The organism is Arthrobacter sp. ZGTC412 (genome assembly GCF_002929215.1).
GTDB lineage: Bacteria > Actinomycetota > Actinomycetes > Actinomycetales > Micrococcaceae > Arthrobacter.
Genome location: NZ_PJII01000016.1, coordinates 1 through 57671, shown reverse-complemented (window position 1 = coordinate 57671; position 57671 = coordinate 1). Strand labels below are relative to the sequence as shown.

General features: G+C 65.3%; 47 protein-coding genes and 2 tRNA genes (1 of these 49 running past the window's edge). 41 read left to right on the top strand and 8 right to left on the bottom strand.

Going from position 1 to position 57671, the window contains the following annotated elements; genetic code table 11:
• Positions 1-541, top strand: the 3' portion of a protein-coding gene (locus CXQ88_RS16375) for a mycothiol-dependent nitroreductase Rv2466c family protein (RefSeq protein ID WP_104045204.1). It extends 92 nt beyond the left edge of the window; the window shows 541 of its 633 coding nt (coding positions 93-633); its start codon lies beyond the left edge, outside the window; it ends in the stop codon at positions 539-541.
• A 341-nt stretch (positions 542-882) separates the two neighbouring features.
• Here CXQ88_RS16375 and valS read toward each other — a convergent pair whose 3' ends face one another.
• Entirely contained in the window at positions 883-3504 is a 2622-nt protein-coding gene (gene valS / locus CXQ88_RS16370) for a valine--tRNA ligase (protein ID WP_104045203.1), read from the bottom strand.
• A gap of 127 nt (positions 3505-3631) precedes the next feature.
• On the opposite strand from valS, the gene CXQ88_RS16365 reads away from it, so the two are divergent.
• From CXQ88_RS16365 to ndk, 5 genes are all read left to right on the top strand, one after another.
• The gene (locus tag CXQ88_RS16365) at positions 3632-4390 is read left to right on the top strand and encodes an SDR family oxidoreductase (RefSeq protein ID WP_104045202.1); all 759 of its coding nucleotides are present in this window, start codon (positions 3632-3634) and stop codon (positions 4388-4390) included.
• Positions 4391-4779: 389 nt separating this feature from the next.
• On the top strand, positions 4780-8100 hold the full coding sequence (ileS, locus tag CXQ88_RS16360; RefSeq protein ID WP_104045201.1) for an isoleucine--tRNA ligase: 3321 nt from the start codon (positions 4780-4782) through the stop codon (positions 8098-8100).
• A gap of 3 nt (positions 8101-8103) precedes the next feature.
• Positions 8104-9462, top strand: coding sequence for a bifunctional folylpolyglutamate synthase/dihydrofolate synthase (locus CXQ88_RS16355; RefSeq protein WP_104045200.1), 1359 nt, complete (start codon positions 8104-8106; stop codon positions 9460-9462).
• A 3-nt stretch (positions 9463-9465) separates the two neighbouring features.
• Positions 9466-9933, top strand: coding sequence for a DUF4233 domain-containing protein (locus tag CXQ88_RS16350; RefSeq protein WP_104045199.1), 468 nt, complete (start codon positions 9466-9468; stop codon positions 9931-9933).
• 54 nt (positions 9934-9987) lie between these two features.
• On the top strand, positions 9988-10407 hold the full coding sequence (gene ndk / locus CXQ88_RS16345) for a nucleoside-diphosphate kinase (RefSeq protein WP_104045198.1): 420 nt from the start codon (positions 9988-9990) through the stop codon (positions 10405-10407).
• A gap of 81 nt (positions 10408-10488) precedes the next feature.
• Here ndk and CXQ88_RS16340 read toward each other — a convergent pair whose 3' ends face one another.
• Positions 10489-11172, bottom strand: a complete 684-nt coding sequence (locus CXQ88_RS16340) for a vitamin K epoxide reductase family protein (RefSeq protein WP_104045197.1) — start codon at positions 11170-11172, stop codon at positions 10489-10491.
• Between the two features lie 451 nt (positions 11173-11623).
• On the opposite strand from CXQ88_RS16340, the gene CXQ88_RS16335 reads away from it, so the two are divergent.
• The 13 genes from CXQ88_RS16335 to CXQ88_RS16275 all read left to right on the top strand — a co-directional run bounded on the left by CXQ88_RS16335 (position 11624) and on the right by CXQ88_RS16275 (position 25229).
• Positions 11624-15082, top strand: a complete 3459-nt coding sequence (locus tag CXQ88_RS16335) for an Rne/Rng family ribonuclease (protein WP_104045196.1) — start codon at positions 11624-11626, stop codon at positions 15080-15082.
• 284 nt (positions 15083-15366) lie between these two features.
• Positions 15367-16890, top strand: coding sequence for a bifunctional hydroxymethylpyrimidine kinase/phosphomethylpyrimidine kinase (gene thiD / locus CXQ88_RS16330; RefSeq protein WP_104045195.1), 1524 nt, complete (start codon positions 15367-15369; stop codon positions 16888-16890).
• A 263-nt stretch (positions 16891-17153) separates the two neighbouring features.
• A complete protein-coding gene (rplU, locus tag CXQ88_RS16325; RefSeq protein ID WP_091422877.1) occupies positions 17154-17462 on the top strand; it encodes a 50S ribosomal protein L21 in 309 nt (102 codons plus the stop codon).
• 59 nt (positions 17463-17521) lie between these two features.
• The gene (gene rpmA, locus CXQ88_RS16320) at positions 17522-17785 is read left to right on the top strand and encodes a 50S ribosomal protein L27 (protein ID WP_009372867.1); all 264 of its coding nucleotides are present in this window, start codon (positions 17522-17524) and stop codon (positions 17783-17785) included.
• Between the two features lie 116 nt (positions 17786-17901).
• Positions 17902-19491 (top strand): GTPase ObgE, encoded by a 1590-nt coding sequence (gene obgE, locus CXQ88_RS16315; protein ID WP_104045194.1) that lies wholly within the window; start codon positions 17902-17904, stop codon positions 19489-19491.
• Positions 19481-20632 carry a glutamate 5-kinase gene (gene proB, locus CXQ88_RS16310; protein ID WP_104045193.1) on the top strand — a complete coding sequence of 384 codons (1152 nt, stop codon included), beginning with the start codon at positions 19481-19483 and terminating at the stop codon, positions 20630-20632. Before obgE ends, proB begins: the two co-directional genes overlap by 11 nt.
• 26 nt (positions 20633-20658) lie before the next feature.
• A complete protein-coding gene (locus tag CXQ88_RS16305) occupies positions 20659-22038 on the top strand; it encodes a glutamate-5-semialdehyde dehydrogenase (protein WP_104045192.1) in 1380 nt (459 codons plus the stop codon).
• A gap of 78 nt (positions 22039-22116) precedes the next feature.
• Entirely contained in the window at positions 22117-22347 is a 231-nt protein-coding gene (locus CXQ88_RS16300) for a hypothetical protein (protein ID WP_104045191.1), read from the top strand.
• Between the two features lie 55 nt (positions 22348-22402).
• Complete coding sequence (gene nadD / locus CXQ88_RS16295; protein ID WP_373637776.1) at positions 22403-23017, top strand: nicotinate-nucleotide adenylyltransferase; 615 nt, start codon at positions 22403-22405, stop codon at positions 23015-23017.
• A 7-nt stretch (positions 23018-23024) separates the two neighbouring features.
• Entirely contained in the window at positions 23025-24338 is a 1314-nt protein-coding gene (locus tag CXQ88_RS16290) for a hypothetical protein (protein WP_104045189.1), read from the top strand.
• Between the two features lie 46 nt (positions 24339-24384).
• Positions 24385-24786, top strand: a complete 402-nt coding sequence (rsfS, locus tag CXQ88_RS16285; protein ID WP_104045188.1) for a ribosome silencing factor — start codon at positions 24385-24387, stop codon at positions 24784-24786.
• A 115-nt stretch (positions 24787-24901) separates the two neighbouring features.
• Positions 24902-24974: transfer RNA gene (locus CXQ88_RS16280), tRNA-Ala, on the top strand.
• Positions 24975-25156: 182 nt separating this feature from the next.
• Positions 25157-25229: transfer RNA gene (locus CXQ88_RS16275), tRNA-Ala, on the top strand.
• A 90-nt stretch (positions 25230-25319) separates the two neighbouring features.
• Here CXQ88_RS16275 and CXQ88_RS16270 read toward each other — a convergent pair.
• Positions 25320-26636 carry a class I SAM-dependent methyltransferase gene (locus CXQ88_RS16270; protein WP_104045187.1) on the bottom strand — a complete coding sequence of 439 codons (1317 nt, stop codon included), beginning with the start codon at positions 26634-26636 and terminating at the stop codon, positions 25320-25322.
• A 67-nt stretch (positions 26637-26703) separates the two neighbouring features.
• Between CXQ88_RS16270 and CXQ88_RS16265 the strand changes: the two genes are divergently transcribed.
• The 6 genes from CXQ88_RS16265 (at position 26704) to CXQ88_RS16240 (ending at position 33673) form a co-directional block, all read left to right on the top strand.
• A complete protein-coding gene (locus CXQ88_RS16265) occupies positions 26704-27786 on the top strand; it encodes an FAD-dependent oxidoreductase (RefSeq protein WP_104045186.1) in 1083 nt (360 codons plus the stop codon).
• Between the two features lie 113 nt (positions 27787-27899).
• Complete coding sequence (locus CXQ88_RS16260; RefSeq protein ID WP_104045249.1) at positions 27900-29054, top strand: class I SAM-dependent methyltransferase; 1155 nt, start codon at positions 27900-27902, stop codon at positions 29052-29054.
• Between the two features lie 193 nt (positions 29055-29247).
• The gene (locus tag CXQ88_RS16255) at positions 29248-30450 is read left to right on the top strand and encodes an ROK family transcriptional regulator (protein WP_104045248.1); all 1203 of its coding nucleotides are present in this window, start codon (positions 29248-29250) and stop codon (positions 30448-30450) included.
• Positions 30451-30557: 107 nt separating this feature from the next.
• Positions 30558-31910 carry an extracellular solute-binding protein gene (locus tag CXQ88_RS16250; RefSeq protein WP_104045185.1) on the top strand — a complete coding sequence of 451 codons (1353 nt, stop codon included), beginning with the start codon at positions 30558-30560 and terminating at the stop codon, positions 31908-31910.
• 3 nt (positions 31911-31913) lie between these two features.
• The gene (locus tag CXQ88_RS16245; protein WP_181037569.1) at positions 31914-32795 is read left to right on the top strand and encodes a carbohydrate ABC transporter permease; all 882 of its coding nucleotides are present in this window, start codon (positions 31914-31916) and stop codon (positions 32793-32795) included.
• On the top strand, positions 32792-33673 hold the full coding sequence (locus CXQ88_RS16240; protein ID WP_104045184.1) for a carbohydrate ABC transporter permease: 882 nt from the start codon (positions 32792-32794) through the stop codon (positions 33671-33673). The genes CXQ88_RS16245 and CXQ88_RS16240 overlap by 4 nt, the downstream gene beginning before the upstream one ends.
• 51 nt (positions 33674-33724) lie before the next feature.
• Here CXQ88_RS16240 and CXQ88_RS16235 read toward each other — a convergent pair whose 3' ends face one another.
• The gene (locus CXQ88_RS16235; RefSeq protein ID WP_104045183.1) at positions 33725-33928 is read right to left on the bottom strand and encodes a hypothetical protein; all 204 of its coding nucleotides are present in this window, start codon (positions 33926-33928) and stop codon (positions 33725-33727) included.
• 139 nt (positions 33929-34067) lie between these two features.
• Here CXQ88_RS16235 and CXQ88_RS16230 point away from each other — a divergent pair, with 139 nt between their 5' ends.
• The 8 genes from CXQ88_RS16230 to metE all read left to right on the top strand — a co-directional run bounded on the left by CXQ88_RS16230 (position 34068) and on the right by metE (position 42921).
• The gene (locus CXQ88_RS16230) at positions 34068-35075 is read left to right on the top strand and encodes an AAA family ATPase (RefSeq protein WP_104045182.1); all 1008 of its coding nucleotides are present in this window, start codon (positions 34068-34070) and stop codon (positions 35073-35075) included.
• A gap of 7 nt (positions 35076-35082) precedes the next feature.
• Positions 35083-35955: a DUF58 domain-containing protein gene (locus tag CXQ88_RS16225; protein ID WP_104045181.1), complete on the top strand. Its 873-nt coding sequence runs from the start codon at positions 35083-35085 to the stop codon at positions 35953-35955.
• Positions 35945-36415 carry a hypothetical protein gene (locus CXQ88_RS16220; RefSeq protein ID WP_104045180.1) on the top strand — a complete coding sequence of 157 codons (471 nt, stop codon included), beginning with the start codon at positions 35945-35947 and terminating at the stop codon, positions 36413-36415. Before CXQ88_RS16225 ends, CXQ88_RS16220 begins: the two co-directional genes overlap by 11 nt.
• Positions 36406-37407, top strand: coding sequence for a vWA domain-containing protein (locus CXQ88_RS16215; protein ID WP_104045179.1), 1002 nt, complete (start codon positions 36406-36408; stop codon positions 37405-37407). Before CXQ88_RS16220 ends, CXQ88_RS16215 begins: the two co-directional genes overlap by 10 nt.
• Positions 37404-38447, top strand: a complete 1044-nt coding sequence (locus tag CXQ88_RS16210) for a vWA domain-containing protein (protein WP_104045178.1) — start codon at positions 37404-37406, stop codon at positions 38445-38447. The genes CXQ88_RS16215 and CXQ88_RS16210 overlap by 4 nt, the downstream gene beginning before the upstream one ends.
• Entirely contained in the window at positions 38444-39190 is a 747-nt protein-coding gene (locus CXQ88_RS16205; RefSeq protein ID WP_258061945.1) for a hypothetical protein, read from the top strand. Before CXQ88_RS16210 ends, CXQ88_RS16205 begins: the two co-directional genes overlap by 4 nt.
• Positions 39191-39541: 351 nt before the next feature.
• Positions 39542-40507 (top strand): methylenetetrahydrofolate reductase, encoded by a 966-nt coding sequence (locus CXQ88_RS16200; protein WP_104045177.1) that lies wholly within the window; start codon positions 39542-39544, stop codon positions 40505-40507.
• 83 nt (positions 40508-40590) lie between these two features.
• Positions 40591-42921, top strand: coding sequence for a 5-methyltetrahydropteroyltriglutamate--homocysteine S-methyltransferase (gene metE, locus CXQ88_RS16195; protein ID WP_104045176.1), 2331 nt, complete (start codon positions 40591-40593; stop codon positions 42919-42921).
• A 52-nt stretch (positions 42922-42973) separates the two neighbouring features.
• Here the strand turns inward: metE and CXQ88_RS16190 are convergent, their stop codons facing one another.
• Both CXQ88_RS16190 and CXQ88_RS16185 read right to left on the bottom strand, forming a co-directional pair.
• Complete coding sequence (locus tag CXQ88_RS16190; protein WP_104045175.1) at positions 42974-43477, bottom strand: DUF2004 domain-containing protein; 504 nt, start codon at positions 43475-43477, stop codon at positions 42974-42976.
• 45 nt (positions 43478-43522) lie between these two features.
• A complete protein-coding gene (locus tag CXQ88_RS16185) occupies positions 43523-44440 on the bottom strand; it encodes a LysR family transcriptional regulator (protein ID WP_104045174.1) in 918 nt (305 codons plus the stop codon).
• A gap of 146 nt (positions 44441-44586) precedes the next feature.
• On the opposite strand from CXQ88_RS16185, the gene CXQ88_RS16180 reads away from it, so the two are divergent.
• From CXQ88_RS16180 to nrdF, 8 genes are all read left to right on the top strand, one after another.
• Entirely contained in the window at positions 44587-45987 is a 1401-nt protein-coding gene (locus CXQ88_RS16180; protein ID WP_104045173.1) for an NAD(P)/FAD-dependent oxidoreductase, read from the top strand.
• Positions 45984-46709 (top strand): DUF1365 domain-containing protein, encoded by a 726-nt coding sequence (locus CXQ88_RS16175; RefSeq protein ID WP_104045172.1) that lies wholly within the window; start codon positions 45984-45986, stop codon positions 46707-46709. The genes CXQ88_RS16180 and CXQ88_RS16175 overlap by 4 nt, the downstream gene beginning before the upstream one ends.
• Positions 46706-48118 carry a class I SAM-dependent methyltransferase gene (locus tag CXQ88_RS16170; protein ID WP_104045171.1) on the top strand — a complete coding sequence of 471 codons (1413 nt, stop codon included), beginning with the start codon at positions 46706-46708 and terminating at the stop codon, positions 48116-48118. The genes CXQ88_RS16175 and CXQ88_RS16170 overlap by 4 nt, the downstream gene beginning before the upstream one ends.
• A gap of 106 nt (positions 48119-48224) precedes the next feature.
• On the top strand, positions 48225-50012 hold the full coding sequence (locus CXQ88_RS16165) for a long-chain-fatty-acid--CoA ligase (RefSeq protein ID WP_104045170.1): 1788 nt from the start codon (positions 48225-48227) through the stop codon (positions 50010-50012).
• A gap of 334 nt (positions 50013-50346) precedes the next feature.
• Positions 50347-50592 (top strand): glutaredoxin-like protein NrdH, encoded by a 246-nt coding sequence (gene nrdH, locus CXQ88_RS16160; protein WP_013601222.1) that lies wholly within the window; start codon positions 50347-50349, stop codon positions 50590-50592.
• A gap of 127 nt (positions 50593-50719) precedes the next feature.
• Positions 50720-51172 carry a class Ib ribonucleoside-diphosphate reductase assembly flavoprotein NrdI gene (nrdI, locus tag CXQ88_RS16155; protein ID WP_104045169.1) on the top strand — a complete coding sequence of 151 codons (453 nt, stop codon included), beginning with the start codon at positions 50720-50722 and terminating at the stop codon, positions 51170-51172.
• Between the two features lie 20 nt (positions 51173-51192).
• Positions 51193-53313 (top strand): class 1b ribonucleoside-diphosphate reductase subunit alpha, encoded by a 2121-nt coding sequence (gene nrdE, locus CXQ88_RS16150; protein WP_104045168.1) that lies wholly within the window; start codon positions 51193-51195, stop codon positions 53311-53313.
• A gap of 92 nt (positions 53314-53405) precedes the next feature.
• On the top strand, positions 53406-54380 hold the full coding sequence (nrdF, locus tag CXQ88_RS16145) for a class 1b ribonucleoside-diphosphate reductase subunit beta (RefSeq protein WP_104045167.1): 975 nt from the start codon (positions 53406-53408) through the stop codon (positions 54378-54380).
• Positions 54381-54555: 175 nt separating this feature from the next.
• Here nrdF and CXQ88_RS16140 read toward each other — a convergent pair whose 3' ends face one another.
• Both CXQ88_RS16140 and CXQ88_RS16135 read right to left on the bottom strand, forming a co-directional pair.
• Complete coding sequence (locus CXQ88_RS16140) at positions 54556-55602, bottom strand: MsnO8 family LLM class oxidoreductase (RefSeq protein WP_104045166.1); 1047 nt, start codon at positions 55600-55602, stop codon at positions 54556-54558.
• Positions 55603-56037: 435 nt separating this feature from the next.
• A complete protein-coding gene (locus CXQ88_RS16135; protein WP_104045245.1) occupies positions 56038-57576 on the bottom strand; it encodes an HNH endonuclease signature motif containing protein in 1539 nt (512 codons plus the stop codon).
• Positions 57577-57671: the final 95 nt, after the last annotated feature.

Sequence of the window (57671 nt, the reverse complement as noted above, 5' to 3'; positions counted from 1 at the left end):
CTGGATCGGCGAGGTGGAAGGCGTTCGCGACATCGAAACCGTTTGGCACGTCATGAGCCTTGCCGTCCTCAATGAGGGCCGCGACCTTGAGCCCGCCTACCGCGAATCCATGGACAACGCCTGGGGCCCGGTCCGCGTGATTATCGCCGCGCAGCAGGAACACGGCCAGGAAGCGGTCAAGGCGCTGTATGACGCCATGGGCTCGCTGATCCATGAGCGCGGCGAGAAGGACCGTGCCGTCGTCATTACCAAGGCACTCGCGGAATGCGGTCTTCCTGCCGAGCTGGCAGCAGCCGCCACTACTGATGCCTTGGACGGCAGGCTGCGCGCAAGCCACGAGGAAGGCATCTCGCTGGTGGGCCAGGACGTCGGAACCCCGGTGGTGGCTTTCAACGGAACCGCGTTCTTTGGCCCCGTCCTCACCCGCATCCCGCGCGGCGAAGACGCGGGCAAGCTGTGGGACGCCACCACGGCGATTGCTTCCTACCCACACTTCTTCGAGCTCAAGCGCAGCCGCACGGAGCGGCCCGAATTCCATTAGAAACCGATCCTGCCGGCCCTGCGGCGGGATGCAAAGAGCCCCGGTAGAACTACTCGTTTGTAGTTCTACCGGGGCTCTTGCGCTTCCGGAAGAGCAGGACAAGAATGGTTTTTACCCCTTCGAAAGAAGTGGGACGCAGAAACCAAAGATTCAGTGATATGCATTCAACGCAGCCATCGGCAAAGTTAGAAGCAGGCTACCAGTGACGAGGTAGGAAGACCTGAAGATCCGAGGATTCTGCCAGACCATCAAAGACGTCACCGGATGGCCGAAAAGTCGAAGCCCCACCAACGGCAAAACGCTGATGGGGCTTCCCCTTTGCCCTGAAACAGGCAGCCCGGTCAGGCCTGCACGGGCTCCTCGGTGGCAGCCAGGGCCACGTCACTGACGGTCAGATCGCCGTCGCCCACCAGCAAGCTGATTTCCCGGGCGTTTGAGGCTGCCTTGAGGTCGGCAAGTCCCGCCTTCAGCTGCGTGGTGAGTGCTTCCGAAGCCGTGATGGTGGCCGAGAGAACCTCCGTGCGCTGCTTGACCTTTGCCTCGGACTTCGCCTTGCGGACACCGCTCAACGCAACACCAACGGTGGCAAGCAAAGTGGTGTCACCGCCGGGGACGTCCAACGGTGCGGGCCACTCGGCGCGGTGGACGGAGCCGTTGCGCCACCACCCCCAGACCTCTTCGGTGGCAAAGGGAAGGAACGGCGCGAACAGCCGGAGCAGGGTGTCCAGGGTGGTGGCCAGGGCTGCGAGCACGGAAGCCTGTTCGGCTTCGCCTGCGGCACCGTAGGCCCGGTCCTTGATGAGTTCCACGTAGTCGTCCGTGAACTGCCAGAAGAAGCTTTCGGTGATCTGCAGTGCACGGGCGTAATCGTAGTTCTCGAAGGCCTTGGTGGACTGGGCCACAACCTCTGCGAGCTGGGCAAGTACGGCCCGGTCCAGCGGGTTGCTGAGCACCGAGAGGTCACCGGAGAGCACCGATGCCTCTGTTGCGCCGAGGTTCAGCACAAACTTCGAGGCGTTCAGCAGCTTGATGGCCAGGCGCCGGCCGATCTTCATCTGGGCGATCTCGTAGGCGGTGTCGGCCCCGAGCTTCGCCGAAGCGGCCCAGTAGCGGACAGCATCCGAGCCGTATTCCTCCAGCACATCGGTGGGGACCACCACGTTGCCCTTGGACTTGGACATCTTTTTACGGTCGGGGTCGAGGATCCAGCCGGAGATGGCAGCGTGCTTCCAGGGCGCGCTGTTCTCCAGGGCGTCCGCGCGGACCACCGAGGAGAAAAGCCAGGTCCGGATAATGTCGTGGCCCTGGGGCCGGACGTCGAACGGGAACACCTTGGCGAAGAGTTCCTCGTCCCGCTTCCAGCCGCCCACGATCTTGGGCGTCAGTGAGGACGTTGCCCAGGTGTCCAGGATGTCGGCGTCGCCGGCGAAGCCGCCGGGAACATCGCGCTGGGCCTCATTGAAGCCCGGAGCGGCGTCCGCAGCGGGGTCCACGGGCAACTGGTCGTCGGACGGCACGATGGGGGAGTCGTAGTCCGGGTTGCCGTCGGCGTCCAGCGGGTACCAGACGGGGATGGGCACACCGAAGAAGCGTTGGCGGGAAACCAGCCAGTCACCGTTCAGGCCCGAAATCCAGTTCTCGTAGCGGGAGCGCATGAAGGCGGGGTGGAAGTCGATCTCCTGGCCGCGGGCGATGAGCCGCTCCCGGCGGTCCTCGTCCCGGCCGCCATTGCGGATGTACCACTGGCGTGACGTCACAACTTCAAGGGGCTTGTCGCCCTTTTCGTAGAAGTTCACGGGGTGCATGATCTTCTTGGGCTCGCCCTCGAGCAGGTCCGCGGCGGTGAGGAGCTTCACCACCTCTTCCTTGGCGCTGAAGACGGTCTTGCCCGCGATCGCGGCGAAGGCCTCCCGGCCAATGTCGGTGGTGATCCACTCGGGGGCCTCGCTGATGATCCGGCCGTCCCGGCCCACGATGGCTCGGGTGGGAAGCTGCAGTTCGCGCCACCAGGTGACGTCGGTCAGGTCGCCGAAGGTACACACCATGGCGATGCCGGAGCCCTTGTCGGCTTTGGCGAGCGGGTGCGGCTTGACCTCCACCTCAACGCCGAAGACGGGGGACGTGACCTTCTTGCCGAACAGCGGCTGGTACCGTTCGTCGTCGGGATTCGCCACCAGTGCGGCGCAGGCCGCCAGCAGTTCGGGACGGGTGGTCTCGACGTAGATCCGCTCCCCGTCCTCCGTGAAGAATGGGTAGCGGTAGTACGCCCCGGGCACCTCGCGGTCCTCCAGCTCGGCCTGGGCTACCGCAGTACGGAACGTTACGTCCCAGAGGGTGGGTGCCTCGGCCATGTAGGCGTCGCCCGCGGAGAGGTTGGCCAGGAAGGCCCGCTGCGAGACCGCTCGGGAGTTGTCGTCGATGGTGCGGTAGGTCAGCTCCCAGTCCACGGACAGGCCAAGCGTCTGGAAGAGGTTCTCGAAGACCTTCTCGTCCTCGACGGCAAGCTCCTCGCACATCTCGATGAAGTTCCGGCGGGAGACTACGTCGAAGTCCCGCTGGTTCTTCGCCGGCTGCGCCGGCGGCTGGTAGTCGGCGTTGTACGGGATGGCGGGGTCGCAGCGGACGCCGTAGTAGTTCTGCACGCGGCGTTCGGTGGGCAGGCCGTTGTCGTCCCAGCCCATGGGGTAGAAGACGTTCTTGCCGGTCATGCGCTGGTAGCGCGCCAGCACGTCGGTCTGCGTGTAGGAGAACATATGCCCCACGTGCAGTGATCCGGAGGCGGTGGGAGGGGGAGTGTCGATCGAGTAGACCTGCTCCCGGGTGGTGTCCCGGTTGAACTTGTAGGTCCCCTCGGCGAGCCAGCGCTGCGTCAAGGCAGCTTCGAGGCCTTCGAGGGCCGGCTTGTCCGGAACGTTGATGGGGGCGGTGTTGGGCGTGTCTGTACCCTGCGTGTCTTCAGCCATCTGCCAATTGTTTCATGGACGGGCCCGTCCGCCGGTCGGCAGCGGCTCCGGCTGCCACGTGGGCCCCAGTGTCATCGGACGACATCCGTCCGGGCCTTCCTCCGGCGGCTGCCGCTAGGGTGGTGCCATGACTTCGGATTTGCAGAAAAAGGCAGCTTTGGTGACCGGTGCGAGCAGCGGAATCGGGGAGGCGACGGTCCGCGCGCTGGCAGCCCAGGGGTGGACAGTATTCGCCGTGGCCCGCCGCGCAGAGCGTCTTGCCGCCCTCGAAGCCGAGACCGGCGCCGTCGCGATTCCTGCTGACATTTCCGAGGACGATGACGTGTCCCGGCTGCTCGCCCGGGTGACCGAAGCCGGGGGAATAGACACCCTGGTCAACATCGCCGGCGGAGCCAGGGGAGCGGACGCCATTGGCGCCGCAAGCACGGAGGACTGGGAGTGGATGTACCGGGTCAACGTGCTGGGCACTATGAAACTCACCCGCGCATTCCTGCCGATGCTCCGCGCCCACGGCGAAGGGACCGTGCTGAACCTGACCTCCACGGCCGGGCTGACCGCCTACGAGGGCGGGGGCGGCTACAACGCTGCCAAGTTCGCCCAGCATGCCATGACCGGGGCTCTGCGGCTTGAGGAAGTGGAAAACAATCTCCGGGTCATTGAAGTGGCTCCCGGTCTGGTTTACACCGAGGAGTTCGCGCTTAACCGGTTGGGTGACCGGCAGGCAGCCGACAAGGTGTACCAGGGGGTCGAAAAGCCGCTCACGGCAGAAGACGTGGCGGAAGTGGTCCGGTACGCCGTGACTGCCCCGCACCACGTCAACCTGGACCAGATCGTGATCCGGCCGGTGGCGCAGGCCGCGAACCACAAGCTGATCCGCAAGGGGTAGCAACCAAGGCAGCACCAGGCGCGCCGCCACCGCCTTCCATTCCGCCCACCCGCGCCGTGCCTCTGCCCACGCTTATTGGTGGGAAGGCTGTGGAAATAGTAGACTCGAAAACGGCTATGACCCGGCTATCACCGGCGAGCTTCCGGAAGAACGCGCAAACCGCCTGCCGGGCGGGGAAGCGTCAGTAGAACCGGACGGGTAAGCCCGTCACAGCAGTAATGAGAGGCCGGAGCCGGCCCGTTCCCCCGGGAACTGGCAGCGCCGGTAAGTGAGGTGGTACCGCGGTGAGCGTGTAGTCCGGCGGACAACACGGCAACCGTCCTCGCATCCTGAACGGAACTGACAGGCGCAAGCCGGCAGTTCACCAAGCTCAACCCAGGATGTCGAGAATGACGTATTACCCCAAGGCCTCAGCCTCCACCAGTGGCACGCCCGGCGTTTCCGCTTCCGTGAAGTTCCCGGAAGTCGAAGAGCGCATCCTCAAATACTGGGACCAGGACGGCACCTTCCAGGCCAGCATCGACCAGCGCAGCGCGGACACCCCCGGCGGCCAACCCGGCAGCAACGAGTTCGTCTTCTACGACGGCCCGCCCTTCGCCAACGGCCTGCCGCACTACGGCCACCTGCTGACCGGCTATGCCAAGGACCTGGTGGGCCGCTACCAGACCCAGCGCGGCAAGCGCGTGGAGCGCCGCTTCGGCTGGGACACCCACGGCCTGCCGGCGGAGCTTGAAGCCATGAAGCAGCTCGGCATGACGGACAAGACTCAGATCGAAGCCATGGGTATCGACAAGTTCAATGACGCCTGCCGTGCCTCAGTGATGAAGTACGCCGACGAGTGGCGAAACTACGTGACACGCCAGGCACGGTGGGTCGACTTCGACAACGACTACAAGACCCTCAACGTCGAGTACATGGAGTCCGTCCTCTGGGCGTTCAAGCAGCTCCACGAAAAGGGCCTGACCTACAACGGCTACCGCGTGCTGCCGTACTGCTGGAAAGACGAGACGCCGCTGTCCAACCATGAGCTGCGCATGGACGACGACGTCTACAAGAACCGCCAGGACCAGACCGTTACGGTCACGTTCCCCATCACCGCCGGTGAGTCCGAACTATCGCGGCAGCTCGCCGGTGTGCAGGCCCTGGCCTGGACCACCACGCCCTGGACGCTTCCCACCAACGCCGCGCTCGCGGTCGGGCCCTCCATCACCTACGCCGTGCTGCCGGCAGGACCCAACGGCATCAAGGCCGCTTCCGCTGACGCACCCGTGAACGGCAGCTTCCTGCTCGCCGCGGACCTGCTGGCCAGCTACGCCAAGGACCTGGGGTACGACGACTTCGACGCAGCACAGGCTGCCGTCGTGTCCACCCACACCGGCGCGGAGCTGGAAGGCCTGGCGTACAAGCCGCTGTGGCATGACTTCAGCGATAACGAGAAATACGGCATGGAGAACGCCTGGCGCTTCCTCGTGGCCGATTACGTCACCACCACCGACGGCACCGGCATCGTCCACCAGGCGCCCGCCTACGGCGAGGATGACCAAAAAGTCTGCGAAGAGGCCGGGATCCCGGTGATCCTCTCCGTTGATGAGGGCGCCAAGTTCCTCCCGCTCTTCAAGCACGGTGACCTGCACGACATCGTGGGCCTGCAGGTCTTCGAAGCCAATAAGCCCATCACCCAGGTGCTCCGTGCCCAGGGCCGCCTGGTCCGCCAGGCCAGTTACGAGCACAGCTACCCTCACTGCTGGCGCTGCCGCAACCCGCTGATCTATCGGGCCGTGTCCTCCTGGTACGTCGAGGTCACCAAGTTCAAGGACCGGATGTCCGAGCTGAACCAGGAGATCAACTGGATCCCCGGAAACGTCAAGGACGGCCAGTTCGGAAAGTGGCTGGCCAACGCCCGCGACTGGTCCATCAGCCGCAACCGCTACTGGGGCAGCCCCATCCCCGTGTGGCAGTCCAGCGACCCCGAATACCCCCGCACTGACGTCTACGGCTCACTCGCCGAGATCGAGGCGGACTTCGGCCGCCTGCCCCTGAACAAGGACGGCCAGGTTGACCTGCACCGCCCGTTCATCGACGAGCTGACCAGGCCCAACCCGGACGATCCCCGCACCCCCGAAGAGGGCCAGTCGGTGATGCGCCGCGTGGAGGACGTGCTGGACGTCTGGTTCGACTCAGGCTCCATGCCCTACGGCCAGGTGCACTACCCCTTCCAGAACGAAGCCTGGTTCGATACGCACAACCCGGCCGACTTCATCGTGGAGTACATCGGCCAGACCCGCGGCTGGTTCTACATGCTGCACATCCTTTCCACGGCGCTGTTCGACCGGCCTGCCTTCCGCAACGTCATCAGCCACGGCATCGTCCTGGGCTCCGACGGGCAGAAGATGTCCAAGAGCCTGCGCAACTACCCGGACGTCTCCGAGGTGCTGGACCGGGACGGCTCCGACGCCATGCGCTGGTTCCTGATGTCCAGCCCCATCCTCCGCGGCGGCAACCTTGTGGTCACCGAGCAGGGAATCCGCGACGGCGTCCGCCAGGTCATCCTGCCGCTGTGGAACGTGTACAGCTTCTTCACGCTGTACACGAACGCCGCTTCCGGCGGCGCGGGCTATGACGCCAAACTCCGCTACGACGGTTACGACGACACGCTTGACCAGTACCTGCTGGCCAACACCGGGGAACTGGTCCGCAACATGACGGTTCAGCTGGACACCTACGACATCTCCGGTGCCTGCGACGAACTGCGCAGCTACCTGGACATGCTCACCAACTGGTACGTCCGCCGGAGCCGCCAGCGGTTCTTCGATGAGGACCAGGACGCCTTCGACGCGCTGTTCACCGCGCTGGAGACCGTCTCCCGCGTGGCAGCTTCCCTCCTGCCGTTGGTGTCCGAGGAGATCTGGCGGGGCCTGACCGGCGGCCGCTCCGTGCACCTGGCCGACTGGCCGGATGCCGGCCTGTTCCCGGCCAACCCGGACCTGGTTGAGGCCATGGACAAGGTTCAGCAGATCTGCTCCACCGGTTCCTCGCTCCGCAAGGCAGCGAACCTCCGTGTCCGCCTGCCGCTGCAGGAACTGACGGTTGTGGCACCCGGCGCCGACGCGCTGGGCGGCTTTGCCGCCGTTGTGGCCGACGAGCTCAACCTCCGTTCGGTCAGGCTGCTGGACGCGGCCACTGCTTCTCCGGAGGAGTTCGGGATCCAGCAGAAACTGGTGGTCAACGCCCGCGCCGCCGGCCCCCGCCTGGGCAAGAACGTGCAACTGGCCATCAAGGGGTCCAAGTCTGGTGATTGGTCAGTGCAGACAATCAATGGTGTCGACGGCGTCGTTATTGCAGGAGGGCTCCAACTGGAACCCCACGAGTACACGCTGGAGACAGTGGTGGCAGAGTCCGAGGGCGGCAGCGCGTCTGTCGCAGTGCTGCCGGGCGGGGGCTTCGTGGTCCTCAACACCGAGGTCACACCCGAGCTGGAGGCCGAAGGCCTCGCCCGCGACATGGTCCGCGCCATCCAGCAGGCCCGCAAGGACGCCGGACTGAATGTCAGCGACCGGATCCGGACCGCTGTGACTGCGCCGCCGAACGTCGTCGACGCCCTGCTTGCAAACGCTGACCTGGTCAAGGGCGAAACCCTCACCGTGGACCTCACGGCGGAACCCGCGGACATCGCAGAGCCGGCTGTCGCCGTCGAAAAAGTAGAGGCGTAATTCATGACTGACGAATTTTCCGTAGAAAGCGTCTACGCCGAGCTGCTGGGCCGGGCGCCGGAAAACAAGATGGAGCCACGGCTTGCCCCGCTGTTCCGGGCGATGGACGTGCTGGGGGAGCCGAACAAGGCGTTCCCGATCATCCACGTCACCGGTACCAACGGCAAGACCTCCACCGCCCGGATGATCGAATCGGTCCTGCGGGCCCACGGCCTCAGCACCGGCCGGTACACCAGCCCGCACCTGACGAAAGTCACCGAACGGATCAGCATCGACGGGCATCCAGTCCCGGACGAGACCTTCGTCCGGATCTGGGACGAGATCCGGCCGTACCTGCAGATTGTCGACTCGGAGCTGGAAGCCGACGGGCAGCCGCGCCTGACGTACTTCGAATGCCTCACCATCCTGGGCTTTGCGATCTTCGCCGACCAGCCCGTCAACGTGGCAGTCATCGAAGTGGGCCTGGGCGGCATCACGGATGCCACCAACGTGGGGGACGGCCAGGTTTCGGTGGTTACCCCCATTTCCCTGGACCACACCGACCTGCTGGGTGACACCACAGAGGACATCGCACACGAGAAGGCCGGCATCATCAAGCCCGGCGGCTACCTCATCAGCGCCGCCCAGCCGCTTGACGCAGCCCAAGTCCTGCTGGAGAAGGCCAATGACGTCGGCGTGCCCTTCAAGTTCGAGGGCGTGGAGTTCGGCGTCGAAGCCCGGACCGTGGCAGTCGGCGGCCAGATGGTCACCATGCAGGGCATCGCGGGCCGTTACCCGGATCTGCTGGTGCCGCTTCACGGAGCCCACCAGGCGCAGAACGCCGCCGTGGCTGTGGCAGCGCTGGAAGCGTTCTTCGGCGGCGAAAAGGAACTCGGCTTCGATGTCCTGCAGGAAGGCTTCGCGGAAGTGACTTCCCCGGGCCGGCTGGAAGTGGTGCGCACGGCACCCACCATCGTGGTGGACGCCGCCCACAACCCCGACGGCGTCAAGGTGTCCGCGGCAGCCCTTCAGGAAGCCTTCACCTTCACCAGGCTTGTCCCGGTGGTGGGAATCCTCAAGGAAAAGGATGCCGAGGAGATCCTCCGCCAACTCAAGGAGTCCTTGGGCGGAATGGCTGAGGAGTACTGCTTCACCCAGTCGAACTCCCCGCGCGCCGTACCGGCAGCTGAACTCGCCGAGCTCGCCATCGAGCTCGGCTTCGGCGAGGACAACGTGCACGTGGCGGAGAAGCTCGACGACGCCCTGGAGTGGGCTGTGGAGCGCGCCGAAGCAAACGACGATCTTTCCGGCGGCGTGCTGGTGACCGGCTCGATCACGCTGGTGGCCGAAGCGCGGATCCTGCTCGGGAAGACGGAGGCGTAGCGAGTGGCGAAGCTGACCAAAGCACAGCGCGAGTGGCGGCCGGGCATGCCCAAGAAGCGTCGCTCCACCAAGGTGATGTTCGCTTCCACCGTGTTGCTCCTGGAAGCCTTCGTGATGTTCTTCGCCACCCTGGCGGTGTTCGGGTTGCGCCGCGGTGAGTTCCCGCCGGCACTGATCCTCGGCGTCGGCATCGGCCTGAGCGTGGTGATGATTGTTGCCTGCGCCTTCCTCACCAAACCCTGGGGAATCGGGCTCGGGTGGATCCTGCAGCTGGTCCTGATCTTCACCGGGATCTTCGAGCCCGCCATGTTCCTGGTCGGCGCCCTGTTTGCACTGGCCTGGTGGTACGGGATCCGCACCGGAATCCGCCTGGACCGGGAAGCCGGCGAGCGGGCACGCGAACAGGCCGCATGGGAAGCGGCCCATCCGGACCAGGCCGCCGGCCCCGGCCAGCAGCCCCCATCCCTGTAAACAAAGTCCCCGTAGACTTGACCCGAAACCCCATACCAACGCATTGGAGCAGTTGTGACTACTGAGCGCACCCTCGTCCTGATCAAGCCCGACGGCGTCGCCCGCAACCTCACCGGCGCCATCCTGGCCCGGATCGAAGCCAAGGGCTACACCCTGGCCGAGCTGAAGAAGGTGGACGCGTCCCGTGAGCTGCTCGAGCAGCATTACGAGGAGCACGTGGGCAAGCCCTTCTACGAGCCGCTGGTCGAGTTCATGCTCTCCGGTCCCGTGGTGGCAGCCATCTTCGAAGGCCACCGCGTCATCGAAGGCTTCCGCTCCCTGGCCGGCACCACCGACCCCACCACGGCAGCGCCGGGCACCATCCGCGGCGACTTCGGCCGCGACTGGGGCCTGAAGGTCCAGCAGAACCTGGTGCACGGCTCCGACTCCACGGACTCCGCCGAGCGCGAGATCAAGATCTGGTTCCAAGACTAGACAGCACGAGATTACAGATAAGGCCGATGTTCGTCGAGAACATCGGCCTTATCTATTACCCTGCGGGGTTTGTGTGGGCGGTTAGAAGCCCGAGGTTCCGGCGAAGACCTGAATGAAGGCAAAGAAGATGGTGGCTATGACGGCCACGTAGAGCAGTGCTGTGATGATCCAGCCGGAGTCGCCCACGATGCGGGCCGCGTTTTCCGGCACCGGAATCACCCGGGCCGTAATATTCCTGATGGTCACCCAGACGAAGAGGGGAATCATGGCCGCCCAGACGATCATGCAGAACGGGCAGAGGACGTGAATGTCGTAGAGCGCCTGCGACCACAGCCACACCACAAAGATGAAACCGAGCGTGACGCCTGCCTGCAGCCCTGCCCAGAACCAGCGGGCAAAGGTTGCCCCTGCCAGTAGGGCCATGCCCACCGTGATGATGACGCCGAACGCCACGATGCCGATAAACATATTGGGGAAGCCAAACAGGGAGCTCTGCCACGTCTGCATCACCTGGCCACAGGAGATCCAGGGGTTCACATCGCACACCGTGGTGTGGTTGGGGTCCTGGAGCACCGCGAGCTTTTCCAGGACCAGGGTTCCCGAGGCGATCCAGCCGATGGCCCCCGTGATCACCAGCAGCCAGCCGAAGGGCCGGTTCCGGGTCATCGCAGGGACAGCTCCTGCTGTCCTGCCGGCCGGGTCGCTGCCCTGGTTCAGGCTCCGTTCCTGGGCCGGGGTGCCGCTGAGGGGGGAGATGCTGGGCATTGGTGTGGCGTCCTTTTCATCCGGTGCTCCTTGCCTGATTGTAACGCCGGAGGCTGGAAGGACCGTCCAGATGAGTGGGAAGAGCCTTTGGATTTGGTGCTGCCTCCCACGTGATTTAGTCCGGGTATGAGAGAATAAACATGGCTGGAAGCCGATCCACATTCGGACTCCGGTCCGGTGGCTTGTTCCCAAGACCGCCAATGACGAGCAGGGCAGGCATCGGTCTCACCGACGCAGTCTCCCGCGACTCCATTGAGCGGCACCTGGTTGTGGCACGTAGAACAACGGGTTTCAGAACATCCCGCCGGCCCCCACGGGCTGCCGCACCCCACTGCCGGTGCGAACCTGGGGGTATCCACTTGACTTCTGTCAGCGCCTGCGGGTTTTGACAATATGTGCCCCAATGGGTGCCGGATGTGGCGGTACGTCAGGGGCAGGAGTGTTGCCACATATGGATAATGAACAAGTTTTTGCCGTTAACGACGAAGCAGCGGCCGCGGAGGCCGAGGCTGCCCCCAAGAAGGCCACGAGGACCCGCCGGAAGGCCGCTCCCAAGGCAGATGCCATGATCCCGGAAGCCGACCGCACCGGAGCCGGCACTGCAGAAGGCGCCCCCGCCGACGTCGATGCTTCCGCAGCCAAAGCTGCCGAAACCGGTGTTGCTGAAACGGGTGCAGTGGAACCCAGTGCCCCGGAGGCCAAGGCTCCCGTCCGGCGGACCCGTGCCCGGAAGAAGGCGGAAACCGCTGTGCCCCTCCCGGCTTTCGCGGAAGATGCAGAGCCGGAAGCGGTGTCCGCTCTGGATGCCGCTGCCGGCGCTGACGCTGATGTCAGTGCAGGTGCCGACGCTCCCGATCTCCCGGCCGCAGAACCCGCACTCGAGGCAGCTGAGACGAAGCCGGTCCGCCGCCGTCGGGTTGCCACCCGGAAGACCTCGGCACCGGCCGCCGCGGCAGAGCCGGCAGCGGAACCGACAGATGTCCAGGCAGCTCCTGTTGCAGTCGAAGCCGTTGAGGCAGCTGACGTGCCCGCAGCAGCCACCCAGGCGGCATCAGCAGAGGCTGTTGCAGAAGCGCCCACAGAAGAAGCCCCTTCAGCACCGGCTGCTCAGGCGGCTCCCAAGGCGGAGGCCCCGCAGGGGGCAGCTTCCGGGGAGCTGGCACCGGCGGCTCCTTCCAGCCCCTTCGGCTCGCTGTTTATGGAACCCGCTTCGCCCACCTCCGTGCTGTTTCAGGCGCCGGACCTGAGCACCGTGGTGCGTCCGGTTCCCGCCGTTGTGGAAGAGGCGCCGGAGGACGACGCCGATGAGGACGATTCAGAGGATGCCAACGGCCGCCGCAGGCGCCGGGGCCGCGGCCGTCGCGGACGCAGCCGTGTCGGTGAGCGTGAGGTCGGCGCCGACGTCGAGGGCAGCGAAGATGCTGACGCAGATGCTTCCGACGACGCCGACGAAGAGTCAGCCGGGCAGGTCGAGGAAGGCGTTACGTCCCGCCGTCGTCGCCGCCGCCGCCGTGGCGACCAGGATCTCGAACTGACGGGCGGGGGAGACGACGATCCGCCCAACACGGTCACCCGCGTCCGCGCGCCGCGCGCCGCGAGCGAACCGGCCGTCAGCAACCGCGTCACCAGCGTCAAGGGATCCACCCGCCTGGAGGCGAAGAAGCAGCGCCGGCGCGAGTCCCGTGACACCGGCCGCCGCCGCACCGTCATCACCGAGGCGGAGTTCCTCGCCCGCCGCGAGTCTGTCGACCGGCAGATGATTGTGCGCCAGCGCGACGACAGAATTCAGATCGCCGTCCTCGAAGACGGTGTCCTGGCCGAGCACTTTGTGTCAAAGACCCAGCAGGACTCCCTGATTGGCAACGTCTACCTGGGCAAGGTCCAGAACGTGCTGCCGTCCATGGAAGCTGCCTTCGTGGACATCGGACGCGGCCGCAACGCCGTCCTGTACGCCGGCGAGGTGAACTGGGATGCCGTGAACGTCGAGGGCAAACAGCGCCGTATTGAAAACGCCCTCAAGTCCGGCGACACCGTCCTTGTCCAGGTGACCAAGGACCCCGTAGGGCACAAGGGCGCCCGCCTGACCAGCCAGATCTCGCTGCCCGGCCGCTACCTTGTGTTCGTGCCCGGCGGCTCGATGACCGGCATTTCCCGCAAGCTGCCCGACGTCGAACGCAACCGCCTCAAGCGCATCCTCAAGGACCGCCTCCCGGAGCAGGCCGGTGTCATTGTCCGCACCGCCGCCGAGGGCGCTTCCGAGGAAGAGTTGACGCACGATATCAACCGGCTGCGCGCCCAGTGGGAGGGCATCGAGAGCCAGTCGAAGTCCACCAAGATCCTTGCCCCGGAACTGCTCTACGGCGAACCGGACCTCACCATCAAGGTTGTCCGCGACGTCTTCAACGAGGACTTCTCCAAGCTGATCGTCTCCGGCGAGGAAGCCTGGGACACCATCGAGGCGTACGTTACCTACGTGGCGCCGGACCTGGTGGGCCGCCTGGAAAAGTGGACCAAGGACCAGGACATCTTTGCTGCCTGGCGCATCGACGAGCAGATCCATAAGGCACTGGAGCGGAAGGTCTTCCTGCCATCCGGCGGTTCATTGGTGATCGACCGCACCGAAGCCATGACCGTGGTGGACGTCAACACCGGCAAGTTCACCGGCAGCGGCGGCAACCTCGAAGAGACGGTAACCAAAAACAACCTTGAGGCTGCGGAAGAAGTGGTCCGCCAGCTCCGCCTCCGCGATATCGGCGGCATCATCGTCATCGACTTCATCGACATGGTCCTCGAATCCAACCGCGACCTCGTTCTCCGCCGCATGGTGGAATGCCTGGGACGCGACCGCACCAAGCACCAGGTTGCCGAAGTGACGTCCCTCGGCCTGGTGCAGATGACGCGTAAGCGGATGGGCACCGGGCTCCTGGAAGTGTTCGGCGAGCAGTGCGAAACGTGCGCCGGCCGCGGCATCGTCACCCACGACGACCCCGTGGAGCACCGGCGGGCCAACATCGTGGCCGCCGAGCACCACGTCCAGCGGTCGGACAACCGGCCCGAAGCCCGCAGCGAAAGCCACCGCGCCGACGCCCAGCGCATCGACGCCAACCAGCCCGGCGCACGTCCGGACCGGAAGCGCCGGCGGGGCCGCGGCGGCCAGCAGCCTGAAATTGCCCCGGCAGCTGCCGTGCACGTCCACACAGTCCAGCCCGACCCCTCGGACGCCGAACGGCACGCCAAGGCGGAGGCCACCCGGCTGGCCCTCGCTAACATCGCCGCCGCCGCGCATGCAGCGCACCTGCACGACGACGAAGTGGCGGCGGCCAGGCAGGCGGCCGCGGACCAGCCGGCGCCCGCCTCTGCAGTGGAGGCTGCAACGCGCGACGACGAAGCGCGTCCGGCAGCCGTGCTCACCTTCGGCGGTGAGAAGGTGGTGTTGCCGTTCGTTGAGCACGCTGAAGACCAGCAGCAGAAGCCGGCCCTGACCCTGGACCGGCTGGCTGAAGCATTCGCCCAGCTCGGCCAGCCGGCGCCCGCTGAAGACCAGCCCGAGCAGGCGGAACCGGAGCAGAAGCCGGCGGAGCCCGTGGAAGCGGTACAGCCCGCACAGGTGTCCGCTCCTGCAGCCGCACCTGCGGCACCCGCGACGGACTACACCGACCACACGCTGGAGCAGTCCCGGCAGCGCCGGCCGCGGCGCAACCGCAGTGCCAGCCGTGCCCAGGGAGCTGCCAACGAAACCACGGTGCAGCACCACGAAAGCGTGGGGGCAGCCAGCACAGGGCATACCCACGAGGCAAAGGCCCCGGCACCGGCCGGTACCGGTGGAGACGCCGGCATCGAGAAAGCGGCAACAAAGCCGGCCGAGGCGCCCATCATCCTGGGCGTCGGGGTTCCGGCCTCGGAACTCTAAGAACCACCAGTACAGGATGCCCGGCCAGCCACAGGAGTGGCAGGCCGGGCATTCCGCGTTAAAGCCAGGGGACGCAAGGGCAACGCGACCTGGAACTTATATGAGAGGAAAACCAACGGCAGGGCGCCCGGTCGCAATGCGTCACCTTCGGCCTGCGCCCGGCAAAAAAGCTAGGCTGGGGAACCGACACGGGGTGCCGCGCAGAGAGCCGGCTGAGATTCACACCCGTTGAACCTGTCCGGTTAGCACCGACGAAGGGATGTCTCTTGTCTGTGACTCTTGTAATGCCTCCTGCCCCCTCGGCAACCTTCACAGCGGCACCAACAACGCCGGGCCGGGCGGTACCCCGGGTCCTTTCCATCGCCGGCTCCGACCCTTCCGGCGGCGCCGGCATCCAAGCCGACCTGAAGAGCATCGCAGCGCTCGGAGGCTACGGGATGGCTGCCATCACTGCCCTCACCGCCCAGAACACACACGGCGTCCGGTCCGTTCATGTGCCCCCCGCAGCGTTCCTGGCCGAACAGCTGGATGCCATCAGTGACGATATTGGCATAGATGCAGTGAAGATCGGAATGCTGGGCAGCGCCGAGGTGATCGAGGCGGTGGGGACGTGGCTCCGGAAGGTGCGACCCGCCGTCGTGGTCCTGGACCCGGTGATGGTTGCCACCAGCGGTGACCGGCTCCTGCAGGAGTCCGCGGAAGCGGCACTGCGCGGGCTCCTGCCGCTGGCAGACCTCATCACCCCCAACCTGGCGGAGCTCGCCATGTTGGTTGGCGGGCAGTTGCAGGACACCTGGGCCGGCGCGCTGGAGCAGGGCCGCACCCTCGCCGCTGCCACCGGCACAACAGTTCTGGTCAAGGGCGGCCACCTGGAGGGCAACGAGTGCCCCGATGCGCTGGTCAACACCACGGGCCTGCTGTCCAACGATGTGGTGGTGGTGCCGGGGGAGCGGCTTGCAACGCGGAACAGCCACGGCACGGGCTGTTCGCTTTCTTCCGCAATGGCGGCGGCCCAGGCGCGGTTGGGGGACTGGGAGGTGTCCCTCCGTGAAGTGAAGCCCTGGCTGGCCGGCGCCCTGGAGGCATCGGAAACACTGGAGGTGGGAACAGGCAATGGGCCGGTGCACCACTTCCACCACCTGCCGCCGCCGCCTTCCGAAGGGAGCTTCGCGGCACAACTCTGGGGTGAGGCGGAAAAGGACCTAAATGACATCTATGCCCTGGACTTTATCCGCAACCTGGCTTCGGGCACCCTGGAGGAGCACGAGTTTTCGTACTACCTCGCGCAGGACGCAATCTACCTCAACGGCTATTCGCGCGTGCTGGCCAGAGCGAGTGCGCTGGCCCCCACCGAGGCAGAGCAGCTCTTCTGGGCTGCCTCTGCGGGGCAGTGCCTGGAGGTTGAGTCCGAGCTCCACCGCTCCTGGCTGGGCACGCGGACGCTCCAGCCCGGCCTCGGCCCCGTGACCAAGTCCTACGTGGACCACCTGACAGCAGCGTCGGCGTCGGGCAGCTATGCGGTTCTGGCGGCGGCCGTCCTGCCCTGCTTTTGGCTCTACGCGGAGGTGGGGGCAACGCTCCACGCCCAGTTCGTTGCGGCCGGTGAGCCCCCGGCACACCCCTATGCGGACTGGCTGCGGACCTACGCCGATGAGGACTTCGCAGCTGCCACCCGAAGGGCCATAGCAATTGTGGATGAAGCTGGGCGCAAGGCCTCCGCCGCGGACCGGGCCGCCATGGTCACGGCTTTCAAGCAGTCCTGCCGCCTGGAGGTGGGCTTCTTCGACGCGCCGCGCCTTCATTCCTGAACCGTGTCCGGCCTGCCGGCCGGTACTATGGTGGGGCAAGGTCCGTCCGCCGGACTTGAGCTGTGGTGACTATCACAGCCAACCGGCCGGGACCAGCCTCATTTGCGGCCGGAGACAAAATTAGCGTATTCTAGATCTTCGGTGCTTACGCCAACACTTGGGTTACGACCCCACGGCGTTGAGGCACAGCGAGAAGCCAGGCTTTTATTAGCCGGTTCCGCACGCAAATTTAGTAATAAACGTCGAGAGAAGTGAGTTCCCAAGTGGTGTACGCGATTGTCCGCGCAGGCGGCCGCCAAGAGAAGGTTTCCGTTGGAGACTTCGTTACCCTGAACCGCGTCGCCGGTGGAGCTGGCAGCACCATTCAGCTGCCCGCACTGCTCCTGGTTGATGGTGACAAGATCACCACTGCCGCTGCTGACCTGGCCAAGGTAACTGTTACGGCTGAGATCCTGAATGACCTCCGTGGTCCGAAGATTGTGATCCAGAAGTTCAAGAACAAGACCGGTTACAAGAAGCGCCAGGGTCACCGCCAGGAACTGACCAAGGTCAAGATCACTGGTATCCAGTAACCTTCGTTACTGTTCAGGTTTTTCAGCAGATCCCCAGAATTTAGAGGCAGGCATTTCAAATGGCACATAAAAAGGGCGCGAGCTCCACTCGCAACGGTCGTGATTCCAACGCTCAGTACCTCGGCGTCAAGCGCTTCGGCGGCCAGGTAGTTTCCGCAGGCGAGATCATCGTCCGCCAGCGTGGCACCCACTTCCACCCGGGCGCCGGCGTTGGCCGTGGCGGCGACGACACCCTGTTCGCACTGACCCCGGGAGCCGTTGAATTCGGCACCCGCCGCGGTCGTCGCGTCGTCAACATCGTTGCTGCTGCAGCTGCAGAGTAACAAACAGTTCTGAAGCGGTGGAGCGGGCCAGATGGTCCGCTCCACTGTTCTTTTAACCGCATTACAATCGTCTTGGCGCCCGGCGGCGTCCAGGAAACAGCACTGAGGAGATCCACGTGGCCAGCTTTGTAGACCGGGTAGTACTGCACGTATCCGGCGGTAGCGGCGGCCACGGGTGCGTTTCCGTCCACCGCGAGAAGTTCAAGCCGCTGGGCGGTCCCGACGGCGGCAACGGCGGCAACGGCGGCGACGTGATCCTTCGCGTGGACCACCAGACCACCACCCTCCTTGATTACCACCACGCACCCCACCGCCACGCAACCAACGGCGGCCCGGGCATGGGCGACTGGCGCGGAGGGAAGAACGGCGAGACGCTCATTCTCCCCGTCCCGGACGGCACCGTAGTCAAGTCCAAGGACGGCACCGTCCTTGCGGACCTCGTTGGCGAAGGCGCCGAGTACGTAGCCGCAGCAGGCGGTATCGGCGGCCTCGGCAACGCTGCGCTCTCGTCTCAGAAACGCCGCGCTCCCGGGTTCGCCCTGCTCGGAATCGAAGGTGAATCCAGCGACGTTGTCCTGGAGCTTAAGTCGATCGCCGACATCGCCCTGGTCGGATACCCGTCCGCCGGCAAGTCCAGCCTCATTGCCGCCATGTCCGCGGCCAGGCCCAAGATCGCCGACTACCCCTTCACCACTCTTGTTCCCAACCTTGGCGTGGTCCAGGCCGGGGACGTCCGCTTCACCATCGCCGACGTCCCGGGCCTCATCGAAGGCGCCAGCGAGGGCAGGGGCCTGGGCCACCACTTCCTGCGCCACGTGGAGCGCTGCGCCGCGCTGGTCCACGTCCTGGACTGCGGCACCCTCGAATCGGACCGTGACCCCCTCGCTGACCTCGCCATTATCGAGGCCGAACTGGAAAAATACGCCGTAGACATGAGCTACGCCGGGCAGGACGGCGAAGTTGTTCCGCTCAACCACCGCCCCCGCCTGGTGGCGTTGAACAAGGTGGACCTGCCCGACGGCAAGGACATGGCCGAATTCGTGCGCCCGGAACTAGAATCCCGCGGTTACCAGGTGTTCGAAGTGTCCGCCACCAGCCACGAGGGCTTGCGTCAGCTCGGCTTCGCCATGGCGGGTATCGTCAAGGCTGCCCGCGATGCAGTGGCCGCCGCGCCGCCCAAGGTCCAGCCGGCTGTGCTGCGGCCCCGGGCCGTCAACGAATCCGGCTTCAAGATCCGCCGCGAGGAAAAGGGCCTTGAGCCGCTGTTCCGCGTCCTTGGCGAGAAGCCGGAGCGTTGGATCAAGCAAACGGACTTCACCAACGAGGAAGCCATCGGTTACCTGGCTGACCGCCTCGCCAAGCTGGGCGTAGAGACGGAACTGTTCAAGCAGGGCGCCAAGCCTGGCGACACCGTGGTAATCGGTGGTGACGACGGCGTCGTCTTCGACTGGGAGCCCACCATGATGGCCGGTGCGGAACTCCTTGCGTCGCCGCGCGGCACTGACATCCGCTTCGCCGATATCGGTGACCGTCCCACCCGTGGCGAGAAGCGCGAAGAGCAGCAGGAACGCAAGGACGCCAGGGCGGCCGCCCGCGCCGAGCTGGAAGCAGAACGCAAGGCCGGCATCTGGACCGAGTCAGTCAGCAGCCGCAGGGTCGGCAAGCCCCTCAAGGAGAGTGGACTGGACGCAGGCGATGAGTTCTAGGCCTGCAGCCGCGGAACCGGTCACCCGCTCCGTGGACAGGAGCGTCCTCGCCAACGCCGGCCGCGTTGTGGTCAAGGTGGGTTCGTCGTCGCTGACAAGCATCAAGGGCGGCATCTCGGAAGAATCACTGACGGCCCTCGCGGATGCGCTGGCCGCCAAGCGGAATACGGGAACCGAGATCATCCTCGTTTCCTCCGGCGCCATCGCTGCCGGCCTCGCGCCGCTGGGCCTCGCCAAACGTCCGCGGGACCTTGCCACCCAGCAGGCGGCTGCGAGCGTTGGGCAGGGCCTGCTGATGGCCCGGTATACCCAGGCGTTTGGTGCACACGGCGTAACCGTCAGCCAGGTCCTGCTCACGGCAGATGACCTGATGCGGCGGAGCCAGCACACCAATGCGTTCCGTGCCCTGGACCGGCTGCTCAACCTTGGTGTGGTTCCGGTAGTGAATGAAAACGACACCGTAGCCACCCACGAAATCCGGTTCGGCGATAACGACCGCCTCGCAGCACTGGTGGCCCACCTGGTGCGGGCGGACGCGCTGGTGCTGCTGTCCGACGTCGACTCCCTGTACGACGGACCGCCGTCGCTCGGTGCGAAGAGGATTCCCCTCGTTGAAGGCCCCCATGACCTGGAAGGCGTGTCCATCGGCAAGACCGGCAAAGCCGGCGTCGGAACCGGCGGGATGCTGACCAAGGTCGAGGCGGCAACCATGGCCGCCGGCTCAGGCATCCACGCCCTGGTCACCTCAACCCCCAACGCCGCCGCGGCACTGAACGGCGAGGACGTCGGCACCTGGTTCACCGTCAACGGAGCCCGCAAGCCGGTCCGCCTGCTGTGGCTGGCGCACGTGGCCTCCGTGCAGGGCCGCCTGGTCCTGGACGAGGGCGCCGTGAAGGCTGTGCGGCATCACCGTACCTCGCTGCTGCCGGCCGGGATCTCGGCCGTGCATGGTGACTTTGAAGCGGGGGACGCCGTCGAGATCGCCAGTGCCGACGGCACCGTGGTGGCCCGCGGACTGGTGAACTACTCGTCTGCCGAACTGCCCCAGATGCTGGGCAGGTCCACCCGGGACCTCGGCGAGGCGCTGGGCAGCGGCTATGACCGTGAAGTTGTTCATGTAGATGACCTCGTGCTGGTTTGAGCTCCCGGCTCGCCTAAACTTGGAACATGACTGAGGCCCTGATCCACAAGACCGCTGAAAACTCCGGAGACACCGCCGCGCCTGCCAGCGTTCCGCCCGTCGCGTCACCTGCGTCAGCTGTTTCGGCTGAAGTTCCGCTTTCGTCCGGCGACGTCGAAGCAGCAGTCCACGCCATCGCTGACCGTTCCCGCCACGCCGCGCGCCGGATGGCCATTGCAAACCGGGGCTGGAAGGACCGGGCCCTTCGCGCGGTGGGTGCCGCTCTGCAGGAGGGCACCGCGGCCATCCTGTCCGCGAACGCCAAGGACGTGGCAGCAGGAAAAGCAAACGGCACCTCCGCAGCCATGCTGGACCGGCTCACACTCACCGAAGCCCGGATCGCGGGACTGGTGGCCGCCCTCGAGAACCTGGCCGGTCTGCCGGATCCGGTGGGCAACGTGGTCCGCGGGCAAACCCTCCCCAACGGGCTCCGCCTTCGGCAGGTCAACGTACCCATGGGCGTGGTGGCGGCCATCTACGAGGCTCGGCCCAATGTCACGGTGGACATTGCCGGGCTGGCCCTAAAGAGCGGCAACGCCGTGATCCTGCGCGGCGGCAGTGCGGCCGAGGCCACGAACGAAGTCCTGGTGCGCATCCTGCGCGAGGCGCTCGAATCCGTTGGCCTGCCTGCCGACGCCGTCCAGACAGTTGACCAGTACGGCCGCGCCGGGGCGAACGTCCTGATGCGCGCCCGCGGCAGGGTGGACGTGCTGATTCCCCGCGGCGGCCGTGAGCTCATCCAGACTGTGGTCACCAACTCCGCCGTTCCGGTCATCGAGACGGGGGAGGGGAACGTTCACATCTTCATTGACGAAACCGCCAGTGAGGACATGGCCGTGGAGATCCTCCTCAATGCCAAGACACAGCGGCCCAGCGTGTGCAATACCGTGGAAACCCTGCTGGTCCACTCCGGATCAACGGTATTGCCCGCCGTTGCCGCAGCCCTGAGCAAGGCCGGAGTCCGGCTGCACGCCGACGAACGTGTCCGTGCGTCCCTTCCCGCTTCGATCCAGTCGGAACCGGCCACTGACGAGGACTGGGGCACCGAGTACATGGACCTTGACCTCGCTGTTGCCATGGTGGACAGCCTGGACGAGGCCGTGAAGCACATCCGCACCTGGTCAACGGGGCACACCGAAGCGATCCTCACCAATGACCTCTCCAACGCCGAGCGGTTCATCGCCGAAGTGGATTCCGCCGCGGTCATCGTCAACGCCTCCACCAGGTTCACCGACGGCGGGGAACTTGGGCTTGGTGCCGAGGTAGGCATTTCCACCCAAAAGCTGCACGCGCGCGGTCCGATGGGCCTGACCGAACTCACCACCACCAAGTGGATCGTGCAGGGCGAGGGCCAGGTCCGCGCGTAGCTACGCGGTAACATAGACCAGAAGCCAGAAACGGCGGCGCTTTCCGCTGCCACAATCGTTTGAACCCAAGGGGAGAAAATGCTGTTCCAGCAGATTGCCACGACCATCGCCGAAGGCGAAGAGCACGAACTCGCCCCGCTGTGGGCTGACCCGTGGGTCTTCGGAGCGGTTATCTTCGCCATCCTGCTGGTGATGATGTTCATCACGCTGTCCTACTCCAACCTTGGCAAGCGCCACTCTGCCACCGAGGAGCACGCGGATCCGCACCGCCAGCACCCCAACAAGCACGATCACGGGCAGGGCCACTAACATTTCCCGCGTTCTTCACCACAACGGTGCCAACGGCAGGCTGCGCCTGGGCGTGATGGGCGGGACCTTTGATCCCATCCACCACGGCCACTTGGTGGCAGCCAGCGAAGTGGCTGCCGAGTTCGACCTGGACGAGGTGGTTTTTGTTCCCACCGGCCAGCCGTGGCAGAAGTTCCACAAGCAGGTCAGCGAGCCCGAGCACCGCTACCTCATGACCGTCATCGCCACGGCTTCCAACCCGCGGTTCACGGTCAGCAGGGTGGACGTTGACCGTCCCGGACCTACCTACACCATCGATACCCTGCGTGACCTTCGGGCCCAGCGCCCGGACGCGGATCTCTTTTTTATCACCGGCGCGGATGCGCTGGCGCAGATCCTGTCCTGGAAGGACATTGACGAGTTGTGGTCACTTGCCCACTTCGTGGGAGTGACCAGGCCGGGGCATGTGCTTGACGGCATGGGCCGGAAAGACGTCAGCCTCCTTGAGGTGCCCGCAATGGCCATCTCTTCCACGGACTGCCGTTCCCGCGTGGCCGCGAACAATCCTGTGTGGTACCTCGTGCCGGACGGGGTGGTCCAGTACATCGCCAAGTACGGGCTTTACCTGGACGCCCCGGCAGGCGCCAATGCTCAAACCTCCGAAGCAAGCGAACCAGCCAGCACTGAATGAGTTCTCTATGAGTCAGGAACAGCCCCCCATCCGAAGCCGCCGGGAACTCCGGAAGGCAAGGGATGCGCAACAGACATCCGTGTCAACAGCTACGGATGAGCTTTCGCCTGCCCCGAAGAAGCCGGCGGCAAACCGCCCTGCACCGGGCACTGCAGCGCTGACTCCTGAACAGACGCACACCCAGCGTTCCTCGCAGATCCGGGCGCGGGACCGTGCGGCGCTGCGCACCATCAAGGAACTGGAAGAGAAAGAGGGCCAGCTTTCGGCAGGAGGTCCGCCCACTCGTCGCCAGTTGCGCCTGCAGCAGCTTAAGGAGCAGGCGCTGACCGCTGCCCACCCCATTGTTGCCCCGGCCGCACCCGTTGATCCGGGTGCCAGCGGTCCCGCCTCTCCGGCCTCCCAGGAGAGCGCGGCAGGGGAACAGGATCCCCAGGGGGCAAAGGGAGTACCTTCCCCGAGTACTGTGCCGCCCCGCGACAACGCGCCTACCCCTGGTGCTGCGCCTTCCCCGGCGTCGGCTGTCCCGGATGGAATGACCGTCGAACAGGCTTTGGCGGCGAGGTCGTTGATCGCCGAACAGGCAAAAAACCAGATCGCGAAGATGCAGCACATCGCTTCCCTGGATCCGGAAGCCGTGGATCCGGACATTTTGGCGGAGCAGATTGCCCTGGCGGAACGTGCGGCCGTGATGAACCGGCGGGCCTTGGCGAAGCAGAAGCTGGCCGAGCAGACCGGCGTCCCTGCACCAGCCGCCGATCCTTCGTCCGCCGCAGAACCTGCAGCCCAGCAGCAAGGACCGAAGGCCCCACCCGTTCCGGCGCAGCGGCCGGCACCCTCCACCGCCAGCAACCTGGCCATGGTCACGCCTCTGGAGTTCGTCCAGGTGCCGGGCGTCGACCGGCCGGTTATGAAGCCGCCGGCAACGAGCTACGTTCCGGTTACCACCCGTCCCGGCACAAAGGTTCCCCCATCCGGCACCAAGAAGCGGCGCCCGGCCGGCGGCCAGCCTGCCGCGTCGGACGCCGGATCCGGCCGTTCCCAGGTGATCGCCAGGGCTGAGGCCGCGGCCAAGGCTGCCGTCCGCCCCAAGCCTGCTGTCCTGGCACCGGCAGTGGTGGCGGAGAACCACTCCGAGGAGGCGTTCGCGGATCTGCCCCGGGTCCCGGCCCGGCAGGCCCACGGACTGGATCCGCTGGACGCTGCGACGGCAGGGCTGGCCCGTGCCACGCGTAACCGCGTCCTCCAGTTCTGTGTCCTGGCCTTTGGGATTCTGGCCCTCGTCGCCGGCATCTTCCTGATCATCAGCGGAATGTCCCGCTAACCGGCAGTGCCGGCACCATAAGCGTTTTAACCCAACAAGGAGTCCCGTGACTGCATCAGATTCATCCATCATCACAGCCCGCGCTGCCGCCAAGGCAGCTGCGGACAAGATTGCCCAGGACATTGTGGCCCTGGACGTGAGCGAACGCCTCGCCCTGGCAGACGTTTTCCTCATTGCCTCCGCCCCCAGCGAGCGGCAGGTCAACGCCATCGTCGACGGCATCGAAGAAGAACTGGCGAAGCAGGATTTGCGCCCGATCCGGCGCGAGGGCCGTTCCGGCGGCCGTTGGGTCCTGCTCGACTACTCGGACATCGTCATCCACGTCCAGCATGAGGAAGACCGCGTCTTCTACGCGCTGGAGCGCCTGTGGAAGGACTGCCCCGTCGTGGACCTCCAACTGGGCGACGACGCCTCGGCGAAGGCTGCTGCCTCCACCGAGACGGAGTAATTGCGCGGGAACACGCCGAATATGCCCGATTTGGAATTTTCGGAATTGCTGTTCTAAGATATTTGAGTTGCTTCGGGGAAACCCGAAAGAAAAGCTCGCAGAGCGGCAATAATTCGGGGCTGTGGCGCAGCTGGTAGCGCACCTGCATGGCATGCAGGGGGTCAGGGGTTCGAGTCCCCTCAGCTCCACCGACAATCCGCCGGAATCACCAGATTCCGGCGGATTTTTGCTTTGTCTTTGAGCCCGGCGCCTGGGCTCGGCAATGGTAACCGCACCGCCGCGCAGAAGGCGGCGATTGGCGCACAGCACGAAAGTGCATTAAGCTAATCAGGTTGCTTCGGCGGGACATCCTCCCACTGCAGCATAGTCCGGGGCTGTGGCGCAGCTGGTAGCGCACCTGCATGGCATGCAGGGGGTCAGGGGTTCGAGTCCCCTCAGCTCCACCGGTCATCCTCCCCGGCAGGAGGGAACAAAAAGGAACCATCCTTCGGGATGGTTCCTTTTTTGTTTACTCAACGGTTACGGGTCCCGGCCTACAGCCACTGCGTCCGGCGCAGCGGCGGCGGGTCGCCGCCGGGCCGCTGGACAAGAACCTGGTTGACCCCCGTCAGCCCGCTTTCAAAGCCCATGGCACTGGACGCCATATACAGCCGCCACACCCTTGCCCGTCCAAGGCTGGTCAGCTTCGCCGCCTGGTCCCAATGCTCCTCCAACCGGCTGACCCATGCCCGCAGGGTGAGCGCGTAGTGCCGGCGCAAAGCTTCAACGTCCAAAATCTCGAAGCCTGCGGATTCCAGGGCGGCCGACATTTCGCCCAAGCTGATCATCTCGCCGTCGGGAAACACGTACCGGGGGATAAACGAATCAGGGTCCGGCGCGGTGGGGCCGGCATTCCAGGAAATGGCGTGGTTCAACAGCCTGCCCCCGGGGCGCAGGAGGTTGAACAACGCCGCCGTATAGCGGGGCATCTCGGCGCGTCCCACGTGTTCGGACATCCCGATGGAGCTGATGGCGTCGAAGGGCCCGTCCTGGACATCGCGGTAGTCCTGCACCCGGATGTCAACACTTTCGGTGAGGCCTGCGTCGGCCGCGCGTTTGCGCGCCATGATGGCCTGCTCCTGCGACAGGGTGACGCCAACTACCGTGGCGCCGTACTTTCCGGCAGCGTGCAGGGCGAAGCTGCCCCAGCCACAGCCGACGTCCAGCACCCGCATCCCGGGCTTGAGGCCCAGCTTGCGGCAGACCAGGTCCAGTTTCGCCTCCTGGGCCGCGTCCAGGCCGCGGGCAAGCCGGTCCCCGGCGGGAGCCAGCCCGTCCTCCTCCTCGGGCCACACGGCGCAGGAGTACACCATTGACGGACCCAGGACCATTGCATAGAAGTCATTGCCGACGTCGTAATGGTGGGAGATGGCGGCGGAATCCCGGGGCCGGGAGTGGAGCCTGCCCTTCCGGGCAATCTGCGCTTCCTCCGGCGGAGGAGCAGGGTTGGTGCCAATTGCTCGGAGCCTCACGGCAGTCCGGAGCAACGTCCAGAGTTCGCCCGGTGTGAGCGGTTTGAAGGGCCCTGGTTCTGCAAACTTGCCGGCCGAGCTGAGAGCGGTGAAGGCGGCAAAGACATCCCCGGGCGCATCAATGTCACCGGAAACGTAGGCCCGGCAGAGGCCCAATTGGCCGGGGGACCAAAGTATCCGCCGCAAGGCACGCCGGGAACGGAACTCCAGCAGCGGTGCTCCTTCCGGCCCGGCCTCGGAGCCGTCCCATGCCCGAAGGCGGAGGGGGATTTCTTCGGTGCCCAGCACGATGGCGAGGGCCTTTGCGAGTCGTGCGGCGTTCCCTTTGTTGGTGGTCATGGCAGTCCTCCCTGTGTCCTTGGGCCAAGACTAAGGTAGGCACCCCCTGCGCGACTATCATGGGTGGGTGAATTCTGCCCGCGCCGACGTTGTTGTCATTGGCGGGGGCCAAGCGGGTCTTTCCGCCGCATATCACCTCCAGCGCCGCGGGCTCGACTTCGTAGTGCTCGACGCCGAGGACGGTCCGGGCGGCGCGTGGCGGCACCGGTGGAAGAGCCTTCGGATGGCCACGGTCAACGGCATCAGCGACCTCCCCGGCATCGCCAAGCCGGCCGTGGACCCGAGGGAACCGAGCTCGGAGTTCCTGACGCGCTATTTCCGCGGGTATGAGGAGGAATTGGGGTTGTCCGTCCAGCGGCCCGTCAAGGTCGGGTCGGTCAGCCGCGAAGACACGGACCCTGCCGGCAGGTTGCTGGTCAGCACCTCCGTGGGCGACTGGAGCGCAGCGGCGGTGATCAATGCCACCGGCACGTGGACCCGGCCGTTCTGGCCCATCTATCCCGGGCAGTCGACGTTCCGGGGCAGCCAGCTCCATGTGGCGGACTATGTCTCTGCCGGGGAGTTCGCGGGCAAGCACGTCATTGTGGTGGGCGGCGGGATTTCCGCCGTCGGGCTCCTGGACGAAATCTCCCGCGTCACCTCCACCAGCTGGTTCACCCGGCGTGAGCCCGTGTGGCGGGATGCCGAATTCGATGCCAAAGCCGGCCACGACGCCGTTGCATTGGTGGAGGAGCGGGTGCGCCAGGGCCTGCCTCCGCAAAGTGTGGTGTCCGTGACCGGGCTCATCTGGACACCTGCCCTGCGCGCTGCGGCAGCACGCGGCGCCCTCAACCGGCAGCCCATGTTCACAGCGATTGAACGCGACGGCGTCCGGCTGGCCGACCGGCGCTTCCTGGCAGCAGACGTCATCCTGTGGGCCACCGGCTTCCGGGCAGAGCTCGAGCACCTCGCTCCGCTGCACCTTCGGGGACCGGGAGGAGGAATCTCGATGGAGGGAACCCAAGTGGCAGCCGAGCCGAGGGTCCATCTGGTGGGCTATGGACCGTCGTCGTCAACCATCGGCGCCAACCGGGCAGGCCGCGCTGCAGTAGCGGCGATTCTGAAACTGCCTGGGGTCCGGCCCTCCGCCAGGACGGTAGATTGGGGCTGACGGAGCCGGGCCAGCGCAAGCAGGTCCAGGGCAAGCAGGTCCAGGGCAAACGAGCCAGGGCAATCAGGCCGGGACAAACTGGACAAGGCAATCAGGCAAGGCGGCAGAACCACGTGGCACTACAGACTCTTGAGGACGTCCTTCCGGTACTCCGGCGACGACCGGACGTGGAAGCGCCCAACCTGCAGGCCTGGGATGCCACCGACCGCCTTCTGCTTGATTTCGCAGCCGCCCGCGTGTCCGCCGGAAGCAGACTGACGGTTATCGGTGACCGCTACGGCGCCCTGACCCTGGGTGCCCTCGCAGTCCTCAGCCCCGGTACGTTGCGCGTGCACCAGGACCTCATCACCGGCGAGCAGGCGCTCCGCCTCAATGCCGCGGACGTGCTCGGAAGCAGGGCCGAAAGTGACCTGCCGTTTGTCCAACTTCCCCTCGGACCCCAACTCCTGGAGGACGCAGAAACTGTCCTGCTGCAGCTGCCCAAGACCCTCGCCGAGCTTGACGAGATTGCGGCGGCGGTGGCCCGGTACGCTTCCCCGGAGGTGGTACTCCTGGCCGGCGGCCGCGTGAAGCACATGTCCCTTGGCATGAACGCGGTGCTGGAACGCCATTTCAGCTCCATCACGCCGCAGCTCGCCCGGCAGAAGTCCCGCGTAATCGTGGCCACGGGCCCGCAGGGGAGCGGTGACCCGGAACGCTTTCCCGTTGTCGAGCACCTGCCCGAACTCGATCTCGACGTTGCAGCCCACGGTGCGGTCTTTGCCGGATCCAAGCTGGATATCGGCACCCGGTTCCTGCTGACGTTCCTGCCGTCCATGCGGCCCGCCCAGCACGCCATCGACCTGGGCTGCGGCACCGGAATCCTTGCCGCGATATATGCCCGGCAGCATCCAGGCTCAACAGTCACCGCCACAGACCAGTCAGCCGCCGCCGTCGCATCCGCCCTCGCAACTGCCCAAGCGAACGGCCTGGCGGAGCAAATCCGCACTCTCCAGGACGACGCCATGGGCACCCTGCCGGACGGGACCGCGGACCTGATACTCCTGAATCCGCCCTTCCACGTAGGCGCCGGCGTCCATGCGGGAGCGGGCTTGAAGCTGATCGAAGCAGCAGGGCGGGTCCTGACGCCCGGCGGCGAGCTATGGACCGTCTACAACCGCCACCTTGCCTATCTGCCGGCGCTTGAGCGGCACGTCGGCCCTACCGTTGTGAAAGGCCAGAACCCCAAATTCACCGTGACCCTAAGCACCCGCCGCAGCCCGCGGTGACCCTGCCCGGCAAGCAGGCACGGCAACGAGGGACGGCCGGGCGAGGCTGCGCCGCGCCGTCGGCTGCCCCTATGGGTCTGCGCCCATGCGTAACGTACGATTCAGACATCAGTAACTATGTGCCGGAGACGAAGGGGACGCCGTGATTGAGATCCGCCAATCCTCACCACGACGCGGCACCAACCTGCCCCGGATGGGGGACTTTAACCTCACGGTGATCCTCGACGCCATCCGCAGGACAGCCGGCGGGCTCAGCAGGGTGGAGCTCGCCCAGATCGTCGGCCTTTCACCGCAGACCATCTCCAACATCTCCCGTCGCCTCCTGGACCAGAACCTCATCGTCGAGGCAGGCAAGGAGGGCAGCGGCCCCGGTAAGCCACGCACCATCCTCCGTCTCAACCCCGGCGGCATGTTCGCCGTCGGCGTCCACCTCGACCCCGCGGTGACCACGTTCGTGGTCCTCGACCTCGTGGGCGCGGTGGTACAGCACTCGCGGATCAAGACACCCGGCGGAAACGATCCCACCGCCGTCATTGCCACCATCGCGGCCGAGATCTCCCAGCTGGTGGCGGATTCCGGGGTGGACACGGACAGGATCGCGGGCATTGGCGTGGCGGCTCCCGGCCCCATCGACCTGGACAACGGCACCGTGGTGGACCCGCCGCTCCTTCCGGGCTGGGACCGGGTGGAACTTCGCAACGCCCTCTCGGAAGCCACCGGCTATTCCGTCCTGATGGACAAGGATGTCACCAGCGCAGCAGTGGCGGAAACCTGGGCCGGCGGCCCGAGCGGAGCCGGCAGCTTCATCTTTATGTACATGGGCACCGGCATCGGTTGCGGAATTGTGCTGAACGACGAGGTGGTCCGGGGCACGTCCGGCAACGCCGGCGAGATCGGGCACATCGTGGTGGATCCGGACGGGCCGCCATGCGACTGCGGCCTCCGCGGCTGCGTGAAATCTTCGTGCATTCCGCAGGTGCTCGTGGCCGAGGCCGAAGCAGCCGGAATTTTGGACGGCTCCCGGTCCGGAAACAGCGGGGCCGAAATCCAGCAAAGTTTCTCCGCGCTGTGCGACCTCGCGGACGAGGGGAACGAACAGGCGCTGGCGATCATCGACAAGTCCGCGGTGCTGGTGGCGCGGGCAGTTTCCGTGGTGACCAACACGCTGGACGTAGAGCGGGTGGTGTTCGGCGGACCGTTCTGGAGCCGCCTCGCCGAACGCTACCTCGAGAAGATCCCGGCACTGCTCGATGCCAACAGCGATACCCGGCTGATCCATCCCATCGAGGTGGTGGGGACCGGCGTGGGCGAGGACGTGGGGGCCATCGGCGCGGCCTCCCTGGTTCTGGAACACACCCTCGCTCCGCGCGCCCAAAGGCTCCTGCTGGAGAGCTGAGACGGTGCCCTTGCCTGGGGTTGGGCACCGATCTAGCATTTGCATATTGCCGCGGCTGGGGCCCGCAGACAACGGGGGACCGCAGCCATTTGATCGAATGGAGCACCATGCGTCGCCCGGCCCTGAAGACCATGTCCCTGATCGCTTCCGCACTGATCGTCCTGACGGCCTGTACGCCGGCTGCTCCCGAGGACAGACCGAAGACGCTGAAGGTGGTCTATCAGAAGACCGATTCCTTCACCGCCCTGGAGACGATGTTCCAGGCAGCCAAACAGGAGTTCGAGGCCGCAAACCCGGGGGTCTTGGTGGAGCTGCAGCCCATCCAGGGCAACGACGACGACTACGGCACCAAGCTGGCCCTCGCGCTGAGATCGCCCTCCACCGCGCCGGACGTTTTCTACGAGGACACCTTTAAGGTCCGCTCCGACGTCGACGCCGGCTACCTCCTCAAGCTGGACAGCCACCTTGAGGGCTGGGGGGACTGGGACAAATTCGACGACGGCGCCAAGGCGGCAGGGCGGGCGGACGACGGCGGGACCTACGCGGTGCCGCTGGGCACTGACACCCGGGCCATCTGGTACCACCGGAAGGTCCTCGAAGCCGCCGGGATCAGCGTCCCCTGGGAGCCGCGCAGCTGGCAGGACATCCTGGACACTGCACGCAAAATCAAGGCGAATGATCCCTCGGTGGTCCCGTTCAGCATGTACGCCGGCAAGGGCACCGGTGAAGGAACCGTTATGCAGGGCTTCTATGAACTGCTGTACGGAACCGGGTCCACACTGTACGACGAGGAAAACAAAAAGTGGGTGGTGGGGTCCGCCGGCTTCAAGGACTCCCTGGCTTTCCTCAAGACCCTCTACGACGAGGGGCTCGCTGTGACGCCGGCCCAGGCGCTGGATGCGAACGTCTGGAAGAAGGTCTTCGGTGAATGGTTCCCGAACGGAAAGCTGGGCGCCACCGTGGAAGGCTCCTACGCGCCGTCGTTCTGGCAGGACGGCGGCAGCTACGAATGGCCCGGCTATGAGCAAGAGATGGGGGTTGCCCCGTTCCCGACTCAAGACGGCCGCGCCCCGGGAGCCGTGAGCATGTCCGGCGGCTGGACGCTGGCCATCGGTGCCGGAACGAAGGAACCCGACCTCGCGTTCAGCTTCCTCAGCACGGCAATGAGCCGGGAGAATTCCCTTGCCTTTACGCTGGACAGTTCGCAGATCGCTGTCAGGAGTGACGTCGCGGACGATTCCGGCTACCAGGCTGCAAACCCGTTCGTGAAGGACGTTTCCGAACTCGTTTCCGTTACGCGCTACCGCCCGGCAACGTCCGACTACCCACGAATTTCCGCCGCGGTCCAGGAAGCAACGGAGGCCGTGATCACCGGCGCACGGTCGCCCGAACAGGCAGCGGGGGACTACGACGCAGCGGTGACAGACATCGTGGGTGGCGACAACACCGTCCGGAAGTAAGCGGTGCCGGCCCGAACCGGGGGACGCGGGCTGCTGCGCTACCTGCCAGTCGTGCCTGCCGTCCTGCTCCTGGTGGTTTTCCTCGCCGGTCCTGTGCTGTGGGCCTTCCACGCTTCCTTCACCAACGCCGGCCTGACAGGCCGCAACGCGCGCAGTCCCGAATGGATCGGGCTGGAGAACTACCTGCGGCTGCTGGTGGATCCGGTGTTTCCCCTGTCGCTGGGGCTTACTGTGCTGTTTGTTCTTGGGTCTGCTGTCCTGGGGCAGAACCTGCTGGGGCTGGCACTGGCCGTGCTCATGCGCCGTGCCCGCCGGGCCGTGTCAGCCGTGGTTGGAACAACGGTGGTGGCAGCCTGGGTGCTTCCCGAAATTGTTGCTGCCTTTGCCGCCTATGCCTACTTCAGCCGCGACGGGACCCTTAACCAGTTGCTGGGCGGCCTGGGGCTGGACCAGCCGGACTGGCTCTATTCCTGGCCCATGGCGGCGGTGGTGCTGGCCAACATCTGGCGCGGCACAGCCTTCTCCATGCTGGTATACCGCGCGGCGCTGAACGATATGCCCACTGAAGTGGCCGAAGCTGCCCAGATGGACGGAGCCGTGGGCTGGCAGCGGCTTGCCTTCATTACGCTGCCCATGATCCGCGGAAGTGTCGCCACCAACCTCATGCTGATCACGCTGCAGACCCTCGCTGTCTTTACCCTGATCTGGGTGATGACGGCCGGCGGCCCGGCGAACGCCAGCACCACGCTGCCCGTCCTGGCCTACCAGGAGGCCTTCAAATTCGGGGACATCGGCTACGGCACCGCCGTGGCTTCGGTGCTGATCCTCCTCGGAGGAGTTTTTGGTGCCGTCTACATCCGGCTGCTCCGGGAGGCGAAGCGATGACCGCGCCCGCCAAAGCATCCAGGGCTGCGCCTCCCGGAGCAACTTCCGGGCGGACCCGTGCCCGGTACCGCAGCAGCACTCCGGCAGATGGTTCGCTGCTGCTGCTCGGCGCCTGTTTCCTGCTGCCGCTGCTATGGCTGGTCCTGGCCTCCCTGGACACCGGGGCCGGCCACGAAACCAGGGTGCCGGCCCAGGCCAGTCTGGAAAATTTTGCCGCCATCACGACGCCCGGGCTGCTGCTTAAGCCGCTATGGAACAGCCTGGTGCTTTCCTCGGGTACCGCCGCCGTCACCCTTGTGGCAGCAGTGCTGGCGGCCTACCCGCTGTCCCGTTACCGGTCCAGGTTCAACACTCCGTTTATGTACGCCGTCCTCTTCGGCACCTGCCTTCCCATCACGGCCATCATGGTGCCGGTCTATGGACTGTTCGTTCAGCTGGAACTGCTCGACTCGATGCCGGCCACCATCCTCTTTATGGCCACCACGGCGCTGCCCATGGCCATCTGGATGACCCGGAACTTCATGGATGCGGTACCGGTCTCGCTGGAGGAAGCGGCATGGGTGGACGGCGCTTCAAGGATGACCGCACTGCGCACCATCGTCCTGCCGCTGATGCGCCAGGGCCTCGGCGTGGTGTTTATCTTTGTGTTCATCCAGGCGTGGGGGAATTTCTTCGTCCCCTTCGTGCTGCTCCTGTCCGAGGCGAACCAGCCCGCCGCCGTGTCCATCTTCAGCTTCTTCGGACAGCACGGGGCAGTTGCCTACGGCCAGCTGGCCGCGTTCTCCATCCTGTATTCGCTGCCGGTCCTGGCCCTGTACGTCATTGTGGCCAGGGGTGCCGGCAGCTCGTTCGCCCTCTCGGGCGCGGTAAGGGGCTGAGCCCGCGCAAGCAAGCCGCAACAGCGCAAGCGGGCCCGGTCCTGTGGCTGATTAGTCGATGTCCTCGAGGACAACCCCGTAGGGGATGCTGTCATCGAGGTGGGCCTGGTGGCCGGTGGAGCCGGGGTTGTAAACAACACGGACGCCATGAAGCTTGTCCGCGGCCGACTGCTGCAGGACAGGCTTGACGGTGCTGATGAACATCTCGCTTTTGTCGGCGAGAAACTCCTTGTAACTGGCTGGAAGCTCGCTCATGTCAAAAGGATAGCCCCAGGGAGGCGCGGTGGGGAGGGGTCCCCATTGCCGGAACCGGCGGGCCAGTCTTGGATAGGATGGCGGCGGAGTGCAGCCGGCCGGTTGTTACCTGCCAGTACAGTCATCAGGGGGAATACCAGTGCTTCAAACCAGCGCGTCCGCAAGGATTGAACCGGCGGAGCTGGCAAGGGCGCAGCAGGTTGCCGCGGGCATCTCCCGGAGCTTCGACGCCAAAATGGTGGGGCAGTCCCGGCTGCGCGAATCGTTGTTGATTGGTTTGCTGACCGGGGGCCATATCCTCCTGGAGAGCGTGCCCGGCCTGGCCAAAACCACCGCGGCGCAGACGGTGGCCGAAGCGGTCAGTGCGGAGTTCCGGCGGATCCAGTGCACGCCGGACCTGCTGCCAAGCGACATTGTGGGCACCCAGATCTACGACGCCGCCAAAGGCACCTTCGTGACGCAGCTGGGACCGGTCCACGCCAACATCGTGCTCCTGGACGAGATCAACCGCTCCAGCGCCAAGACCCAGAGCGCAATGCTTGAAGCCATGCAGGAACGCCAGACGTCCATCGGAGGCCAGGAGTACCGCCTGCCTTCACCGTTCCTGGTGCTGGCCACCCAGAACCCCATCGAGCAGGAGGGCACGTACCTTCTTCCGGAAGCCCAGATGGACCGCTTTATGCTCAAGGACGTCCTCGATTACCCCTCGCCTGCTGAGGAGGCCGAGATCATCCGCCGGATCGACGCCGGAATCTTCACCCAGGAGCAGAAACCGCCGGCCGCTGCGTCGCTGGACGCCGTGGTGCAGGTCCAGGACGTGGTGAAGCGGATCTACATCGATCCTGCAATCGTCAACTACATCGTGGGCCTGGTTTACGTGACCCGGAACGCGCAGCAGTACATAGATCGGCGCCTGGCTGGCTTCATCGAATTCGGTGCCAGCCCCCGCGCCAGCATTGCCTTCAGCCAGGCTGCCCGCGCCGTGGCCCTCCTGCACGGCCGGGACCACGTCATCCCTGAGGACGTGAAGTCCCTCGCCCACCGCGTGCTGCGGCACCGGCTTATCCTGAACTTTGAGGCAGTGGCCGAGCAGGTGCCGGTGGAATCGGTGATTGACGCCGTCGTCGCGGCAGTCCAGACACCCTGAGCCGGAGATGACCACGCTCCTTCAGCGGGTGAAGTCGAAGATGGCCATCTTCGCGCACCGCAAGGCACGCGGGGTGCTCGACGGCGAGTACGGTTCAGTGTTCCGCGGACGCAGCCTGGACTTTGACGACCTCCGTGCCTACATCCCCGGCGATGAGGTGCGCGACATTGACTGGAAAGCCACCGCACGTCACGGCTCACCGCTGATCAAGAGGTACGTTGCCGTCCGCCGGCAGACAGTCCTCCTCATTGCCGACACCGGACGCAACATGGCGGCTGTAGCCCGAAGCGGCGAAACGAAGAAAGACATCGTCGTGATGGCGCTTGGAGTTATGGGCTATCTCGCCCACCGCCACGGCGACGTTGTGGGCCTGGTCAGCGGTGACTCTGCCGGGACCGGGAGCGTTCCGGCCAAGGGCGGCGAGGGCCACCTTGAACGGCTTTTGCGCCGTGTCCATTCCAGTACCTCCGGGGATGCGGCCGGCAGCAGGATCCAGGAGCAGCTGGAGCACGTGGCCCGCACCGTCAAAGGCAGGCACCTCCTGTTCGTGGTGGCGGACGAAATTGCGGCGGATCCGGAGATGGGCCGGCTGCTCCGCCGGCTTCGGGCCCAGCACGAGATCCTGTGGCTCACCGTCAGGGACGCCGAGTTGGCCGCTGCGGGGGACTGGTACAGCGTCGACGATTCCTCGTCCCTGGTGAGCCACCTGGCACAGTCACCTGCCGTTGCGGCAGCCTACGGAAGGGCTGCTGTGGAGCGGGATGCCGGCCGGGAGAACATGCTGCGCCAGGCCGGCATCACCGAAGGCTCTGTTGCCGGCAGCCACGATGTCGTCACCGCACTGTTCGCACTCCTGGAAAGGCACCGTCGTGCAGGCTGACTCGGAATTCCACGGCCCGCTGCAGTACAGCCCGGTGTGGATGTGGGCGGGCCTGTCGCTGCTCCTGCTGTTGGCTGGCTGGTACGTCTTCGTGTTCACCAGCACCCGGCGCCCGCGCATGGACAAGAACGCCGCTGACGTGGCTCCGCTGACCGACCTGCCGGCCCTCAAGGCCGCGTACCTGCAGCGGATCACCGACGTGGAGCATCACGCGGCCGCCGGGAACCTCGCTGCCCGCTCCGCCCACCAGGAGATCAGCCTCCTGCTGCGCCGTTTCGTCCGGGACGCCACCGGAGTCGACGCGCCGCGGATGACCCACGCCGACCTCGCGGAACATCCCCTTCCTGCGGCTGCTGCGGCTATCGTCGCCCTGTACCCGGGCGAGTTCGGCCCCGAGCCGCTGCCTGCCGTTGAGGCTACTGCCGCCACCGCCCGCGAGGCGGTGCGTTCGTGGAGCTGATCTTCTGGGGACTGATCCCGCTCGCTGCCATCGCGGCAGCCGTTGCAGGAAGGCTCGCCCTGCGCCCGGACAGGAAAGCCAATGCACGACGCCGGCCGGCGGCCCACACCGATCGGCTCACCATGCTGCCGGAATACCAGGCAGCGCTGCGCCGGCACCGCCGATGGCTCGTTGCGGCGGCAATCGCCTGTGCGTCGCTACTGACGTCCACGGTGCTGGCGGCCGCCCGTCCGGTGGAGGTCACAACTATCAGGCCGGAGCAGCACAACCGGGACATCGTCCTGTGCCTGGATGTATCGGGATCCATGAGCAGCGCGGACGCTGCAGTGGTGGACGTCTTTGCCCGGCTGGCCGAGGACTTCCAGGGTGAACGGATCGGCCTCACCATTTTTGACAGCACGGCCATCCAGGTCTTCCCCCTCACCGACGACTACTCATATGCACAGGAACAGCTGAAGCTCGCCCGGGACGCCTTCGACGGGAAACCCGGCACGTCCGGCTTCCTCGACGGCACCTGGAGCGGCCGCGGTTCATCCCTGATCGGGGACGGTGTGGCATCCTGCCTCAACAGCTTTCCGCCCGGCACCGACCAGGAGACCGGCAACCCCCCGCGCTCGCGGTCGGTGGTCCTGGCGACGGACAACCTGGTTTCCGGGAAGCCCATCATGACATTGCAGGAGGCGGCAGGTATCGCGAAGAACAGGGCAGTGCGGGTGTATGCGCTTAACCCGGGGGACCTGGACTATGGCACCGGCGCGGACCAGCCAGGGGCGCAGTTAAGGGAAGCTGCCGAGTACAGCGGCGGAGCCTACTATGCCCTGGATAGCCCGGAGGCTGTGTCCGGCATCCTCACTGCCGTTCAGGAAACGGAAGCAACGGCCCTCCAGGGCGCAGCCCGGGCGGTGGTCTCGGACCGGCCTGACCTTCCGTTAGGCCTTGCCCTCTTCTCGGGACTGGCACTCGCTGCGGCGTATCGGCGGCTCCGGCCATGACGTTGCAGCCGATCCTGCCGTGGTGGCTCCTGGTTCCCGCCATCACGGCCACGCTGGTGCTCCTGGGATGGAGGGTCTTCCTCGAACGACGGCGGGGCACACGCGTCGAGGTCCGCCGCGCCGTGCTGGTGCTGCTGCTGTTCGCAGCGGCACTCCGGCCAGGTGTGCCGGGCGGATCAGCCACAGCAGCCACCGCCGACCTCAACGTATTCTTCGTGGTGGACACCACCAGCAGCATGGTGGCCGAAGACTACGGAAATGCCGGGCCGCGTCTGGACGGGATACGCCGGGACATGATGGGGATCGCCCAGGAGCTGCCCGGCGCCCGCTTTTCGCTGATCACCTTTGACGACACAGCCCACGTCAGGATGCCCCTCACCACCGACACATCGGCGCTGGAAACCATCACGTCCATCCTCGAGCCGCAGGTCACGGCTTATGCCAAGGGCAGCAGCATCACAGCAGCCCGTGAGGTGCTCGCCGAACGCCTCGCCGCTGCCCGGGAGAGCCACCCGGAGCGGCCGCGGCTTGTCTTCTACCTGGGTGACGGCGAGCAGACCAGCGGGAAGGAGCCGGAGCCCCTGAAGCTGGGGGACGGCCTCGTGGCCGGGGGAGCGGTGCTGGGCTACGGTACCCCCGGCGGTGGACGGATGAAGGAAAACACCGGGCAGGAGTCCGACGGCGATGCCCCCTACATCCAGGACAGCAGCGGCAGTGCCACCAGGGATGCGGTGTCCGTTATCGATGAAGGCAGGCTCCGGGAAATTGCCGCCCAGCTTGAGGTGCCCTACGTGCACCGGGCCGCGGGGGACCCTGTGTCAGCCATGATGCTGGAGGCGAATCCAGGTGCATTGGAGCGGACTACTGGGGACGGGCGCCATAGCGGCCGGACAGAGCTCTACTGGCTGTTCGCGGCAGGCGCCTTCGGCCTCGGCCTGGCAGAGGCCGTTGGAATTGTACGGCAGTTCCGCGAACTGCAGCCAGCTTCCCAGCGGCACGCGGCCCCGCGCTCCGCGGACGTGAAGGAGGCAGCGCGATGACTGACTCCAAAGCCGGTGCCGGCACGGGACGGCTGCGGAAGCGGCGCCTGCTGCTGTGGTCGGCACTGCCTGTAATGCTGGTGTTGTGTGTGGCCGCCAAGCTGCTCAGCCTGGGCCCCATCGCAGAGCACGCGGCCCGGGCCTTCGCAGCGAACGATGCCGCCGCCGTCGGTATAGCCTCCGAGGGGCTGCAGCTGGGAAACATCCTCGAACGGCACAAGGCTCCCTTCGCAGCAGGCGACGCCCTGGTACTGTCCGGCGACACAGCCGCCGCCAGGTCCAAGTTCGAGGAGGCCCTGGACCTTGCACCGGCCAACTCGGCTGACGCCTGCATCATCCGGCTGAACCTGGTCCTGGCCATCGAGAGGCTCGGCGACGGCAAGCTGCGCTCGCAGGATCCGGCGGCGGCCGCCATCACGTTCACAGAGGCGCTGGACATGGCCGCTGCGGCACCCGACGGGTGCTTCCCCGCCGGTGCGGGTGCTGAAGCCGGCGGAAAGTTCACTCAGGCAGAAGAGCGGCTGAGAGACAAACTCGAAGGTGCCGGTGCCGGCGCCGGGCAGGAAGAAAGACAGCAGGAGCCCGGCGAGGAGGAGCAGCAAGCCGACGCTCCCAACGAAACCCAGCTGGAAGAGCTGGCGGAGAGCGCCCGGGAATCCCAGCGCGAACGTAACAACGGGCGGGAACGCGAGGAGTACTTGGGGGACAGTGAGTACGCTCCAGGCCCCGACCGCCCCTGGTAGTGGCGGCAGGGGCCGGTAACGTGGAGGCCCGCGCCGGCGAAGAATGTTCTGCCGGAGGACGCAACAAGGCGTAAGACTGCGTCTTAATTCGGACGGGAACTTGAATGCGCTTCCGGCCCCTCCTAGAGTTCTATACAAGTTACCGCGGTAACGTGTCAGCGATCCTCCGTTGCGGAGGGTGTGGGTGCCCCCATGTGGGCCTGACATTTGCTCACGGACAACTTCATTCCAGGCGTACCAGTCGCGGCTGCGTCCTGTGGAGTTATTCCGTGTTCCCCAAACTCAATTCATTGCCGGTGCTGTCGCAACTTCTGACAGTCAGCCCTCAATGGCCCAAAGCCAAGGACGCAAATGTCACCACCCAGCCTTATTGACATACACCCGAACCTCTCCGACGCCGCCCCGGTGGCGCTCTCCTATGAGCTGTTCCCGCCGCGGTCGCCGAAAGCCGCGGAGACACTGTGGACCACCATCCGCGAGCTGGAAAGCACCGAACCGGACTACGTCTCCGTCACCTATGGTGCCAGCGGCTCCAACAGGGACACCGCCGTCGAACTCATCAACCGGCTCCTGCTCGAAACCACCCTCCGGCCGCTGGCCCACCTGACCTGCGTAGGGAACACCCCGCAGGAACTGGCAGGTATCATCGGTGAACTGCTGGACACCGGCGTGCGGGGCATTCTCGCACTGCGCGGTGACCTGCCCAAGGACGGCGGGGAACCTGCTGCGGGCTCACTGCGCTACGCCCAGGACCTGATTGAACTCATCCGCCGGGTGGAACAGCGCCGGTCAGCACTGCTGTGCGCCGGGAAGATTGCGGTGGGCGTGGCGGCATATCCCACCAGGCATCCGGAATCACCGAGTGAAGAGCACGACGTCGAGGTGCTGCTCGCCAAGCAGCGTTCCGGCGCGGACTTCGCCATCACGCAGGTCTTCTTCCGGACCGAAGAGTATGCGGACCTCCTCACCCGGGCACGCCGGGCCGGGGTCACCATCCCCATCATTCCCGGCGTTATGCCGCTCACCAGCCTCCGCCGCCTCAAACGGCTGGGCGAATTGGCCGGCGTGGAGCCCGCGCCCGAACTGATGGAACGCCTGGCCGCCGCGGACAGCGACATCGATCGGCTGCACATCGGCGTCGATGCCACGGTGGACCTGGCCAACGCCGCCCTGGATGCAGGCGCTCCCGGCATTCACCTGTACACCTTCAACGAACACCAAAGCGCACTGGAAGTGCTGGACAAGCTCGCTTTGCCGCGGCGCTCCCGCACCGCCGGCCGGCGTGACGCTGTGGCCCGCCCGCAGCTCGCCAGCTGACCGCCTTCCGCTCACCACGCAGCTCCAAACCAGAGGGTTTTGAGCCCAAGCTTAGACGCAGCTTCTATCTAAGGAATATTGCCATGCCTGAAAACAACACGCCTTTCCCGTCCGCCTCCCTCCTCGGCTACCCCCGAATCGGCCGCCGCCGCGAGCTCAAGAAGGCCGTGGAGGCCTACTGGGCCGGCAAAATCGACGCCGCCGCCCTGGACGCCGCCGCCAAGGACATCCAGCTGACCATCGCGAGGCGCCTGCAGGAACTCGGCCTGACCGAAGCCGCGGCCGTGCCTGGCACCTTCTCCTACTATGACCAGGTCCTGGACACCACCGCGCACCTCGGGGCAGTCCCGGCCCGCTTCGGCAAGCTCCTCAACGCTGAGGGACAGCTCGACGTCGACGGCTACTTCACGCTTGCCCGCGGCAACAAGGAACAGCAGCCGCTGGAAATGACCAAGTGGTTCGACACCAACTACCACTACCTCGTACCTGAGATCGGCCCGGAGACCGAGTTCACCCTCGCCTCCACCGCCAAGGTTGACGAGTTCGCTTTCGCCCTGGCCAACGGCATCGAAACCCGCCCGTACATCGTTGGCCCGGTCACCTACCTGCTGCTGTCCAAGGCTTCCGACGACGCCCCCGCCGGCTTCGCTCCGCTGTCCCGCCTCGAGGACATCCTGCCCGTCTACGTACAGCTGCTCGACAAACTTGCCGCCGCCGGAGCCGGCTGGGTCCAGCTCGACGAGCCCGCCCTCGTTGTGGACCAGGACACCCCGGCTGCTGAAACCGAAGCAGCCGTTGCCCGCGCCTACGAGGTCCTCACCGCCGCAGCCAACCGCCCGCAGATCCTCGTTTCCACCCCGTACGGCTCGCTGGACGGCCAGCTCGGCACGCTAGCTGCCACCAACATCGAGGCGCTGCACATCGACGTCTTCAAAGGCGCCGTTCCCTCTGCTGCCGCCCTCGCAGGCCTGGGCAACAAGACGCTGGTTGCCGGCGTGGTTGATGGGCACAACATCTGGCGCAACGACCTCGCCGCTTCCGCCGCGAAGCTGGAGGAACTGAGGGCCGCGGCCGGCAAGATCGCCGTCTCCACCTCCACGTCCACCCAGCACGTCCCCCACGACGTCGGCGAGGAGACGCAGCTTTCCGAGCAGCTTCGGAGCTGGCTGGCGTTCTCGGACCAGAAGGCGGTTGAGGTCAAGACCCTCGCGTCCTACCTGGCTGACCCGGCCTCCGCCAAAGCAGCCATCGACGAAGCAACCGCAGTGATCGCTTCCCGCGCCACCGCTGAAGGCGTCCGCCGTTCGGATGTCCGTGCCCGCACCGAGGCCCTCACCTCCGCAGATTTCTCCCGCTCCGAATACTCGGTCCGCGAAGCCGCGCAGGAAGAGGCGCTGCACCTTCCGCCGCTGCCCACCACCACCATCGGTTCCTTCCCGCAGACCCCGGAGATCCGTTGGGCCCGCGCCCGCAACAACAAGGGCGATCTCACCAACGAGCAGTACGAAAAGCTCATGAAGGACGAGATCAAGCGCGTTGTGGACCTGCAGGAAGAGCTCGGCTACGACGTCCTGGTGCACGGCGAGCCCGAGCGCAACGACATGGTCCAGTACTTCGCCGAAAACCTCGAAGGCTTCGACGTCACCGTCCACGGCTGGGTCCAGTCCTACGGCTCACGCTGCACCCGTCCGTCCATCCTGTGGGGCGACGTCACCCGCAGCGCTCCCATCACGGTTCAGTGGGCCAAGTACGCACAGTCCCTCACCAGCAAGCCGATGAAGGGCATGCTGACCGGTCCGGTGACCATCCTTGCCTGGTCCTTCGTCCGTGATGACCAGCCGCTGGGCGAGACCGCCAACCAGGTTGGACTGACGTTGCGCGACGAAATCGCCGACCTCGAAGCCGCCGGCATCAAGGTCATCCAGGTGGACGAGCCCGCCCTGCGCGAACTGCTCCCGCTGCGCAAGGCTGAGCACGCCGACTACCTGACGTGGTCCGTTGACTCCTTCCGCCTGGCCACAGCCGGTGCTGCAGACGCCACCCAGATCCACACCCACCTCTGCTACTCGGAGTTTGGCGTCATCATCGACGCCATCGACGGCCTGGACGCCGACGTTACCTCCATCGAGGCCGCCCGGTCCCGCATGGAAGTTGTGCACGACCTCGAATCCCACGGCTTCGGCCGCGGTGTGGGCCCGGGCGTTTACGACATCCACTCACCGCGCGTACCGGGCACCGAGGAAGTCACCGAACTGCTGAGCACCGCCATCAAGCATGTGCCGACGCGCCAGCTCTGGGTCAACCCGGACTGCGGCCTGAAGACCCGCGGCTACACCGAGACCGAGGAATCCCTGCGGAACCTGGTGGAGGCCACCAGGACGGTCCGCGCCGGCCTGCTGGAAACCGCCAAGTAAGACAATAAAAAGCGGTGGTTGAGCCTGAGGCTCAACCACCGCTTTTGCGTTTTCAGGACCAGACGATCTCGTCGTCCACCACGCCGTCCTCGTCGGCAGACGCCACCAGGACCTCGTCGGTGAAATGCTCGCCCAGGGTGAAGTCCATAACAAAGTAGCGTTCAGGCTGGCCGGGGTAGACCCCAACGTGGCCAAGCTTCAGGGCCTTCAGGAACACTGCATTGGTGAGCTGGCTGCGCTCCGATACGCCAAAAACCTTCTGCAGGTGCTCGTCCTTGAGTGCGCTGCAGTGGAAATGGAGGTACTCCTGGGGGCTGGTGCCTTCCTGCTCCAGTTCCTCAGCGATCATGTCCCGCACCTCATCTACCAACTCGGGCAGGAAGCGCAAACGGTAATCGACCTTGCGCAGTGCGGCTTCGTCAAAGTGGTCATGGGCGGTGACGTTCAGGTCGATTTCCAGCGGATGGCCGCGCAGTTCATGCTTAGCGGCGATGAAGTGATCCTTGCCGTGGTTGAGCTCAATCTCTCCAAAGTGCTGGCTTGCTACCTTGTTCATACTTTCAACATAGACCCGAACTGCAGCGCATTCCAGCGTTCCGGGCTAATTCACCGCGGTGCGCATCCCGGCCAGGGTCTCAGCGAGCAGGTCAACAAACAGCTGCACCCGGGCGGTTTTCCTGTCATTGATCAGCAGCGCGAAAACGTTTCTGGCCAGCCGGATCTCGGGAACGTCAAGCACCACCACCCCGTCCGGCCGGTGGCGCAGCGCCAATTCGGGAACCAGCGCCGCCCCCAGCCCTGCCGCAGCCATTTCAAGGCTCGCGTGGAAGTCGTCACTGTGGGCCACCACGCGCGGATGCAGGTTGCAGCCCGCGAAGAGGCGTTCGATGACCATGGCATCGCTGGTGCCGGGGTGGTGCATGATCCACGGCATCTCGGAAAGGTGGTCAGCTGCCACCTTCGCGTCGGACCGGAAACCCCAGCCGGCGGGCAGCACTACGCGGAAATTATCGTCACCGATCCACTGCCGGTTTATGGTGTTCGGCCACGCGAACCCGGTCTGGCCCACCTGGAAGACCACGGCCAGGTCCAGGTCACCGCCCGTGCGCAGCCCCTGGATTGTCTGGCCCGGTTCCGCCACGGAGACTTTCAGGTCAATGCCCAGGTTCTTCCATGCCGGGTTCTTCAGGATTCGGGGCAGGACGTAGGTTGCCAGGCTGGGAAAAATGCCCAGCCGAAGTTCCTGGTTGGCCGTGTCCCGGGTCCTGGAGGCGGCGGCCATCAGTGCCTCCATGTCCGTGAGCACCTTGGCCGCGTGCCGGGCCATGACGACGGCGGCTTCCGTGGGCACCACGCTGCGCGCGGAGCGCTGGAAGAGGACGACGCCGGTGTCCCGTTCCAGCGCGGACATCTGTTGCGAGACTGCCGAGGCCGTGTAGCCGAGCGTTGACGCGGCGGCCGCGAACGAGCCCAACCGCGTGACCTCCAGAAGGGTCTTCAGGTGTACCGGATTTACCACCTGCCCACAGTACTCCGCCGCCCAGTGCCGCAGAAGCTGCCCAAGGCTGGAGAAGCTGCCAGGCCTTCACCCATCCGCTGGCACAGCAGTGCCGAATTGCCCTCTGTATATCCACCCTTGGCAAATGTTCAGCAGAGGAGCATAAGTTGTCACCCGACCCAGCAGTAAACAAAGGCGACAGGCGGCGGGTTGCCGTCGTCGGCAGCGGCGTGGCCGGTCTGACCGCCGCCTACGTCCTCAACCGGCAGGATCACGTCACCTTATTTGAGGCGGACTCCCGGCTGGGCGGGCACGCCCATACGCACGACCTCCCGCAACCGGACGGGTCGGCTATCGGCGTGGATACCGGCTTCATCGTCCACAACGAGCGGACCTATCCCACCCTGCTGCGGCTGTTCGCTGAGCTGGGGGTGGAAACGCAGGACTCGGAAATGAGCATGTCCGTCCGGTGTGACGGCTGCGGCCTGGAGTATGCCGGGGCGCGCGACGGCGGCCGCGGAATCATTGCCCGGCCCTCCAGTTTGCTGCGGGGCCGCTACCTGCTGATGCTGCTGGAGGTCACCCGCTTCTACCGCAAGGCCCGGGCACTCCTGAAGACGGCACCCGTTTCAGCTGTCAGTCCCGACACAGCCCAGCCGGAGCTGACCTTGGGCGGGTTCCTGGAACGGAACAACTTCAGCCCGTACTTCATTTCGCATTTTATGACCCCGGTGGTCAGTGCAGTCTGGTCCTGCGATCCCACCACCGCGCTGGCCTACCCGGCCGGCTACCTCTTCACCTTCCTGGACCACCACGGAATGCTGGGCGTGAAGGGTTCCCCGCAGTGGCGGACCGTCACCGGCGGTTCCGCCCGGTACGTTGAGAAACTCGCCGCCACCCTGCCGGATGTCCGGCTAAACACCCCGGTCACCGCCATCCGGCGCCTGCCGCATGGCGTGGAAATCGGAACTGAGCACGGGCTGGAAGACTTTGACGCCGTCGTCATTGCCACCCATCCGGCCCAGGCACTCGGGTTCCTGCCAGATGCCACGCGCGCCGAGAAGCAGGCGCTGGGCGGAATGCCTTACTCCGTAAACCACACCGTGTTCCACCAGGATCCGGCGGTCCTTCCCACTGCCGGCAACGCGAAGGCTTCCTGGAACTACCGCCTGCCGTCGTGCGACGCCCGGCCGGACAAGGTCCTGGTTAGTTACGACCTCACCCGGCTGCAGCGGCTGGAGCCGGTTGACGGCAGGCGGTACCTGGTGAGCCTGGGGGAGTCGGAGCTGATTGCCGATGACGCCGTGCTGGAGCGGATGGTGTACGAGCACCCGCAGTACACCCCTGAATCCCTGCAGGCGCAGCAGGCAATCGCCGGACTCAGCGACGGCCGGATTGCCTTCGCCGGAGCGTACCTGGGCTGGGGTTTCCATGAGGACGGTGCCCTTTCCGGCGTCCGGGCGGCCGAATCGCTGGGACGTTCCTGGGCTCATGCCGTAGATGCTGATCCGCTCGATTCCCCGAACAGCGGGGAGCGGGAACTTCTTTCCGCAACGGACCCTTCATGAGCTCAGCCATCTACCGCACCTCCATTTCCCACGTGCGGCGCACTCCGTTAAAGAACGCATTCACGTACCGCAGCTACAGCTGGTTCGTGGACGTTGACAGGCTTCCGCGGCTTCCGCTCCTGCTGCGGCCGCTCGCAGTGTTCCGCGCAGGGGACCACCTGGGTGATCCGGACGCCACCATCCGCATCAACGTGGAACGGTACTTGCGCACGCAGGGGATAGAGCCCGACGGCGGCCCCATCCACATGCTGACCAGCGCCAGGGTATTGGGTTACGTTTTCAATCCGCTGACGCTGTTCTGGTGTTACCGGTCCACTGGCGAGCTTGGGTGCGTGGTGGCCGAAGTGCACAACACCTACGGGGAGCGCCACTGCTACCTTCTCCGTACAGATCCGGCCGGGAGGGCTGCCGTCCCGAAGGCGTTCTATGTTTCACCCTTTAACGACGTGGACGGGCAGTACCGCATGAAGCTGCCCGCGCCGGGGGAGCGCCTCGGGGTTTCCATCGTGCTGGACCGCGAAGGCCACCGGCCGTTCGTCGCCACCATGGACGGCACGCGCCGCCCGGCCACACTTCCGAACATCGTGATGGCGGCCTTGGCGGTACCGGCCGCGCCACTGCTGGTATCCGCACTCATCCGGGTACAAGGCATCAAACTTTGGGCCAGACGGCTGCCGGTCGTCGCCCGGCCGCACCACCCCTCACAGGAGGCAGTTCAATGACAATGACGGACGACAACCAAGCAACTGCAATCCCTCTTCGGGACAAAACCAGGGATAAGGCCAGGGACAAGACTTCAGGCGAAGTTTTGGACAAAGCCGCCACGCACTATGCCGCAGCCTGGACCGCGACGGGAGTGCCGGCGTCGCCCGCCACCATCGATCCGGACGTATGGCCGGAAGTTGCGCAGCCGCCGTCGGGAGCCAAAGCAGCAGTGGCAGGCAAGGCCGCAGGGCTTCTGTTCAAGGGGGCAGTAAAGCGGCTGCCAATGCGGGTGGAGTACCCGGACGGTACTGTCCTGGGCGCCGGCGGCGCCGATGCGCCGGTGATGGTGATGGTTCGGCCGGAGGTGTTCGAGGCCCGGATCGGTGACAACGGCCTGATCGGGCTGGGGGAATCGTTTATGGCCGGTGACTGGGAGGCCAGCTGCCTCGCCGGCGTCCTTGAAGTGTTTGCCGCCTCGGTGGATACGTTGATTCCCGCGCCACTGCAGGCGTTGCGCGCCTTGTACCTGCCGCGAACGCCGCGGCAGGAGCGGAATGCCGAGCAGAACACCCGCAGCAACATCTCGCGGCACTACGATTTGTCCAACGATCTGTTCTCCAGCTTCCTTGACTCCACGATGAGCTACTCGTCGGGGCTGTTTCCGCTTGAAGCGGGGCCCCTTTCCGCTGTTGCCTGGGAAGCCCTGGCCGAAGCTCAGCAGGCGAAGATTGACCGGCTGCTGGACAAAGCCGGCGTCGGCGCGGGGACCAGGCTCCTGGAAATCGGCACCGGTTGGGGCGAGTTGGCACTCCGGGCTGCGGCCCGCGGCGCCACTGTCTACAGCATTACCCTTTCCAGTGAGCAGCAGGAGCTGGCGCAGGAGCGCATCGCGGCGGCCGGCTATTCGGACCAGGTGACCGTGGCGCTGCAGGACTACCGGGCGGTGGAAGGCGAGTACGACGCCGTTGTATCCGTAGAGATGATCGAGGCTGTGGGCTACGAGTTCTGGCCCATCTACTTCCAGACCATCGACCGTGTGCTGGCGCCGGGCGGGAAGGTAGCAATCCAGGCGATCACCATGCCGCATGACCGCATGCTCGCCACCCGGAACGCCTACACCTGGGTGCACAAGTACATCTTCCCGGGCGGTTTCCTGCCGTCGGTACGGGCCATCGAAGGCGTGACGGAGCAGTACACCACCTTGCGCGTGCGCGAGCGGATGGGCATGGGGGACCACTACGCCACCACCCTCCGGCTGTGGGAGGAACGGTTTCTGGAGCGGTCCCGCGAAGTGGGGGAGCTGGGCTTCGATGCGGTGTTCCAGCGGATGTGGCTTTTCTACCTGTGCTACTCCCGGGCGGGATTCCAGTCGGGCTACCTGGACGTGCAGCAGATTGTGCTGGACCGCCGGGAGGTCCAGCTCTAGCGGCGCCTCCTGGCACCCCCGGTTTGCAGGAAGACATCCACGGGTAGGATTTTTGCGGCGTGCCGCTTGGCCCGCAGACCTGGCGGTTCCAGTGGCAAGGACGGTTATGAAGAAGGAAACCCTGCGGAAGTCGTTCGGGAAGGCTGCCGGGAAGGGTGCAGCTCCCCAGCCCGGGCAGTCCTGGAGGGAGCGGCCCTGGACCACTTCGTATGGGCCGGGCGTGCCGGCTGCTCCGGTGCTCCCGGAGGGTTCGCTGGTGGACCTCGTGGATCAATCGGTGCGGCGGTATGGGTCCAGGACCGCCCTGGAATTCTTCGGTGCCCGCACCAGCTACCGCGAACTCGGATCACTGATCAGCCGGGCCGCCGCCGGCCTCAAGAAACTGGGCGTTAAGCCTGGCGACAGAGTTGCCCTGGTCATGCCGAACTGTCCGCAGCACATCATCGCTTTCCATGCGGTGCTGCGCCTCGGTGCGGTGGTGGTCGAGCACAACCCGCTCTACACGGACCGCGAACTGCGCCACCTGTTCGAGGACCACGGAGCCGCCGTCGCGATTGTTTGGGACAAGGCGGTGGAGCGGGTCCGCCAGCTGCCGGCCGACGTCGGGGTCCGCACTGTCGTTTCAGTGGAGCTCATCCCCGCGATGCCGCTGATGCGGCGGCTGGCGCTGCGGTTGCCGGTTCCCGCGGCGCGTAAGGCCCGCGCCGCCCTGACCGTTGGCACGGACGGGGCGACGGGGCGGCCCGCTCCCGCTGAGCGGCCCGTGCTGCCGTGGCGGCAGCTCCTCGAAAACGGCGTGCTCAGTAAGAAGCATCCACGCCCTGCTGCCCGGGACCTCGCCGCCCTGCAGTACACCTCCGGCACCACCGGCCTGCCCAAAGGCGCCATGCTCAGTCACGCCAACCTGCAGGCGAACGCGGCCCAGGGCCGGGCCTGGGTGCCCGGGCTCAAGGACGGCCGGGAGACCGTCTACGCAGTGTTGCCGCTGTTCCATGCGTACGGACTGACGCTGTGCATGACTTTCGCGTTGAGTATCGGGGCGAAGCTGGTTCTGTTCCCCAAGTTCGACGTCGACCTTGTGCTGAAGGCTTTCAGGAAATCCCCGGCGACGTTCCTGCCGGCCGTGCCGCCGATCTACGACCGGATCGCCGCTGCAGCGGCGGAACGGGGCATCGGGCTGGAGAGCATCCGCTTCTCGATTTCCGGCGCCATGAACCTGCCAAAGGAGACGGTGGACACGTGGGAGAAAGCGACCGGCGGCTACCTGATCGAGGGCTACGGGCTGACCGAAACCTCGCCGATCGCCATCGGCAACCCGTTCGGCCCCAGCCGGAAGCCCGGCACAGTAGGGGTTCCATTTCCGCTGACCGACATCCGGGTGGTGGATCCCCGGAACGTGGCACTGGACCGTGCCCCGGGGGAGGAGGGGGAGCTCCTGATCCGCGGGCCCCAGGTGTTCTTCGGCTACTGGAACCGGCCGGAGGAGACCGAGGACGCCCTGCTCGACGGTGGGTGGTTCCGGACCGGAGACATCGTCTCGGTGGACGACGACTACTTCGTCACCATCCGGGACCGGATCAAGGAACTGATCATCACGGGCGGCTTCAATGTCTCGCCCAGCGAGGTGGAGGACGTCATTGCCACCTTCCCGGGTGTAGCGGAAGTCTCTGTCGTCGGGCTGCCCCGCCGGGGTGGCGGCGAAGATGTGGTCGCGGCGGTTGTGCCAACGCCGGGCACCACCATCGATCCCGGCGCGCTCCTGTCCTTTGCCCGGGAAAACCTGACAGCCTACAAGGTGCCCCGCCGCGTGGTAGTCCTCGATTCGCTGCCCCGCTCACTGATCGGCAAGGTCCTGCGCCGGGAGATCAGGGACAACCTCGTGGCACGGGGCTGAGCCGGGGAATCCCTGAGGGTTGCGTCACTACATGTAGTGGTACGGAGCTCTCCTTCGTGGCCTGACGGCGCCAGGCGACACGCCGTCTTTTCCCCGACACGCTGGGCGTTAAATGTGGCTAAGTACTCCACAGGGTGTGGATTCCGTCCGCGAAAACAGCGGGATCCCGGACATTTTGAAGGCCACTCCCTGTGGATTAAAGGTGCATTAAATGACATACTTGTAATACATCATCTTGGGGTTCCAAAGCGGCGTCTGCACTAGATGTAGTATCTACATACAGCTTGAGCGGGAACACCGGACGAGCAAGTTTTCAGCAAAGGGGACAGGAATCATGACCGTAACGGTTTACACAAAGCCTGCTTGTGTTCAGTGCAACGCCACCTACCGGGCGCTCGACAAAAAGGGCATCACGTACCAGAGCGTTGACATCTCCCAGGACGCCGAGGCACTCGAGCGCCTGAAGGCATTGGGCTACATGCAGGCACCCGTTGTGGTCACCGACCAGGACCACTGGTCAGGCTTCCGCCCGGACAAGATCGAGGAACTGGCCCTCTCCGCTGTTTCCTCCGTGGCCTAGGGGTCACTCCTTTTCTGCCGGCAACAAACAACCAGCTGAGGTGACTCCCACGGCAGCACCAGCAGCCCAGGAATTCCACACAGCACAGGAATCCCGGACATCCCAGGAACTTCATGCGGCTCAGCGCGTGGATGCTTCCGGTCCGGCTCCGGCGGTTGTTACCAGCAGCCAGCTCATCTACTTTTCCTCGGCATCCGAGAACACCACCCGCTTTGTATCGAAGCTCGGCCGTGAGATGGCCCGGATTCCGCTGCTTGCCAAGGATGCACCCCTCCTCGCCACCCGGCCGTTTGTGCTGGTGGTGCCCACTTATGGCGGCACCGGGGGAGAAGGCTCTGTCCCGAAGCAGGTCATCCGGTTCCTGAATATTCCGCAGAACAGGGAGTTGCTCCGCGGAGTGATCGGTGCCGGCAACACAAACTTCGGGGACAACTACTGCATGGCGGGGGACATCATCGCCGCCAAGTGCGGAGTACCGCACCTCTACCGCTTCGAATTAATGGGCACGCCAGAAGACGTGACCCGCGTAAACAATGGATTGGACACGTTTTGGACACGACTGTCGCAGACACAGAAGTAACCAGGGCTCAGAAGCCTGAGATGCCCGCTGCCTATAAGGGCCTGGGTTATCACGAGCTGAACGCCATGCTTAACCTGTACGGCCCCAGCGGCGAGATCCAGTTCGAGGCGGACCGCGAGGCCGCGCACCAGTACTTCCTGCAGCACGTGAACAACAACACCGTGTTCTTCCACGACCTGGAAGAGAAGCTCGAATACCTGGTCAAGAACGACTACTACGAGCGCGAGACGCTGGACCAGTACACGATGAACTTCATCCGTGACCTGTACAACCGTGCCTACAAAAAGAAGTTCCGCTTCGAGACCTTCCTCGGCGCCTTCAAGTTCTACACGTCCTACACGCTGAAGACGTTTGACGGCAAGCGCTTCCTGGAGCGCTACGAGGACCGTGTCTGCATGGTGGCACTGCACCTGGCCCGCGGCAACGAGCAGCTTGCCCTGCAGATGGTTGACGAAATCATCGAGGGCCGCTTCCAGCCGGCCACCCCCACGTTCCTGAACGCCGGCAAGAAGCAGCGCGGCGAGCTGGTCTCCTGCTTCCTGCTCCGCATTGAAGACAACATGGAGTCGATCGGCCGCTCCATCAACTCCGCATTGCAGCTATCCAAGCGCGGCGGCGGTGTGGCGTTCGCGCTGACCAACATCCGCGAAGTGGGCGCGCCCATCAAGCAGATCGAGAACCAGTCCTCCGGTGTCATCCCCGTGATGAAGCTCCTCGAAGACAGCTTCTCCTACGCCAACCAGCTCGGTGCCCGCCAGGGTGCAGGCGCTGTGTACCTGCACGCCCACCACCCGGACATTTACCGCTTCCTGGACACCAAGCGCGAGAACGCGGACGAGAAGATCCGCATCAAGACCCTCTCGCTCGGCGTCGTCATCCCGGACATCACGTTCGAGCTGGCCAAGCGCGACGAGGACATGTACCTGTTTTCCCCGTACGACGTCGAGCGCGTCTACGGCATGCCGTTCTCCGACGTCTCGGTCACCGAGAAGTACTACGAGATGGTGGACGATTCCCGGATCAAGAAGACCAAGATCAAGGCCCGCGAGTTTTTCCAGACGCTCGCCGAGATCCAGTTCGAGTCCGGCTACCCGTACATCATGTTCGAGGACACCGTGAACCGGGAGAACCCGATTGACGGCAAGATCATCATGTCCAACCTGTGCTCGGAGATCCTCCAGGTTTCCCAGCCCACCACGTACAACGATGACCTGTCCTACGCGGACACCGGCAAGGACATTTCCTGCAACCTGGGCTCGCTGAACATTGCCAAGGCCATGGACTCGCCGGACTTCGGCCTGACCATCGAGACGGCCATCCGCTCGCTCTCGGCTGTGTCCGACATGTCCAACATCACCTCGGTGCCGTCCATCGCCAAGGGCAACGACCAGAGCCACGCCATCGGTTTGGGCCAGATGAACCTGCACGGCTACCTTGCCCGCGAGCGGGTCCACTACGGTTCCGAAGAGGGGCTGGACTTCACCAACATTTACTTCTACTCCGTGGTGTACCACGCGGTCCGCGCCTCCAACCTGCTGGCCATCGAGACCGGCCAGACCTTCGGCGGCTTCGAGAAGTCCAAGTACGCCTCCGGCGAGTTCTTCGACAAGTACACGGAGCAGGAGTGGGTGCCGCAGACCGAAAAGGTGCGGGAGCTCTTCAAGAACGTCCACATCCCCACGCAGGCTGACTGGCTGGCGCTGAAGGCTTCCGTTATGGAGCACGGCATCTACAACCAGAACCTGCAGGCCGTGCCGCCGACGGGCTCGATCTCCTACATCAACAACTCCACCTCCTCGATCCACCCGGTGGCGTCCAAGATCGAGATCCGCAAGGAAGGCAAGCTGGGCCGCGTGTACTACCCGGCGCCGTACCTGACGAACGACAACCTGGAGTACTACCAGGACGCGTACGAGATCGGCTACGAGAAGGTCATCGACACCTATGCCGCTGCCACCCAGCACGTGGACCAGGGCCTGTCCCTGACGCTGTTCTTCAAGGACACCGCCACCACGCGTGACATCAACAAGGCCCAGATCTACGCCTGGAAAAAGGGCATCAAGACCATCTACTACATCCGTCTCCGCCAGCTCGCGCTGGAAGGGACTGAGGTGGACGGCTGCGTCAGCTGCATGCTTTAATCTTCAACTAAATTCTGCAGGTACGACGGCGGGCGCCCGCCCGCCGTCGTAGGCTTAACTTCAAAGAACAACCCAACGCATTAGGGGATGACATGACCGAGAAGGTCAAGCTGCTTAGCCACGTCGAGGCCATCAACTGGAACCGCATCCAGGACGACAAGGATGTCGACGTCTGGAACCGCCTGGTCAACAACTTCTGGCTGCCGGAGAAGGTGCCGCTGTCCAATGACGTCCAGTCCTGGAACACGCTGACGCCGGCTGAGCAGCAGCTCACCATGCGCGTTTTCACCGGCCTAACCCTGCTGGACACCATCCAGGGCACTGTCGGCGCAGTCTCGTTGATTCCGGATGCGCTCACCCCTCACGAGGAAGCCGTCTACACGAACATCGCGTTCATGGAGTCGGTGCACGCCAAGAGCTACTCATCGATCTTCTCCACGCTGGCCTCCACCAAGGAGATCGACGAAGCGTTCCGCTGGTCCACGGAGAACGAGAACCTTCAGAAGAAGGCTCAGATTGTCATGGACTACTACCAGGGCGATGACCCCCTGAAGCGGAAGGTGGCCTCGACGCTGCTGGAGAGCTTCCTGTTCTACTCGGGCTTCTACCTGCCCATGTACTGGTCTTCAAGGGCCAAGCTGACGAACACGGCTGACCTGATCCGCCTGATCATCCGCGATGAAGCCGTGCACGGCTACTACATCGGCTACAAGTTCCAGCGGGCCCTCGAAACGGTTTCTGCAGAGCGCCGGCAGGAGATCAAGGACTACACCTTCGAGCTGCTCTTTGAGCTGTACGAAAACGAAGTCCAGTACACGCACGACCTCTACGACGGCGTTGGCCTGGCTGAGGACGTCAAGAAGTTCCTGCACTACAACGCCAACAAGGCGCTGATGAACCTGGGCTACGAGGCCATGTTCCCGGCGTCCGTCACCGACGTGAACCCGGCCATCCTGTCCGCGCTGTCCCCGAACGCTGACGAGAACCACGACTTCTTTAGTGGATCCGGCTCTTCGTATGTGATTGGCAAGGCCGTCAACACCGAGGATGATGACTGGGACTTCTAGGCTCGGGCAAGGAACGGCAAAAAGCTGAGGCGGTCGACTCGAGTCGACCGCCTCTTTCGCCTTCCGGCATCTGGTCTTACGCGTGATGGGCGGGACGGCATTTTTTTAGTACCCGATCCACGACTCCGCGGGCTCGCGCTGGGAGGGCACTATGTGGCGTCAAGTCAGGTGGGCGTCAATAGGATGCCGCGGATCCAGGGCGGTCGTCGATGCTGCGGCGCTCGTCTGGGGGGAAGAGCCCGGCCAGGAGCCGATCGGATTCCGCCTGCGCCTCGACGTCGAAGGCTCCGCCTGTGATCAGCAACTCGTTAGCTCCGGAAGTCGCGAGCAGGTGCTGGATTTGGGTCCGCACCTCGGAGGCCGTGCCGTAGAGCGATGTGGACAGGCTCCTTTCGACCGCTTCCTTTTCTCGGAGAGTCAGCCCGGCCCACTCGGTCGGACCCACGGGCGCCAAGGCAGCGAATTCGCCGGTGGTCCGGGAGCGGGCCAGCGCGACGGCTTCGGGCAGAAGCAGTTCCCTCGCCGCCTGGCGGGTCGCGGCTACTGCGACGTTGGCGGAAACCAGGACGAAGGGCTGCTCGAACCAGCGTGATGGACGGAATTGTGAGCGATACCTTTCCAGCGCAGGGAGTGTGCCGTTATGATCCGTCCGGAACACGGCTGGCCCGCCCAGCACCACAGCCAGGCCGGCGCGGGCTGCAATATCGATTCCCGAACCGGTGGCCAGCACGAATACCGGTGTAGCCGAATCGTTCCGCGGCCGGGCAGTGATGGGCGCGGCTCCGGACAGGTAAGCAAGCAGTTGGGCCAGCTGGCCTTCAAACCGCTCCGCGTCCTGTTTCTCGGCGCGCAGCGCATTCCGGACTGCCGGGGTGAAACCGACAGACCGGCCAACGCCCAAGTCGATCCGCGAGGGATGCAGAGCCTCCAGCGTGGACGCCTGTTCGGCCACCACGAGTGGTTGGTGGTTGGGAAGCATGATGCCTCCTGAACCGACCCGGATGGAGCGCGTCCGGGCAGCAACGGCGGCCATCAGCACGGGCGGAACGGAACCGGCAATGCCTGGCACCGCGTGGTGCTCTGCGACCCAAAAGCGGTGGTAACCCCATTCCTCGGCCCGCTGGGCCCGTTCCAGCACCCGGTTCAGGGCGTCCGCAGCAGGAAACCCGTCCCGGGCGTTGGCACGGTCGAGAATGGAAATCCGGGGAAGGGGAAGGGCCATACTGCTGGAACCACTCTGGGCGCGGAAGAATTCCGCTCCGGAACGCGGGTACGGAGTCCGGGTCGGACAGTGTCCAACCTAATGTGTGCGGACGGGTGGCGTTCGTGTCCACCCTAATGTGTGCGAAGGCTGGGCGGCCGCTCACCGTCGGATCAGGCTGCTTTCTCCATGGCGGCGAGCCGCTAGTTGAACCGGTTCACTTCGTCGAGCACCTCGGTGAACACCCAGGCCCTGCCTCGCTTGGTCTGGGTGATCGGGGAAATCACTCCGTTCTCCTTCGAGACATCCTCCTGGACCCGCTCGGATACGAATACGAATAGCGCAGCGTGTAGGCCCTTCGACCTCCCACGGCCGGCTCCAGTTGGTCCTGTTCGCTAGCCTGTCCCAGTACGAGCGCGAGCTTTGTGCGGGGTCCCTTGTGCTTCCTCCCGGCAGTTATGTCGCGTCGAGGTAGGCGCGCAGGAACTTTTCTGCGGCAGATGGCGGTACCTGAAAATAGTCCACGGTTCCGCCCAAAGCGGTGGGCATGGGCGGGTAGGGCCGTTGTGGTTTCGACTCTCCGAATACCGGCGCGAGGGAACGCGGCCAGTGGGGCGGTTCCCAGTCCTGGTGTTCGCTTTTGTAGTGCCGTCCTGATGGTGAGACCCAGCCGGGCGGCTCATTTTTTGTTGCCGGCGTCGGTCTCCAGCCGCTGGCGTGTTTGAGTCTGTGGTGCCGTGGACAAGGCTGTCCCAGGTTGCTGATCCCGGTGGTTCCGCCGTGATGCCAAGCCAGGAGGTGGTCGGCTTCGTTGTCCAGGGAATGGTTGCTGCACCCGGGGAACGGGCATTTGCCGTCGCGCATACGTAGCCAGTTCCGCATGGCCTTTGTGACCCGGTAACTCGCGCGTCCGATCTCCAAGGGTGCCCCATCCCGTGGATCCACGAGCACCCGGTGGAACGAGTCAGCTCCATTGGCCACCAGGTCCCGGGCCACGGAGGCAGGAATGGGTCCAAAACCGTCGAGCACCGCCGGTTCCTCGGTCAGCCCGAGCAGGGAAAAGACAGGAACGGTGACCAGGATGTCGGCGCGGGGCGTGGGGACATCGGCTAGGCCCCTGGCCCCTGCATCCGGCCCAGCCCCGGGCGCGCGGCTGATGCCGTTGCTGCATTTAGTGCAGCCGTTGTCGCTGCGCAGGGCTGCCGTTGCGAATACGTCTGCCCGTAACTGGGTGAGCGTCCGGGCCTCGTGGGGCCCTTGCAGGCCCCGTGCGATGGCGGTAATGCGGTTCCAGATCGCAGCCGCCTGGCCTGCGGGCAGGTAGGCAGACACCCGAGCCATGCCGTCCTGCTCCGGCGTGTATTCCAGGCATCTGTCCTGCACGCCCTTGGCATGGCGTTTTTCGATGCTGTCCGGATGGTGCCGCTCGCGCCAGGTCTTGGCCTTTCGCCGGAACCTAAAGGCGGGCATCTCGCCGGCCGGGCAGCCGCGGGCAGGGTTGACTGCGTCAGCGTCGAGGAAGTGGGCTTCAAGTGCCCCCGCTGCGTAGCGGTCAAGGGTGGCGGTCTCGTCCACCATCACCTTCGCGTGTTGCCACGAAACCGTTCCCGCCTGCAGTGCTGCCAGGGTCCGGGGCAGGGACGTAGCCAACGCATGGGATTGCTCCAGCAGCATGCCTGCGGCCCTCTCGCCGATGGCCAGTACGCAGCCCACCTCGGCCGCTATCGCCATCTCCTGGGCCTGGGCCGGCGTGTTCAGGGGCGCCGCCGACCGCGCCGAGTCCGCATACGTAGCGGCTGCCTCTGCCTTCAATGCCGCAATCCGAGCCTCAGTCCGTGAAATCCCGGCAAGAATGTCCAAGCACTCATCAGCGACGGCGGCCAGAGGGTCGGTGTCCGAGGACAACCCGAAACCGGTCCCGGCCGCCTCGGCGCGGAGCATGGCGAGCGCGGCGTCGATCGCCCCAAATGCCTTTTCCACCGCTGCGCCTGCCATGTACCCATTATTGAAGGAGGGTCTGACAGTAATGATGGAAGTGGCTTGTGCCGCGGTGTGACTCTGGGTCTGACTGACGCCCGCTTCGTTGGTTT

What these genes read in the sequence shown, in the direction of transcription:
- CXQ88_RS16250 (WP_104045185.1), top strand. Translation starts at nt 30,558, where the DNA reads ATGCGTCGCCCGGCCCTGAAGACCATGTCCCTGATCGCTTCCGCACTG.
- thiD (WP_104045195.1), top strand. Translation starts at nt 15,367, where the DNA reads ATGCCTCCTGCCCCCTCGGCAACCTTCACAGCGGCACCAACAACGCCG.
- nrdF (WP_104045167.1), top strand. Translation starts at nt 53,406, where the DNA reads ATGACCGAGAAGGTCAAGCTGCTTAGCCACGTCGAGGCCATCAACTGG.
- CXQ88_RS16170 (WP_104045171.1), top strand. Translation starts at nt 46,706, where the DNA reads ATGACAATGACGGACGACAACCAAGCAACTGCAATCCCTCTTCGGGAC.
- CXQ88_RS16300 (WP_104045191.1), top strand. Translation starts at nt 22,117, where the DNA reads ATGCTGTTCCAGCAGATTGCCACGACCATCGCCGAAGGCGAAGAGCAC.
- CXQ88_RS16290 (WP_104045189.1), top strand. Translation starts at nt 23,025, where the DNA reads ATGAGTCAGGAACAGCCCCCCATCCGAAGCCGCCGGGAACTCCGGAAG.
- CXQ88_RS16205 (WP_258061945.1), top strand. Translation starts at nt 38,444, where the DNA reads ATGACTGACTCCAAAGCCGGTGCCGGCACGGGACGGCTGCGGAAGCGG.
- proB (WP_104045193.1), top strand. Translation starts at nt 19,481, where the DNA reads ATGAGTTCTAGGCCTGCAGCCGCGGAACCGGTCACCCGCTCCGTGGAC.
- CXQ88_RS16225 (WP_104045181.1), top strand. Translation starts at nt 35,083, where the DNA reads ATGACCACGCTCCTTCAGCGGGTGAAGTCGAAGATGGCCATCTTCGCG.
- CXQ88_RS16340 (WP_104045197.1), bottom strand. Translation starts at nt 11,172, where the DNA reads ATGCCCAGCATCTCCCCCCTCAGCGGCACCCCGGCCCAGGAACGGAGC.
- CXQ88_RS16210 (WP_104045178.1), top strand. Translation starts at nt 37,404, where the DNA reads ATGACGTTGCAGCCGATCCTGCCGTGGTGGCTCCTGGTTCCCGCCATC.
- CXQ88_RS16235 (WP_104045183.1), bottom strand. Translation starts at nt 33,928, where the DNA reads ATGAGCGAGCTTCCAGCCAGTTACAAGGAGTTTCTCGCCGACAAAAGC.
- CXQ88_RS16140 (WP_104045166.1), bottom strand. Translation starts at nt 55,602, where the DNA reads ATGGCCCTTCCCCTTCCCCGGATTTCCATTCTCGACCGTGCCAACGCC.
- CXQ88_RS16135 (WP_104045245.1), bottom strand. Translation starts at nt 57,576, where the DNA reads ATGGCAGGCGCAGCGGTGGAAAAGGCATTTGGGGCGATCGACGCCGCG.
- rpmA (WP_009372867.1), top strand. Translation starts at nt 17,522, where the DNA reads ATGGCACATAAAAAGGGCGCGAGCTCCACTCGCAACGGTCGTGATTCC.
- CXQ88_RS16335 (WP_104045196.1), top strand. Translation starts at nt 11,624, where the DNA reads ATGGATAATGAACAAGTTTTTGCCGTTAACGACGAAGCAGCGGCCGCG.
- nrdH (WP_013601222.1), top strand. Translation starts at nt 50,347, where the DNA reads ATGACCGTAACGGTTTACACAAAGCCTGCTTGTGTTCAGTGCAACGCC.
- CXQ88_RS16305 (WP_104045192.1), top strand. Translation starts at nt 20,659, where the DNA reads ATGACTGAGGCCCTGATCCACAAGACCGCTGAAAACTCCGGAGACACC.
- CXQ88_RS16255 (WP_104045248.1), top strand. Translation starts at nt 29,248, where the DNA reads ATGGGGGACTTTAACCTCACGGTGATCCTCGACGCCATCCGCAGGACA.
- nadD (WP_373637776.1), top strand. Translation starts at nt 22,403, where the DNA reads ATGGGCGGGACCTTTGATCCCATCCACCACGGCCACTTGGTGGCAGCC.
- CXQ88_RS16165 (WP_104045170.1), top strand. Translation starts at nt 48,225, where the DNA reads ATGAAGAAGGAAACCCTGCGGAAGTCGTTCGGGAAGGCTGCCGGGAAG.
- CXQ88_RS16200 (WP_104045177.1), top strand. Translation starts at nt 39,542, where the DNA reads ATGTCACCACCCAGCCTTATTGACATACACCCGAACCTCTCCGACGCC.
- valS (WP_104045203.1), bottom strand. Translation starts at nt 3,504, where the DNA reads ATGGCTGAAGACACGCAGGGTACAGACACGCCCAACACCGCCCCCATC.
- metE (WP_104045176.1), top strand. Translation starts at nt 40,591, where the DNA reads ATGCCTGAAAACAACACGCCTTTCCCGTCCGCCTCCCTCCTCGGCTAC.
- CXQ88_RS16270 (WP_104045187.1), bottom strand. Translation starts at nt 26,636, where the DNA reads ATGACCACCAACAAAGGGAACGCCGCACGACTCGCAAAGGCCCTCGCC.
- CXQ88_RS16190 (WP_104045175.1), bottom strand. Translation starts at nt 43,477, where the DNA reads ATGAACAAGGTAGCAAGCCAGCACTTTGGAGAGATTGAGCTCAACCAC.
- CXQ88_RS16355 (WP_104045200.1), top strand. Translation starts at nt 8,104, where the DNA reads ATGACTGACGAATTTTCCGTAGAAAGCGTCTACGCCGAGCTGCTGGGC.
- CXQ88_RS16175 (WP_104045172.1), top strand. Translation starts at nt 45,984, where the DNA reads ATGAGCTCAGCCATCTACCGCACCTCCATTTCCCACGTGCGGCGCACT.
- ileS (WP_104045201.1), top strand. Translation starts at nt 4,780, where the DNA reads ATGACGTATTACCCCAAGGCCTCAGCCTCCACCAGTGGCACGCCCGGC.
- nrdE (WP_104045168.1), top strand. Translation starts at nt 51,193, where the DNA reads ATGCCCGCTGCCTATAAGGGCCTGGGTTATCACGAGCTGAACGCCATG.
- CXQ88_RS16240 (WP_104045184.1), top strand. Translation starts at nt 32,792, where the DNA reads ATGACCGCGCCCGCCAAAGCATCCAGGGCTGCGCCTCCCGGAGCAACT.
- CXQ88_RS16365 (WP_104045202.1), top strand. Translation starts at nt 3,632, where the DNA reads ATGACTTCGGATTTGCAGAAAAAGGCAGCTTTGGTGACCGGTGCGAGC.